Here is a 57152-nt window from a genome sequence, read left to right as displayed (position 1 = left end):
CGTGGCAGCGCCGGCAGCTGACCCGGTGGCGCGACGGTGATTCGGACGCGAGCCCGCTGTACTGGGCCGCCCTGGTCAGCTTCGCCGTGGACGGCGCGCGATGAGCGTCACCGGCGCGGTATGCGCACCGCGACCGAGGACTCGTCTCCGGGACGGTAATACATGTCGATGATGCTGCCGGGCGTGAAGCTGGCGAGAGCGCTCTCGGGGATCAGGGTCGTCTCGCGGGCCGGGAACTGCCCGCCCTCGGGACGGCTGACCATGACGTCGAGTTCGACCTCATGGCAGTCCGCGGAGAAATCTCCGGTCAGGCGAAGTCCGACGACGACGCCGCGGGACCTGATCACAGTGCTCGTCGGCACGAACAGCACCGCCACCGTGCCGGCGAAAAGGAAGCTGAAGAAGATCAGGGTCAACACGCTGGGCATGCCCTCAGGGTCGATGAGGCCCACAGCTACCAAACCCAACTTCTATCCTGTTCCGGTGAGCACGGGAACGGACACCTCGGTGGCACTGCGGCAACCCCGCCGCGCGGTCATCGAGCGTGCCTGGCGGGCGATCGGACCGGGTGTCGAGGTGCTCAGCGCTGACGACGGCGGACCGCTGAGTCGCACGGTCAAGCGCATCATCGATCCCCTGGTGCTCCGGCTGCGGTCCAACACCAAGTTTTCGGCGCCGTTCGTCACCGCCGACGTCGCCGCCGAGATGCACGACACCATCCTCGGGCAGGCGGACGCGCTGCGGGCCACCGCCCGGTGGTTCGAGCTGCTCAAACGCGGCCGCCGCAGGCTGCGCATCACCACCGGCAACGCTCAGGAGATCTACTTCCCCCTGTGTTTCGAGCTTGCGGTGACTCGCGGCATGCCGGGTGAGCAGGACGCCGACGCTGCTGATGCGATCCTTCGGGAAGTGCATTCCGACCGCGACCGCACCGCAATCGAGGTGCTCAACCGCCACGTCGACGACGAGGACGTGGTCGCCGCTCTGGCGGCGCAGGTCTCCGACAGCTGGCTCGACGTACGGGCGGGAACCGAGATCACGGGTCCGTTCCTGGTCGGGCTCAGCACCGTGCTGGGCAAGGCCGACGGACACAACGCATCGGTTGCGCGCCAACGTGTGTGGTCGGCATTGGTCGCCGACGCGACCCCGTACAACCTGGGCGCGTCGGCGCGCAGCGACGCCTCGCGCCTGCCGTGGTCGATCGTCGCGCTCGGCCTGAGTTCGGCTGAGCCGCAGCAACCTCCGGTCATCACCGGAGGTGAGGGCGGTCGACCGCTCGACCGCAGCGTCGTGGACCGGGTGCGGGCCACCTTGCGCCGCGCTCTGGCCCGGGACGAGCTGCCCGACATTCCACTGCTGTGCGCCGAGGAAGTCGACCGGTCCTGTGCGCCATGGGGATTGCTCGGCGAAGACAAGCAGGCGACGTTGATCGCGGGCATCGAGGTCGCCGTCGACCTCGCACCCCTCGACGAGGCGGCGCAATGCCGCACCGACCTCGCACGTCAGATCCAGGCGCGGCTACGCAAAGAGGCGTACGTCCTGCATGCCCGGCGCTACCTCGCCGAGGGTGGCCCCGTACACCCGCGCCAGCAGACGATCGTCGACGAACTCGCCGCGTTCTGCCGGCCCTACCTGAACCGATTGTGGGCGCGTCTGCATGGCCGGGACGTCTGGCAGGAGCCCTGCACCGACGTCGACGACATCCGGGAGCTTCTCGAAGGAGTGTCGCGGTCGGTCAGTCTGGATCATCGTCAGCGCATCAAGGCGATGCTCGAAGCCCAGGACGTCCAATGAGGTTCATCGCGGAGTCGGGGCTGTGGGCGACGGAAGCGCCACGCGACGCCGTTCCGCTGACGGCCGTCCTCGAGGTGTCCGGCGCGGTTCTGTCGTGGACGGTGGATGATCCGGACGCGCCCGTGCATATGGCGTTCACCGACCCGGTTCGCGCGGAATGGCTTTGGCGAATCGTCGGCGAGGACGGGCACAGCTCCATCGTGTCCGCACTGGCCGCGCCACCCGAAGGCCAGCTCGATGTCGACGGCGTCTCCTTCGACGCGGGAGCGCTCGAACCGCTGCGACGTCTCGCGCTGGGTCATTGGCTGCGTCGCTGGTGGCCGGCGAGCTACCGCGACGGCATCGTCGAACTCGACGACGCGCTGCTCGCCGGGGAACTCGCTCAGCTGACTGCGTCCGCGGAGGATTACTTCGCCGACGGCACGTTCGACTCGGATGTGGCGGAGCTGCTGGCCCCCCATGCTGAAGTCCTCACCGCGCTTGCACGATTGGGCGATCCGAGGGTCAGCGAGTTGGTCGAGGCCTGCACCGAGCTCGCCGAGGACACGGGGATCTCGATCGAGACACCGGTCGTTGCGGCGCAAGTGGGTACCCGCGACGACTACGCGCTGGTGGCGGGAGCCGGCGCTGCCGGTGGCACAGCCGAAGCGGTCGCACGAGGTGTGGCCTCGGTGAATTGGGCGGCGGTTCCGCCACGGGTGTTCGACGCCGCTGAGGGGACCGTCGACTGGCAGGTCGAAACCGACGGTGCCGTTGCCAGCGCTGTGGTGCGCACGCAGCTGTCGGGTCCCGGCTCGCCGGCGGGCATTGCCGTCCACGTCCGCTCGGGGGGGATCACCGGTGCCGGCCAGCTGGACAGCACCGGCACGGCAACCGTTGCGCTGCTCGATGAGAAGCGCACCCCGGTGACGGAAACGCTTGCCTGGAGCCGTGATTGGCGGGAAACGGCGGTCCGGATCGGCGTCGATATCGGCGAGTCGTCCGACGTGCGGGACCGTGTGCGGGCCTTCGCTCGAATGAGGCTGCAACGGCTCGGGGCCGATGCCTTCCTCGCAGAGGTGCTTGCGGCCGAGTCCGACTACTGATCGGGTTTCGGGTCCATCGATTCGCGGATCTGAGCCAGCCGTTCGGCCGCCGCCCGTTGCCGGGCGTCGTATTGCTCGGCGATGGTGCGCCCTTCCGGCGTCTCGGCGTCCAGCTCGGCAGATCCGATCGACGTGGCGTAGCGGTTTTCGATTTTCTCCCGCACGGAGTCGAATGTCGGCACGCCTTCAGGGGTGTAGCCCGTGTCAGCCGGAGTGGTTGATTCGGCAGGCACGACTTCGGCGTCGATGATGGGCTCATCCGGCATGCCCACCACGCTACCCGCGGATGGCCCCCGGGAAGCCGATCTGCGCGACACCGGGGGTGCCGATCTTGCCTGCCAGCCAGGGCAGCGCGGCGGCGAAAGCGTTCGAGGCGAAAGGCCAGTCGTGGTTGCCCGGTTGGGACACCACGGCGCACTCGATGCCTGACTTGCCACCCAACCCGCACAGCGAGCCTGCGGCGAGCGCCTGGTCGTTGGGTTTGGCGCCTGGAGTCGTTGCGGTGTTGACGTCGAACCACCCGGCGATCCCCTGATACGGCCCGTGCCGGGTGATCACCGCGGTCGGGTCGAACGACGCGTAGGCCGCGGAGTTGCCGCCGAACAGGCGGTCGACCGTCTCGGTCTGCGATCCCGAGTTGGGTGCCGCGTCGCCGGCGATGTCGACGAAAGAACTGAACGTATCCGGATGCATCACGGTCAGGTCGACGGCGCAGGTGCCGCCCATCGACCAACCGACCACGCCCCAGTTCGCAGGGCTGGCGCTGACGCCGTAGGTCGACTTCATGAAAGGCACAACGTCTTTGACGAGGTGATCCGCGGAGTTGCCACGCGGTCCGTTGACGCATTCGGTGTCGTTGTTGAATGTGCCGCCCGGATCGACGAATACGAACACGGGTGCGTAACCGCCGTGAGCGGCGGCGAAGTCGTCGAGGATCTTCACCGCGCCACCTGCGCGCATCCAGTCGGCAGGGGTGTTGAACTCGCCGCCGATCATCATCACGGTGGGCAGTGCGGGTGGCGGGTCACTCGCGTACCAGGCAGGCGGCAGGTAGACGAATTCCTGCCGGTGCTTGAAACCCGATGCGCTGTCCGGGATGTCGACGGGGACGACGCTGCCCTTGATGGGGATCGCGTGCTGCTTCTGCATCGCAGCGACCGTGACCGGATCGGTTTGGTCCGGCAGCGGGCCTTCGGTGAGCTGATTCCACGCGGTCTGCACCGTGGGGAAGTAGCCGACCCACAGGTTCAGTGCCAGTGCCGCCGACAGCGCGCACAGCGGTACCGCGACCAGCGCGGCAACCCGTGGCCACCATCGGCTTCCGCGCCATCCCGACATCAGTACGCCGACGGCGAAGCCTGACAACGCGATCCACAGCCACAGCGTGTGCGGCGCCGGATTGGAATCGTCGGCGATGCCCGCCGAATCGATGTAGAGATAGGTGCCCAGCGCGAGGATCGCCCCGATGAACGCCGACCACGGTAACCAGATCAGCCGCCACCGCCTGGTGCGCCACCCTAGGGCGAGAATGACGGCGGTCGCCGCCAGGATCTGCACGGTCAGAGGTAGCCACCCGTGCATCAGCGACAGCGGGTGGCGCAGGGCTTCCGGAAAAGTCCCATGCAGCGTCACGCCTATACAGTGACGGGTGACCCTTGGGAATCCCTGTGACCCCGCTGTCAACTCCTAGCGGGGTTTGGCCAACGGGAAGGGCAGCGTCTCGCGAATGCTGCGTCCGGTGATGAGCATGACCACGCGGTCGACACCCATGCCGAGCCCACCGGTGGGTGGCATTGCGTACTCCATGGCTTGCAGGAAGTCCTCGTCGAGCTCCATGGCCTCCGGGTCGCCGCCCGCGGCCAGCAGCGATTGGGCCTGCAGCCTGCGGCGCTGCTCGACCGGATCGGTCAGCTCGCTGTACGCGGTTCCGAGCTCGACACCCCACGCGACGAGGTCCCAGCGCTCGGCGACGCCGGGGATGCTGCGGTGCGGCCGGGTCAGCGGCGACACCGACGTCGGAAAGTCCTTGTAGAACGTCGGTTCCGTCGTCTGGTCCTCGACCAGGTGCTCGTACATCTCCAGAATCACCGCACCGGTGTCCCAGTGCGTCAGGTAAGGGATGCCCGCTTTGTCGCACAGGCGTCGCAACGTCGCCAGATCGGTCTCGACGTCGACGTGCTCGCCCAGGGCTTCCGAGACAGCGTTGTGCACCGTCTTGACTGACCACTGGCCGGAGATGTCGTGCGGCTCCAGCGTGCCGTCTTCTCGGGGACGCATGAAGACCTGAGAACCGTTGGCGGCCTGCGCAGCATTCTGGATGAGCTCACGGCATCCGTCGATCCAGACGTTGTAGTCGGCGTGCGCCTGATACGCCTCCAGCAGCGTGAATTCCGGGTTGTGGCTGAAGTCGACACCTTCGTTGCGGAATGCGCGGCCCAGTTCGAAGACCCGCTCGACCCCGCCGACGCACAACCGCTTCAGATAAAGCTCGGGGGCGATACGCAGGTACAGGTCGAGGTCGTAGGCGTTGATGTGCGTCAGGAACGGGCGTGCGTTGGCGCCACCGTGGATCTGTTGCAGAATCGGCGTTTCGACCTCCAGGAAGCCCTTTCCGACAAGGGTTTCGCGGATGGCGTGCAGCACCCCGCTGCGTGCCCGGATGAGGTCTCGGGCGTCGGTGTTGACCGCAAGGTCGACGTAGCGGGCGCGAACCCGAGCCTCTTGGTCGGTGAGACCCTTCCATTTGTCGGGCAGCGGGCGCAGACACTTGCCGATGAGGCGCCAGCGCGTGACCAGCACCGACCACGTGCCTGAACGGGTACGGCCCATCGTGCCGGTCACTTCGACGAGGTCGCCCAAATCGATCGTCCGGGTGAAGTCCGAGGTGGAGCCGTCGCTCAACAGCGAATTATCAAGGGAAAGTTGGGTTTCTCCCGACCAGTCGCGTAATTGTGCGAACAGTACACCGCCGTAGTCCCGCAGCCGCAGCACCCGGCCCGAAACGGTGACCTCGGTTCCCGCCGCGGCGGCCAGTGCCTGTGCGACGGTGTGGCTGGGCGGGCTGCCCACCGGATAGGCGTCGACGCCGCGGTCCTGCAGTTCTTTCAGTTTCGCCATCCGGACCCGCACCTGCTCGGGCAGACGCGGCGCGACGTCCTCGTCGGCGAGGTCCGCCTCAAGGCCGATGGCATCGGGTGCGGTGCCATCGCTGTGCAGCAGCCCCGTCGCGACCAGAGATCCAGGTGCGGCGATGTGGTGACCCGTGTGGGGCTGCTCGTGACGACGCGAAAACGGAAGCACCAGAAAGCCTTCGGCGATCACCGAGGCCACCCCGACCCGGGGGATCAGCCTCGCGTCCTCGTAGCAGGCGAAGCGCGGAACCCACTCCGGCTGGTACTTCATGTTGGATCGGTACAGCGTCTCCAGCTGCCACCATCTGGAGAAGAAGACCAGTAGCCAGCGCCACAGCCGTGCCACCGGTCCTGCACCGAGCTGGGCGCCCTGCTCGAATGCGGAGCGGAACATCGCGAAGTTCAACGAGATTCGGGTGATACCGATGTCCTCTGCCTGCAGGCACAGCTCACTGACCATCAATTCGATGGTGCCGTTGGGGGATTGGGGCGCGCGCCGCATCAGGTCGAGGGAGACCCCGTTGCTGCCCCACGGCACCAGCGAGAGCATCGCCACCACCTGATCCCCCTGCAGGGCCTCCACGAGCAGGCAGTCGGCGTCGGCGGGATCGCCGAGCCGGCCCAGCGCCATCGAAAAGCCGCGCTCATCCTCGGTGTCTCGCCACGCATCGGCGTGCGCGACCACCTCGGCCATGTCCTCGGCGGACAGTTCACGATGCCTGCGGAAACGCACGCTGACGCCGGAACGCCGGGCGCGGGTGACCGCTTGTCGCACGGCCCGCATGTCCGAGCCGGACAGCCGGAACGCGTCCGGGTGCAGGATTGCCTCATCGCCAAGCTGCAGCGCGTTCAATCCTGCCTCGCGGAAGGCTTGTGCACCGGTCGCACTGGCGCCCATGACGCCCGGCGCCCAACCGTAGGTCTCGCAGAGCTTGAGCCACGCCTCGATGGCTTGCGGCCACGCCTTCGGGTCGCCTACGGGGTCGCCGCTGGCCAGACACACGCCCACCTCGACGCGATAGGTGATTGCGGCGCGCCCGTTGGGGGCGAACACCACGGCTTTGTCGCGACGGGTTGCGAAGTAGCCCAGTGAGTCGTTCTTGCCGTAAACCTCGAGAAGACCGCGGATGGCCGATTCGTCTTCACCGGTGAGGGCATTGTCGGCGCGCTGCGACTGGAACAGGACCACGGCCGTGACCATCAACGCCATCGCACCGAACAACCCGAGCAATGCGTTGACGAATACGTGCGGGTGGCCGGAAAACGCGCTGGCGTCCGCACCCGCGAAGGCACCCACCCGGTTCAGCGCGTACCAGAAGCGGTCCGGCCGGGCCAGCGACCCCGGGAAGAGTTCGAGGAGCCCCCAACCGATGAGCGTGCCGATGGCCATGCCGGCGACGAGCGTCGCGGCGGCTTTGAGCAGTGCGCCGCGACGCACCCGGGCCCAGAACTCCTTGCGGGCCAGAAGCAGGAATGCGACCGCGGCGAGGTGGAACACCAGGCCGATGACCTCGCCGATCTCTTCGAACCATCGCTCTTCGCCGCTGATGAGATCGACGACATTCACGAAGACCGCGGCGATCATGTAGCCGATCAGGATCCACCAGGCGATGCGTTTGCGCGCCGCGAGGGCGGCGGCGAGCAGGGCGAGGACGAATGCCCAGGCGAAGCTTGTGTCGGGAAAGTTGAAGATGTAGTCGTCGACGAATTCGCGGGGAACCTTGATGACCGAGCGGACCAGTGGCGAGATGCTCGCAATCAGCGACAGTGTCGCGATGACGCCCACGATCCAGCCGGCGGCCGCGGGCACCCACCGGTAACCCGACTTCGGATGCGCCCTGACGAGACTGGTGGGGGTCATAGGGCGCGAGGATATTCGCAAAGGCTGCGACGCGGTCGGATGTTCGGCTCCGCCGCGCGGTTGGATGTTCGGCTCCGCCGCGCGCGCTACCAGACGGGCCCGGTGTACTTCTCTCCCGGACCGTGACCCGGTTCGTCGGGCGCGGCGCTGGCCTCGCGGAAGGCCAACTGGAGCGTCTTGAGTCCGTCACGCACCGGTCCGGCGTGCGGGCCGAGGTACTCCGCCGACGCTGTCACGAGTCCGGCCAGACCGGTGATGAGGCGCCGCGCCTCGTCCAGGTCGCGACTGGGGCTGTCCTCGGGATCGTCATCCGAAAGGCCCAGTTTCTCCGCGGCGGCACTCATGAGCATCACGGCACACCTGGTGATCACCTCGACGGCGGGAATCTCGGCCAGTTCGCGGATACGGGGATCATCGGTCACGAGTGCTAGACTTTCACGCGCGACCGTCCCGGCTTTGGCCAGGGACAGCAAGTGGAGTCCCACTCCCACCGCTTACCACGATTCGTTCAAAGGTACTGCGGTCCGGTCACAGACATCGACGATGTCTGTCCTGGTCGGCATTGGGCCCTGCTTCTAGCAGGGCTCGTCTGTTCTACAGGAACAGTTGTGCCGCTGGCGTGGGGGGCTCCTGAGGACAACATAGGAGGCCCCATCAGCACTGAGACCCGCGTCAACGAGCGCATCCGCGTACCTGAAGTCCGTCTTATCGGACCGGGCGGTGAACAGGTAGGCATCGTGCGCATCGAAGATGCACTCCGCGTCGCCGCGGATGCCGATCTCGACCTTGTCGAAGTTGCCCCCGACGCCAAGCCGCCGGTGTGCAAGATCATGGATTACGGCAAGTTCAAGTACGAGACGGCACAAAAGGCGCGCGAGTCTCGCAAGAACCAGCAGCAGACCGTCGTCAAGGAACAGAAGCTGCGTCCCAAGATCGACCCGCACGATTACGAGACCAAGAAGGGTCACGTCATCCGCTTCCTCGAAGCCGGGTCGAAGGTCAAGGTGACGATCATGTTCCGCGGACGCGAGCAGTCGCGACCCGAACTCGGCTTCCGGCTCCTGCAGCGCCTGGGCGCAGACGTCGCCGACTACGGCTTCGTCGAGACGTCCGCCAAGCAGGACGGCCGCAACATGACGATGGTGCTGGCACCGCACCGCGGCGCGAAGACTCGCGCCAAGGCGCAGCACGACGCCGACGAGCCGATTGCGCGTAGACCAGCACCAGGCTCCGACGCCCCCACCGACACACCACAGAACTGAGGAAACATGCCCAAGGCGAAGACCCACAGCGGCGCTTCGAAGCGGTTCCGTACCACCGGATCCGGAAAGGTCGTCCGTCAGAAGGCCAACCGCAGGCACCTACTGGAGCACAAGCCGAGCAAGCGAACGCGCCGACTCGACGGCCGCACCGTGGTGGCCGCCAATGACGTCAAGCGCGTCAAGAAGATGCTGAACGGCTGACGGCCGCCCTTTCCTGAACCAGACCCTCCGAGATAAGGACTACCCATGGCACGCGTGAAGCGCGCACTCAACGCGCAGAAGAAGCGGCGCACCGTACTGAAGGCCTCCAAGGGCTACCGCGGGCAGCGGTCACGCCTGTACCGCAAGGCCAAGGAGCAGCAGCTCCATTCGTTGACCTACGCCTACCGCGACCGGCGTGCCCGCAAGGGCGAGTTCCGCAAGCTGTGGATCTCGCGTATCAACGCCGCCGCCCGCGCCAACGACATCACCTACAACCGGTTGATCCAGGGCCTGAAGGCCGCCGGTATCGAGGTTGACCGCAAGAACCTCGCAGAGATCGCGGTCAGCGATCCGGCCGCCTTCACCGCACTGGTGGAAGCCGCCAAGGCCGCCCTGCCCGAGGACGTCAACGCTCCGTCGGGCGAGGCTGCCTGACGCTCACCGAGCGTTCTGCCCGGGTGGCGGCGGCGGTCAAACTACACCGCCACACCGGGCGCCGCCGCGCCGCGCGCTTTCTCGCCGAAGGTCCCAACCTCGTCGAGGCAGCGTTGCGGCGCGGACTTGTCTGCGAGATCTTTGCCACCGAGAGCGCCGCGGAGAGGTTCGCCGCCCTGCTCGGCGAGTCGCCGGTGGAGATCGTCACCGACAAGGCCGCAAAAGCACTCTCGGACACCGTGACTCCGGTCGGACTCGTTGCGGTTTGTTCGCTCCCGGGGGCGACCCTCTCCGATGTGCTCGATGCCAAGCCCGCCCTGCTGGCGGTACCGGTTGAGATCTCAGAGCCCGGCAACGCCGGGACGCTGATCCGCGTGGCCGATGCGATGGGCGCCGATGCCGTCGTGCTCGCGGGTGACAGTGTCGACCCCTATAACGGCAAGTGCCTCCGCGCCTCTGCCGGGAGCATTTTCTCGATCCCCGTGGTCAGTTGCCCCGATGCCATGGGCGCGGTCACACAGATCAGCGCCGCCGGGCTCCACGTGCTCGCCACCGTGCTCGATGGCACCGTCAGCCTCGACGACATCGAGCTTTCCGGGCCCACGGCGTGGCTGTTCGGGCCGGAGGCACATGGCCTGCCCTCTGCTCTCGTCGAGCTCGCTACAGCCCGGGTACGTATTCCGATGCCCGGCGAGGCGGAGAGTCTGAACATCGCATCCGCCGCCGCGATCTGTCTGTATCAGAGCGCGAAGGCACACCGGCCCGACTGATCAATTCGACGTCCGTCAACGGGCTGGAGCCGCGCATCAGCGTAAATTTCGACAGCTTTGCTGATTTTGTAAAATCAGACGCGTTCGGCTGTGCCGCACAGGGTGCCGCGTTTCCAAATTTTCGCGAAGAGCCTCTTCAAGCGCCTGTTTCTAAAACGAGGAGCATCCCTACGTTCGCGTGGTGACGACTGGGTACTGGTTGCTTAGTCGTGCTTCGAGTAATAGCCTGTGCGACAGCAGCAAATTACTTAGGTATTGACTCGACGCGAACGGATGGTCCATGAAGCGGTTGTGTGCAGCAGTGGGAGTCCTCGCTGTCGGGTGTTCCCCGGGGCTCGCGAGTGCCTCGACCGCTTTGATTCTCGGTGGCGCGGGGCGGTATGCCGACCTCACAGACGAGGAACTGGCGAATGCGCTCGGCGGCTACTTCGCCGAATACGATCACCGGGTCAACGTGCCCTTCGCGGGCACTGACGACTTCGGCGAATCCATCGACGCGGCGGCCGACAGCATGTACGACGCCGTGTACAGCACACCGGGCAAAAAGACTATCGGCGGTGTCTCGCAGACCGCGCCGGCCATCGCGGAAGTGCTACGGCGGCTCGAAAACGACGCGGACGCACCGCCGCCGAGCGAACTCGATGCCGCCATGTACGGCGCGCCGAGCCCCTTCTTCTTCCGGCTCAGCGGCGTCGACTACCAGCCGTTGCCCGAGACGCCCTACAACCTGCTGATCGTCAGGGCCGAATACGACGGTGTCGCCGACTTTCCCGACAACCCGTTCAATCTGCTCGCCGTCGTCAACGCATACATGGGCTACAACCAACTCCACTATCAGGCGGCGTTCACCGATATTTCGCAGGTGCCCGAGGAGTACATCACCAAGACCGAGAACGCGAAGGGCGGAACGACGACGACCGTTCTCATCCCCACCAAGGTCCTGCCTGTGCTGAAGCCATTCGCCGACGCAGGCATGTCTGATCAGACTGTCGCCTACCTGGACAAGATTCTGCGCCCGCTCATCGACTCCGCCTACGACCGTCCGGAGGGGGGTGCGGCCGAAGCTGAAGTGTCGCAATCGGATCGGCGCAGTGTGGCGGTCGCCGCCGAGGCCGTCACCGACGTGGACGCAGTCGACGACGACTCGGATCAAGACGACTCGAATCAAGACGGCGCCGCCACCGACGGCGCCGTTACCGACGACGCCGCCACCGACGACGGCGGCGGAGGAGGCAAGGCCGACGCGGGGAAGGCCGACGAAAGCGCGCCGCGCGCCGGCAAGCATGCGAAGCCCGATGACGACACGCCCGGCGAGCGTGAGTCTCGGCAGACGACCAAGAAATCAGCAGGCAACGATGTCCAGCGCGGTAAGCACGCCAGAGACGACAGAGACGACAAGCGCGCCGCCAGTGACACCGACGGAAAAGCAGCTGCATCGGACACCGCGGCCTGATTACCGTGGCCCGGTGACAGAGACCGAGCAGCGTGTCCCCGCTGACCGTTGGCGCGCCGAACTACGCAAGCGCCTGCTGGTGGCGCGCAAGAACCGCGATGCGCTGCGCACCTCAGTGCTGCGGTCGGTGCTGAGCGCGGTCGACAACGCGGAGACGCCCGGCGGCCCGATCCCGCAGGCCGGGGCCATCGCCGACAGTGCGGCAGGTCTTGGAGTCGCCGAGGTCGCCCGTCGTGTGTTGACCGACGACGAGATTCGTCTCGTCGTGCGGCGAGAGATCGACGATCGTCTTGGCGCCGCCGAGCAGCTCGAGGCTGTTCAGCCGGAACGCACCATCATGTTGCGCGACGAGGCCCGAATAGTCGCCGCGATACTCGCCGAGGTCTGATCGGCGACAAACGCCTTGAGCCGGTCGATCTCGTCCCAGCGGCGCGGCAAGCGCGATGGCGCCACCACGAGGTTGCCAATTCAGTGGTTGGCTTTGAGCATCCGCTCCGACACTGCCAGTAGTAGCTTGCGCGGCGTCACGCGGTAACCGGAGGCCAGGATGTTGTTGCGAAAGCCGGATACGACCGTCGGTGACGACTTGTCGAGCGCGGCGAACGCGGTGTCCACGACCTGAGCCGACGTCTGTCTACCGTCGGTCAAGAACTCCTCACCGGTGCGGTCGAAGAACTCGGTTTCGGTGGCACCGGGGCACAGGGCGAGAATCCTCACCCCGGTGCCGCGGCACTCCTGCCACAGCGCCTCGGTGTAGGACAGCACGAACGCCTTGGTGGCACCGTAGACCGCCATGCCGGGTGTCGGCTGGAACGCCGCGGTTGAGGCGACGTTGAGTACGACTCCGCGACGTCGCTCGACCATGGCGGGCAGAAACCGTGCGGTCAGATCAACCAATGTGCCGCAGTTCAATTGGATCTGGGCGGCGTTGGGTTCGGGCTCCTGGCTGATGAACTTCCCGTGCAGCCCGACGCCCGCGTTGTTGATGAGAATGTCGACCGAGCGGCCCAGTTCGCGAACGCCCGATTCGAGTTCGGCGCCCGAACCGGGAACGGCGAGATCGGCGGTGAGCACGTCGACCACGATGCCCGGATGTCGTGCGGTGAGGGTCTCCCGCAGCGCCGCCAGCTTCTCGGCCCGGCGCGCGACCAGAATCAGATGTGCTCCCCGGCGGGCGAGCTGAATGGCGAACTCCTCGCCGATCCCTCCGCTCGCTCCGGTGACCAGTGCGGTGACGTTGGTGAAATCCACGGCGGCGCCTCCTTCGTCGGCGCCACCAAGGCTAACCGCTCAGCAAGCCCCTGGCCACGTGCGTGATCTGCACTTCGTTGCTTCCGGCATAGATCATGAGCGACTTGGCGTCGCGCGCAAGCTGCTCCACTCGGTACTCGGTCATGTAACCGTTGCCGCCGAATACCTGCACGGCCTCCATCGCGACGTCGGTCGCGGCCTGCGAGCAATACCACTTGATCGCCGATGCTTCCGCCAGCGAAATTGGCGTTCCGGTCTGGGCGGCTTCGATAACGCGAAACAGCATGTTGCGCACATTCATTCGTGCCACCTCCATCGACGCGAGTTTCAGCTGGATGAGCTGGAACTGGCCGATCTCCTTGCCCCACAACGTGCGTGATTTCGCGTAATCGACACACAGGCGCAGGCATTCTTCGATGACGCCGAGCGCCATTGCCGCGACCCCGATGCGTTCGGCCGAGAAGTTGGACCGCGCACTGTCGCGGCCTGCGTCCCCGGCCTCGTCGCCCTCGGTCTCGCCCAGTAGACGATCCCGCCCGAGGCGAACATCGTTGAAAAACAACTCGCCGGTGCGCGACGAGTGAATTCCCATCTTGCGGAACGGCTTCGACTGGACGAAGCCTTCCATGCCGCGGTCCAGCACGAAGGTCAGGACCTTGCGGTCGCGCTTGTCGACGCTCCGATCGCCCTCGTCCAGCTTCGCGTAGACGACCACCACATCGGCATCCGGTCCGTTGGTGATGAACGTCTTCTGCCCGTTGAGAATGTAGTCGTCGCCATCGCGCACGACATAGGACTTCATGCCGCCGAACGCATCCGATCCGGAATCGGGCTCGGTGATCGCCCAAGCGCCGATCTTGTCGTAGGTGACCAGGTCGGGCAGCCAGCGTTCCTGCTGGGCCAGCGTGCCGCGGCCCATGATTGTCGGCACGGTCAGACCGAGGCTGACCCCCATGCCGGTGACGATGCCCATCGATACCCGGCACAGTTCGCTGATCACGACGAAGCCCATGCCGCCCGAGCCGCCGAACATGCCGCCTCCGCCGGACGACGTCGGGTTCTCGCCGCTGCGCAGCTTGGCCAGTCGCTTGTCGAGGGAGTCGCGTGCCATGTCGGCGATGCCGAATGTGGCGAACAACTTCCGAATGATGGGGTAAGGCTCCATCTCGCCGCTTTCGAGCGCGTCGATGTGCGGGCGGATCTCTTTGTCGACGAACTCGCGCACCGCGTCGCGCACGGCAAGGTCGACGTCTGACCAATCAAGCATGTGTTCAGGCTGCCTTATTGCGGCCGCGCGCCGGACGGACCCCCGCCAAAGAGAAGGTCGTGTGCACCAGGGAACCCACCCTGTCGAGCAGCGACCTGTGGGGCGGCAGATAGTGCATCGGCATGTTGCGGCGATCGCGCGGCGGCGACATGAACGCCGGCGCCTCGACCAGAGGGGCATCGTCGGGAATCCTGCCGTCGGCGCGTCGGTAGGCGGCGACGGCCCGCGGGTGCAGACGGATCTCGTCGGGCACCGCCACGAAGGCAAGTTCGACCAGCTTGCCGAACAGCCGGAGCGCGACCTCGTCTCCGGGCGTCCACCGCATACCGGCGCGCTCGCGCACCATCGGGTCGAACAGCCCTGCGGCGATCCAGCGTTGGGCTCCCACCATCGGTTTGAAAATCTGATCCCACAGCGGCGTCGGCATCAGCACGAACCACGGCTTCGGGATTCGGATGGACAAGATGTCCATCGTCGCCCGGTTGATCTCCAGCTCGTCGCGGCACTTGTGATCCCAGTACTCCTGGAAGTCAGCCCACGACTCGGGAACGGGTTTCATGCTCATTCCGTACATCCGGTACCACTGCACGTGCTCGTCGAACAGTTGCTCCTTCTCCGCCTCGGTGAGGCCTCCGCAGAAGTACTCGGCAGTCTTGATGATCAGCATGAAGAACGTGGCGTGCGCCCAGTAGAACGTCTCGGGGTTGAGTGCGTGATAGCGCCTGCCGTCGGCATCGACGCCTTTGATGGTCCGGTGATAGTTGCGGATCTGGGCGCCCGTCTGCGCCGCGCGGTCCCCGTCGTAGACGACGCCCATGATCGGATACACGGATCGAGCGACGCGTTGCAGCGGTTCCCTGAGCAGAATCGAATGGTCTTCGACCCCGGCGCCGAGTTGGGGATACATGTTCTGGATGGCCCCGATCCAGACGCCCAGCATCCCGGTCCGCACATCGCCGAAGTACTTCCACGTGAGCGAGTCGGGGCCGAGCGGAAACACCGCCGGATCCGACTGAGCATCGGAGGAGCATCCAGAGCCTGCCATCGCCGCTGATCGCACCCACCAAAGATAGGTGTTGACAACATTCGTTGTCTACGATTTCGCCGTCGCGGCGGGCCTGCGTTACGCAGACTCCACCGCGCAGCCATTGACCTGTGACCTGCCGGTTTATTGCCGCCACCGCCCTCGATTAGGCTTGGCTTCGTGGATGACGACCCGCCAGGTGAACCGGGCCGTTCTACGGGCCCGCTGGACTGGTTCAAGAACGTCAACCACAACGAAGGCGTCATCTCCTTTCTTCGTCGGGCCCGCCGCGCGCTGCCCGGCGACCCCGAGTTCGGCGACCCGCTGTCGGTCAGCGGCGTCGGGGGTCCTCGCGCGGCGGCACGGGCGGCGGATCGGTTGCTCGAGCGCGAGGCTGCGACGCGAGAGGTCAGTCTGGGCGCACTGCAGGTCTGGCAGGCGCTGACGGAGCGGGTGTCCGGCCGGCCTGCCAACGCCGAGGTGACCCTCGTCTTCACCGACCTCGTCGGATTCTCGACGTGGTCGCTGAGCGCAGGCGACGAGGCCACCTTGCGGCTGCTGCGCCGCGTCGCCCAGGTGGTTGAGCCGCCGCTACTGCAATCGGGCGGGCATATCGTCAAGCGCATGGGGGACGGGCTCATGGCGGTGTTCGCCGACCCGGTCACCGCTGTGCGGTCGGCCATCGACGCCCGCGAGGCAGTCAAAGCGCTTGACGTGGACGGCTATCGGCCGCGGATGCGGGTCGGAATCCACACCGGGCGGCCACAGCGCATCGGTTCGGACTGGCTCGGCATCGACGTCAATCTGGCTGCCCGAGTGATGGAGCGAGCTACCCGCGGCGAACTGGTGGTATCGGAGGCGACGCTGAAGCGGATCCCGGAAGAGGATTTCGACGCGCTCGGTGTGACAGCGAAGAAGCTTCGCAGGCCGGTGTTCGTGGCCAAGCAGGATGGCGTGCCCGCCGATTTCGGCATGTATCGGCTGCGAACTCGCAGGCAACTGACAGGTGACCAGGACGAGGGCGAGGCGTCGGCCAGCGGATAGTGGTCACGGTGCTGTCCGGTTGCCTTGGCCGCGTCGCCCGAGTGCGGGTCACGCTGTGCTACGCCGCGGTCGTCGCTGCCGTCACGACCGTCATGGTCGATATGACGCCGCGCGTGCAGGCCGCCGTGATCAGGCATATGAGCACGAACCTGCACAACCTCAGCCACGGCAGGATCGGGACGCTCGTGGGCAGCGCGTTCGTCGTCGACGCGGGCCCGCTGTATCTCTGGCTGCCGGGGCTGATCTGTCTGCTCGCGGCCGCCGAATTGGCATGGGGTAGTAGGGCCCTGGCTATCGCGGCGGCGTTGGGCCACATCGGGGCCTCGCTGCTGGTCGCGGCCGGACTCACCGTCGCCGTGACCTTCGGATGGATCGCACGTTCGGTGGCTCGCGACCCCGATGTGGGGATGAGCTACGTCGCGATGGCCGTGCTCGGCATGCTCACCGGCGCCATGCCGGCACGATGGCGAGCCGCATGGGCCGTGTGGTGGATCATCGTGGCGGCAGTCGTCGTTGCCGGCGGTCCCGACTTCACCGACGTTGGGCATCTGCTCGCGCTGGTGCTGGGGATGATGGCGTCGGTGCGGTTCGGTAAAGCGCGCGCCTGGACCACGCCCATGGTGGTGCTTCTGGCGGTCGGCGCCGCGTTCGGCTTCCTGGTGCTGGCCAACGATGCAGTGTCGATGGTCTCCTGCGTAGCCTGGGGTGCGTTCGGCGCACTGGTCTGCCTGGGCTTGGCCCGGTTGCGTGCCCCTGCTGCGTCAGAACTCGTCCGCTGACGCTGCGAGCCAATCCGCGAGCCACGACTCCGGCGGATCTTCGAGTAATTGACCGGGTCTCAGCCAGTCGTAGATCTCGGCGTAGGTGCGGGTGCGCTGACCTTCGATGCGACGGTTGAGCATGGCCGGAGACAGGTCACCGAACCCGGCCAGCCCCATCGAGGCGACGATCTGGGCGGCGCTTGCCACCGTCGCCCGCTGGAAGTTGAACACGCGGGCGGTCTTGTCCGTCACGTCGAGCGCTTTCGCGCGGGCGGGATCCTGTGTCGCGACGCCGGTGGGGCAGTGGTTGGTATTGCACTTCATCGCCTGGATGCAGCCGACCGCGAACATCATCGCGCGGGCCGACATGGTGAAATCTGCGCCCTGACAGATCCGGCTGACGATGTCGACCCCGCTCGCGACTTTGCCGGACGCCCCTACCTTGATTCGGTCGCGCAGTCCGGTTCCGACGAGGCTGTTATGCACCAGCATGAGCCCCTCCGTCAGCGGCATGCCGACGTGATCCTCGAATTCCTGTGGTGCAGAACCGGTTCCGCCTTCACCGCCGTCGACGATCACGAAGTCGGCTGTCACACCCGCCGCCAGGAATCCTTTGCAGATCGACAGGAACTCCGAGCGCGCACCGACGCACAGCTTGAACCCCACCGGTTTGCCTCCGGATAGTCCGCGCAGCGTCGCGATGAAGTGGGCGAATTCGACCGGTGTGCCGAACGCACTGTGAGCAGGCGGCGATACGACGGTGCGCCCCACCGGAACTCCGCGTGTCGCCGCGATCTCGGGGCTCACCTTCGCCCCGGGCAGGACCCCACCCAGGCCCGGCTTGGCTCCTTGCGACAGCTTCACCGAGATCGCCTTGACCGAGGGAAGGGCCGCCTTCTGGGCGAAGAGGGCCGGATCGAACCGGCCGTCGGCGTCGCGGCACCCGAAGTAGCCGGAGCCGATCTCCCAGATGAGGTCACCACCGCCCTTCAGGTGGTACGGGCTTATTCCGCCTTCGCCGGTGTCGTGGGCGAAGCCGCCGCGCGCAGCGCCGCCGTTGAGTGCCTCGATGGCGTTCGCCGATAACGCCCCGAAGCTCATCGCCGAGACATTGAGCAGGGCGATGTCGTAGGGCTGGGTACAGTCCGGCCCGCCCAGACGCACCCGAGGGGCGAGATCGTCGGCGAAGCGGGCCCGCAGCGAGTGGCGCAGGAACTCGTAGCCGAGCGCGTTCACGTCCCGCTCTGTTCCGAACGGCTCGTCGCCTTTGGTTCCCTTGGCACGCTCATAGACCATGTCCCGGGTCTCGCGGTCGAACGGCGCTGCCTCGGTGTTCGACTCGATGAAGTATTGCCGGATCTCGGGTCGGATGAATTCCATCAGGAAGCGGACGTGCCCCAGAATCGGGTAGACGCGAAGGATCGTGTGCCGCTTCTGCAAGACATCCCAGGTACCCAGCGCCGCCAACGCCAGGATGACCGCCGCAAGAATCGCCCAACCGCCGTGCGCTGTGATGGCGAGCGTCAGCACCGCCCCGCCGAGGACCCATACCGCGCCGATGATGAGGGGCCGGATCGCCACCGCGCGAGGGTATCGCCGCCGCGCGACAAATGCAGGCGAAGTGCTATCGAACCCATCCCATATGATCGCCGGGTGGCTGAGCAGCCGGTGGATCTTTCAGACGAGGCGTTGGCCGCAGCGGTCAGCGCTGTCAGGGATGCGTTCGACGAGGCCTCGACGCTCGACGAGCTCGCCAAGGCCAAGACCGAGCACCTCGGGGACCGTTCCCCGATCGCGCTGGCGCGCCAGGCCCTGGGATCGCTGCCGAAGTCCGAACGCGCCGACGCCGGCAAGCGGGTCAACGTGGCGCGCACCGAGGCGCAGAGCGCCTACGACGACCGGCTCGCGGTGCTGCGTGCCGAACGTGACGCCGCCGTTCTGGTCGCCGAACGCATCGACGTCACGCTGCCGTCCACGCGACAGCCGCTCGGAGCCCGGCACCCGATCACGATCCTGGCCGAGCATGTCGCCGACACATTCGTCGCGATGGGGTGGGAGCTTGCCGAAGGCCCCGAGGTGGAAACCGAGCAGTTCAACTTCGACGCGCTGAACTTCCCGCCCGATCACCCTGCCCGCAGCGAGCAGGACACCTTCCACGTCGCGCCGGACGGCTCTCGACAGGTGCTCCGCACACACACCTCACCGGTGCAGATCCGCGCGCTGCTCGAGCGCGACCTGCCCGTCTACATCATCTCGATCGGGCGCACATTCCGCACCGACGAACTCGACGCCACGCACACGCCGGTCTTCCACCAGGTCGAGGGGCTGGCCGTGGACAAGGGACTGACGATGGCGAATCTGCGCGGCACGCTCGATGCATTCGCGCGCGCCGAATTCGGGCCGCAGGGCCGCACCAGGTTCCGTCCGCACTTCTTCCCGTTCACGGAACCCTCGGCCGAGGTCGACATCTGGTTCCCCAACAAGAAGGGCGGGCCCGGCTGGGTCGAGTGGGGCGGCTGCGGCATGGTCAATCCGAACGTGTTGCGCGCCTGCGGTATCGACCCGGAGATCTATTCGGGTTTCGCATTCGGTATGGGTCTGGAGCGAACTCTGCAGTTCCGCAACGGAATCCCCGACATGCGCGACATGGTCGAGGGCGATGTCCGGTTCTCGCTGCCGTTCGGAGTGGGAGCCTGATGCGCATTCCGTACAGCTGGCTGCGAGAGATCGTGCAGGCCGGCGCACCGGGCTGGGACGTGTCGCCCGAGGAGCTCGAGCAGGCGCTGATCCGCATCGGCCACGAGGTCGAAGAGATTCTCCCGGTGGGCCCGGTCACCGGACCGCTCACGATCGGCCGGGTCGCCGAGATCGAGGAACTCACGGAGTTCAAGAAGCCCATCAGGGCGGTCAAGGTGGATGTCGGCGAGCCCGACCTGCGCGACATCGTCTGCGGTGCAACGAACTTTGCAGTCGGGGACCTCGTCGTCGTCGCCCTTCCTGGCACGGTGCTGCCTGGCGACTTCACGATCGCCACCCGCAAGACCTACGGTCGGACCTCCGACGGGATGATCTGTTCTGTCTCGGAGCTGAACCTCGGCTCGGACCACTCCGGCATCTTGGTGCTTCCGCCCGGCACCGCCGAACCGGGAACTCCGGCGCACGGCGTGCTGGGTCTCGACGATGTCGTGTTCAACCTTGCGATCACCCCGGACCGCGGCTACTGCCTGTCGCTGCGCGGGATGGCCCGCGAGGTCTCCAATGCCTTCGATCTCGACTTCGTCGACCCCGCCGACGTACCCGCGCTGCCCGCCGAAGGCGACGCACTGCCCGTGACGATAGACGCAGGCACCGGTGTTCAGCGTTTCGGGTTACGGCCGGTCACCGGAATCGATCCGAAAGCGGTCTCGCCGTGGTGGATTCAGCGCAGGCTACTGCTGAGCGGCATCCGCGCCATCTCGCCGGCCGTGGACGTGACCAACTACGTCATGCTCGAGCTGGGCCATCCGATGCACGCGCACGACCGTAGCCTGATCACCGGAGGTTTCCGCGTTCGGTTCGCCGAGCCGGGGGAGACGGTGATCACGCTCGACGACGTCGAACGCAAACTGGACCCCGCCGACGTTCTGATCGTCGATGACGTCGCGACTGCCGCGATCGGTGGAGTGATGGGCGCGGGCACCACCGAGGTTCGCGACAGCACCACCGACGTGTTGCTCGAAGCCGCCGTCTGGGATCCCGCCGCCGTCTCGCGCACGCAGCGGCGTCTGCATCTTCACAGTGAGGCCGGGCGCCGCTACGAGCGCACCGTCGACCCCGCCGTATCCGTTGCCGCGCTGGACCGCTGCGCGACGCTGTTGGCCGAAATCGCCGGTGGCACAGTGGAACTCACGCTGACAGACTGGCGCGGTGATCCACCCCGCGGCGACTGGTCACATCCGCCGGTCAGCATGCCCGCTGACCTGCCCGACCGTACAGCGGGAGTCGAGTATGCGGCCGGCGCGACGCTGAAGCGTCTGAGACAGATCGGCGCCGAGGTGACCGTCGACGGTGACCTCGTCACGGCGACACCGCCGAGGTGGCGCCCCGATATCCGACAGCCCGCCGATCTGGTCGAAGAGGTGATGCGGCTCGAGGGCCTCGACGGCATCCCGCCCGTGTTGCCGACCGCGCCTGCCGGCCGCGGCCTGACGTCCGTTCAGAAACGAAGGCGTGCCGTAGGCAAGTCGTTGGCGCTCAACGGTTTCGTCGAAATCCTGCCGACCCCTTTCCTGCCCGCCGGAATCTTCGACCAGTGGGGGCTTGACGCCGACGACCCGCGCAGAAACACCACCCAGGTCCTGAATCCGCTCGAATCAGACCGGCCCAGCCTGGCCACCACGCTGCTTCCCGGCCTGTTGGAAGCGCTGAGCCGCAACGTCTCCCGTGGCGCCGTGGACATCTCGCTGTTCGCCATCGCGCAGGTGGTGGAACCGACGGCCGACACCAGGGCGGTCGAGCGGATCCCGAATGACCGCAGGCCCACCGACGATGAGATCGCCATCCTCGATGCGTCCCTGCCGCGTCAACCCCAGCACGTCGGCGCAGTTCTGGCCGGGCTTCGCGAACCGGCCGGCCCGTGGGGTGCGGGACGCGCGGTCGAGGCGGCCGACGCCTTCGAGGCGGTACGGGTGATCGGTCGGGCTGCGGGCGTGGAGTTCACGCTGCGCGCCGCGCAACACCTGCCGTGGCATCCGGGCCGCTGCGCCGAGGTGGTGATCGGCGACGTCGTCGTCGGCCACGCCGGACAGTTACATCCGGCGGTGATCGAACGATCGGGACTGCCCAGGGGAACCTGCGCGCTGGAGATCGACCTTGACGCCGTCCCTATCACCGAAACACTTCCTGCACCGGGGGTTTCGCCGTTCCCCGCCGTGTTCCAGGATGTCGCGCTGATCGTAGGCGACGACGTCTCGGCCCAGAGCGTCGTCGATGCGGTCCGCGCCGGGGCCGGAGAACTGCTGGAGGACGTCCGGATCTTCGACGTCTACACCGGTCCGCAGATCGGTGACGGCCGCAAATCGCTGGCTCTGGCGCTGCGATTCCGGGCGGCCGACCGGACCCTCACCGAAGAGGAGGCCAGCGCGGCCCGCGATGCCGCGGTGGCGGTGGCCGAGAAGCAGGTGGGTGCCATTCAACGTCGTTGACGGGAGGGGGCGTCATGACCGAGATGCATGGACGGACAAGGGGTTCCGTCGATGGGGTGGCGGTGTTCGCGGTTTTCCTGCTCGTCGTCGGCGTCACCTACAGCGGCGACATCGTTGAGTTCGCCCATACCGGAGCGGGAAGCACGGCTCAGGGACCGCGGTGGCTCATCGCCGTGATTGACATCGGGCTGATTCTCTCGGCGCTACCTCTGCAGCGATATGTGCTTGCGCGGGCGAAGCCCGAAAGGCAGCTCCACTGGCCGGAATTCGCGGCGATCGTGGCGCGCAGCTGGTGGCCCGTGGGAATGGTGTTGATGGTCGTGGTGCACGTCGCGATGATCTTCACCCCTCGGATCCTTTGGGTGGATCTCCTGGGCACGTTGCTGTCCACCGTCGCGATGACGTTCGCTCTCGTTGCAGCGCTTGATATCTCCGAAGGCGGGCGCAGAGCCGTCGGCAACAGCTGGATCATCCCGATATCCGCGGGAACTCTCATCGTCCAGGTGGCGTCGGTGTTGTGGTTTCCGGTCATCAACGTCGAAGGTGAGTGCGCGGACACCATCTCACCGGAGTTTTTCTCGCAGATGGTCCAGGTCATTCCGATGCTGCTGATCACACTCGGCATCGAGCTGGGTTACCTTCGGCGGGCGCGAATTGCCATGACACCCGGGGAGAGGGCGGCACCGATCCTGACTGTCGTATTGCTGTGCCTCGCCGAGGGTCTGACTTTCTCGATGCTCGTCGCCGACGATCGGCTCAAATGCGGACTGATAGTCACGCTGCAGGAATACGCCGCGTTTGTCGTGAGTATTCAAGCCACTGCCGTCGCGCTGGCGACGGTGGTCTGGCTGCTTTTTGCGAATGCGGACGCCGAGCACGCGTCTGCGGTCGGCTAAGCGACCGGGTTGGTCAGCTCTGCGAAGCCGGTGCCCAGTTCGCAGCGCACGGTGTCGCCGGGTTCGATGCCGACCGCACCCGGTGTTCCCGTCGACAGGATGTCGCCGGGGTAGAAGGGCATTACCTGGCTGTGGAAGCTCAACAACTCGGCGGGCGAGAACGTCATCCCGGAGACGGTGTCCTCGCGGTGCACGGCGCCGTTGTGGATCGTGGCGACCCGCAGACTCTCCAGCGGGCCGTACGCGAGGGCCTCGTCGAGCGTGATGAGATCGGGTCCGAAGGCGAAGAAGGTCGGATAGTTCTTCACGCGGGTGAGGTAGCGCGGGTTCTCCAGCAGGATGGCTTCGGCGGTCTGATCCAGGATGGGCACGATTCCGGCGACGTAGGACATCGCCTCCTCGACACTGACCTGGTAGCAGATCTTTCCGATGACGAGCCCGAGCTCGGCCTCTGAGGTCACCTTGCCGATATCTGGCGGCACGACGATAGGTTCGCCGGGTCCGACGATGGTGTGGTCACCCTTGAGGAACGACGCCGGTGTGGTGCGTGGCGCCGTCTCGCCGAGATCGCCCGCGTGCGCGCCGTAGTTGAGCCCGATGCCGAAGATCTTGCGCGGATGCTTCCACGGTGCCAGCACTGGTGCGTCGGCCGGCACACAGGCGTCGTCGGTCACCCCCGTGTCGACCGCGACCGCAAGCTCGTCGAGGCTGCCTGTCTCCAGCAGCGCCACCAGATCGGTAGGGGCGCCCGGCAGCACCTTGTCGACGCGCGCGAGGCGGCCGTCGGGCAGTGCGACGCAGGCCAGCGGATGGTCATCGAGCAGAACAGTGCGTAGACGCACGGGATCTCCTTCAGGTAGCGAAGTTTCGAGTTAAACGATGGAGCGGATCAGACCGCCGTCGACGCGCAGCACGACCCCGGTGATGTAGGAAGCGCGGTCGCTGCACAGGAACGCCGCGGCATCGGCGTATTCATCGGGTGTGCCGTAGCGGCCCAGGGCCATCGTGGCCGCGCTGGCCGTCGCGATCTCTTCGACACTCTTGTGCTCGCGCGCGGCACGCTTCTCGTCGAGGAAGCGGGTGCGGTCGGTCGCGATGCGCCCGGGCACAAGGACATTGCTGGTGACTCCATCGCGGCCCACCTCGTCGGCCAGCGTCTTCGACCATGCATGGAGGCTGGCGCGCAGCGTGTTGGAGAGCCCCAGGTTCGGGATGGGGGACAGTGCTCCCGACGACGTCGACGTCAGGATCCTGCCCCAACCGCGTTCCCGCATACCGGGTACCACACGGTCGGTCAGCGCGATGACCGAAAGGATCATCGTCTGGAAGCTGTCGCGCCAGGTTTCGGTGTTCTGGCCGGAGACCGGAGTCGGCGGAGGGCCACCGGTGTTGTTGACCAGGATGTCGATCGGACCGAATGCCGACTCTACCTCTGCGACAGCGGTTTCGATGCGAGCCAGCTCCTCGAGATCCCAGGTCAGCGGCAGGGCTTTGACTCCCGCCTGTTCGATGCGGGCTGCCGTGGCGGCCAGTCCTTCCTGCGAGCGCCCGGCGACCGCGACGTTGGCGCCTTCCTCGGCGAGTCGCGCAGCGATCGCGCCGCCGAGCCCACCGCTGGCGCCCAGCACCAGGGCGGTGCGGCCGGCGATACCGAGATCCATGGATTCTCCTTACCGGGAGGTGTGGTCGATGACGGGAAGCGTCGCCAGATGTCGATCGAGTAGCGGAACCAGCGAGGCCGGTAACGACAGTGCGGGGGGCCGGACTCGGGCACCGGCGATGACACCGCGCCGCCGCAGGACCTCCTTGCGGATCGACAGTCCGACCCGAAGCTGGCCCTCGAAGTTCGCCAGCGGCAGCCATGGTGCGAAAACCTCGCGAGCAGAAGCGAATCCGCCCTCGTTGTGGGCACGCAGCACAGATGCGAGCACCGCCGGATGGCTGAACCCCGTCATCGCGCCGGCCGAGCCCGCCGCCAGTTCGTCGAGCAGGCCGACCCCGCCGAGTCCGCCGAACACCGGCACGTCGACGCTGGATGTGAGATGGGCGACCGCGACCGAGGTCGGTGGCGTCTCGGACTTCACTCCCACTGCGAACGGACATGCCCGTACCAGTGCGACGACCTGCTCGTCGGTGACGCTGACACCAGACACCACGGGATAGTCCTGGATCAGCACCCCGATACCTGTCTCCTCGTAGAGCCGCCGCAACGATTCGGCAGCCACCGCCGGATCAGCGTCACTGATCTGGGCCATCAGCGCCGTCGGCGGCCGTGACACTGCGCCGAGCAGCTGCAGCGCCTGGGACACCACCGAATCCGGGCTGCGCTCCGAAAGTCCCAGGACGTACGGAAGGTCCGTCGACGACGAGACCGTCTGTGCCACCGCGGCGGCTTCCGCCGGCGTCAGCGACGCAGCCTCGCCGAATACGCCGAGAGCGACCAGTCCGCAGCATCCGTCCTCGGTGAACGACGCGACCTCGTTGCGTAGCGACTCGAAGTCGACGCTGAGATGCTCATCAAACGGTGTGGCCAGCACGCCCCAGAGCCCCTTGTCGAGAAGACCTGTCATGCTTGGCCTTCCAGTGTCGAGACGACGTGTTCGGCGATGGCCAAGGCAGAAGTCGCCGCCGGGGACGGGGCGTTGCGAAGCACGACGATGCGGTCACGGATGCTGATGCGGAAGTCGTCGACGAGCCCGCCGTCGGCGTCCAGTGCCTGGGCGCGGATGCCCGCGGTGCCCGGCACGACGTCGTGGTCGGAGAGCTCGGGAACATACGCCCGGGCAGCGGCGACGAAGCGCTTCTTGCTGAGGCTGCCGTACATCTCCCTGATGCCGGTGCGCCAGTGCTGGCGGGCGAACCGCCAGAATGCCGGGGTGCGTGCCACACCGGCGAGATCCGCGGGGGACACGTTCTTCCACGTATAGCCCTCACGGGCCAGCGCCAGCACTGCATTGGGGCCGATCAGAACCTCACCGTCAACGCGTGGCGTGACGTGAACACCGAGGAACGGGTAGCGGGGGTCTGGCACTGGATAAACCAGGCCGTTGACCAGCCCTCGGCGGTGTGGCTTGAGCGCGTAGTACTCGCCGCGAAAAGGCATGATCACCGGATCCGGTCCGTCACCAGCCATCTCGGCGAGCCGGTCGCTCTGCAGACCGCCGCAGGCGATCACCTGGTCGAACGCCTCCTCACCGAAACCGCCGCCGCTTCGTGTACTGACAATCACCTCGCCGCCCCGCACCCGCAGCCCGGTGACTTCGTACCCCAGCAGGATTTTCGCCCCGGCCGCCGCTGCGTCCGCGGCCAGAGCGTGCGTCACCTCGGCGTAGTCGACGATCGATGTAGACGGCGAGTGCAGCGCGGCGATGCCCTGCACGTGCGGCTCCAACTCCCGCAGTTCCGCCTTGCCGATGACGCGGATGCCGGGTACGCCGTTCGCCCTGGCACGGTCTTCGATGTCGGCCAGTCGTAACCGTTCCACCTCGTTGAGCGCCACCAGTACCTTGCCGCACGCGATCCGTGTGATCCCGCGTTGCGCGCAGTACTCCTCCAGCAGCCCGACGCCGCGGCGACACAGCAGGGCTTTCGCCGACCCCGGCTGGTAATACAGGCCCGCATGTACGACGCCGCTGTTGCGACCGGTCTGGTGTGATGCCAGCCGGTCCTCCTTCTCGAAAACCGTGACCTCGGCATCCGGCCGGCGGACCAGCAGTTCTCTGGCGACCGCCGCCCCGACGATTCCTCCGCCGATCACTGCGACCCGTCGGCTCATCGGCCACCTCCTGTCGATGCGTAGTCCGCGAACACCTCATCCTGGTCGGCGCCCAGCCCCGGAGGGGCTTCCGCCCGGCGCTGCGCAACGTCGGAGAGGTGCAGCGGCGATGCAGGCATTTCGAGATCTCCCAGCGTCGGGTGGGGCACCGTCATGATCATCGATCGACGGACCTGTTCCCAGTCGTACACCTCCGGGACGGTTCGTATGCGCCCTGCTGGGACTCCGGCGGAATCCAGCGCGGCGATCACCTCGTCGGCGCGGCGTTCAGCAAGCAGTGCGTTGATCTCTTTCTGTAGTTCGCCCGCGCGGGCGACCCTGGCGATGTTGGTGGCGATGTCGTCCCTGTTGGGATCGAGGCCCACGATCGGAGCGAACTTACGCCACAGCGCCTCGGAGCCGACTGCGATGACGATGTCTGAGTCGGTGCACTCGAACACCCCGTACGGGGCGATGGAGGGGTGTCGGTTCCCGGTGAGGGCCGGTTCCACCCCGGCAGCCAGCCAACCCACCCCGTGGAAGACGTGAACCCCGACAACCGCTGCCAGCAAAGAGGTTTCGACGTGCTGCCCGCGGCCGGTGCGCGCGCGGGCCTGCAGCGCCGTCATCACTCCGAAGGCCCCGAACATCCCGGCCAGGATGTCGCACATCGGAACGCCGACGCGTTGCGGTCCCGTGGTCGGGCTTCCGGTCAGCGTCATCAGGCCGCCCTCGGCCTGCACGATCTGATCGAATCCGGGTCGCTTGCCGTCGGGGCCGTCCTTTCCGAAACCGGTGATCGACAACGTCACCAGCCGGGGATTGAGCTGACGCAGGGCGTCGAGTCCGAGGCCGAGCCGATCCAACACGCCGGGTCGGTAGTTCTCGACGAGCACGTCAGCCTGCGAGGCGAGCCAGCGAAGTCTGTCGGCGCACTCCGGGTCCTTGAGGTCGAGCACCACGGAACGCTTGTTGCGGTTTGCGCTCATGTAGTACGCCGATTCGCGGTGTCCGTCGCGGTCGACGTACGGCAGCCAGTTGCGGCTGTCGTCACCGCCCGGCGGCTCCACCTTGATGACGTCGGCGCCGGCATCGGCCATCATCATCGTCGCGTAGGGGCCCGCGAGGGCACGGCTGAGGTCGACGACGCGGATGCCGGACAGCGGACGAGCAGCGGGCGGGGGTGTTTCCATCAGCGGCCTCCCATGAGTTTCAGGCCAACCGTCATGAGCACGATCACTGACGTGATCCGCAGGACATGGATGGTCAGCACGATCGGAACGTTCGCTCCCGCGGTCGCCGACATCGCGCCCATTTGCGCGATACCGCCTGGTGCGGTGGCCAGCAGCGCGGTGATCGAGTCGAGGTTGGCGAATTTCCACAGCAGCACCGCTGCGACCAACCCGAAAACGAGAAAGGCAACGACGGTGACGACGATCGGAACCGCAGCAGACTTCAACTGCGACAACGTCTCCCGGCTGACGGTGGCACCGAGCAGCCATCCGATCAGGACGTAGACGATCCACTTGCCCGCCGACGGGATTTCGAAGACCGAGCTGTGCAGGATGTTGACGAGGGCCACACCTACCATCGCGCCCAGCAGCGGTGCAGCGGGCAGGTGCAGCAGCGTCGCCACCGCAGCGCCTGCCACCGCTGCTGCCGCCGTGAGCAGCAGTGTGCCGATGTTCATCAGGCGTGTTCCCGCTCTTTGATTTCTTCGGCGTTGCCGCGGCGCTTCAGCGAAACCAGTTGCAGCGCAGCGTCGGTCACCTTGCGGACCGGCTTCTTGATCACAGGAATCAGGAACAGGAACGCGATGAAGCAGAGGATGCCGATCGACGTGCCGCGCTGGACGAACACGTCCAGGCTGCCTCCGGAGATCACCATCGTCTGCCGCAGTGTCTCCTCGGCCAGCGGACCGAGAACCAGTGCGATGACAAGAGCCGCGGGGGACAGGCCGTAGATCCGCACGAAGAACCCCAGCACGCCGCATACCAACATGATCTGCACGTCGAGCAGGCTGTTGTTGACGGCGAACGTGCCCAGCACGCAGAGCACGATGACGATCGGTCCGAGCACCCGGAACGGCACGCGGGCGATGCTCGCGAAACCGGGGATACAAAACACGTTCACCAGGAGCAACATGATGTTGCCCAGGAACATGCTGGCGATCAGGCCCCACGCGAACTCCGGATTCTGTTCCATCAGCAGCGGTCCCGGTTGCAGACCCCACATCAGGAAGCCGCCGAGCAGTACCGCGGTCGCGCCGCCGCCGGGGATTCCCAGCGTGAGAAGCGGGGCCAGGGCGCCGGAGGATGCCGCGTTGTTGGCGGCTTCAGGGCCGACCAGTCCGGCCATCGCGCCTTTGCCGAACTTCTCCGGCGTCTTGGACACCGATTTCTCGACGTTGTAGGCCATCAGCGAAGCGATCGTCGCTCCGGCGCCCGGCGTGACGCCGACGCCGAATCCGAGGAAGGATCCGCGCAGTGCAGGACCCGTCGACTCGCGGATATCTGTCTTCGTCGGCCAGAAGCCGCGGCTTCGTGCCGAGACCCCGAAGAAGTCGAGCTTCTCCAGGTGTCCGCCACGCCACAGTGTGTGCAGGACCTCGCCGACGGCGAAGAGGCCGATGGCCACCGGGATGAAGTCGATGCCGTTGATCAGGTTCACCGACCCGAAGGTGTAGCGCTGCTCACCGCCGCCGATGTCGATGCCCACGGTGCCGATGGCGAAGCCGATGAGGGCCGAGAGGGCTCCGAGGAGCTTGTTGCCCTTGAGGATCACGATGACCGTCAGCAGGCCGGCCAGCACGATGAGGAAGTACTCGGGAGGTCCAAACGTCTTGGCGAAGTCGGCGATGGTGGGGGCTGCGAACGCCAACAGCACTGCGCCGATGGTGCCTGCTACGAACGACGCGAGGGCAGCCATCACCAGCGCCGGGCCGGCCCTACCTTGTTTCGCCAGCGGATAACCGTCGAACGTGCTTGCCACCGTAGCGGATTCACCGGGTGTGTTGATCAGCACCGAGGTGATCGTTCCGCCGTACATCGAGCCGTAGTACACGGCGGCCAGCATCACGATCGCGCCGGTGGGATCCAGCCCGAAGGTCAGCGGCAGCAGGATCGCCAGGCCGGCTGACGGTCCGACTCCGGGGATCACGCCGACGACCATGCCGATGAGCACACCGCCGGCGAGCAGAAGCAGGTTCTGCAGCGTGAGGATCGCGTAGATCCCCTCAAGAAACTGACTCATGGGATTTTCCTCAGCCGATCGGCAGAATTCCCTGCGGAAGCCCGACATTGAGGCCGGACTCGAACGCAAGGTAGAGAAGGACTGGCACTGCGATCGCGACGATCACCGCGCGCAGGTGGTGCTCGCGGTCGAGGGACCAAAGCGTCGCGCCGAGAAACAGGATTCCGGACAAGGCTGCGCCAAGGATTCCGAACAGACCGACGAATGCTGCTGCAGCAAAGACGAATCCGAGGAGGGCCACCGGGTGTCGGCCGAGATCGGGCTCGGCGGCTTCCTCCGCGGCTTCCGCGGCGTCGACGGGTGCGTCGGCCGCGGGCCTGCGCACCAGCTCCCGGACCATCGCGACGACGGTGATCGCGATTGCCAGGAATCCGAGCAGCCTGGGGAAGTAGCCGGGTCCGATCCGTCCGGCCACGGTGCGCCACTCCATGCCCATCGCGATCTCGGTGTAGAAGGCGAAGCCCAGCAGGATCAACCCGAGGAACGTCAACTTCGGCCAATCTATGTGCCGTTTGACCTTGTCGGCCTTGGCCATGGCCACATTCATGGCGGGCACGGGGTCGGAGGCTGCAGCTCGCGGGACGGTTGTCACAGTGCCCCCTGATCTTTGAGCGTCTCCTCGAACTCGGTGGTGGTCTGCTCGAGATACCTGGTGAAGTCGTCGCCCCACTTCAGATCCTCGGTGAGATAGTTGTCGGCCAGGTACGTCTGCCACTGGTCGCTCTTGACGACGTCCTGCATCGTCTTGATCCACCAGTCCTTCGCGTAGTCGGGCACATCGGGCGGCAGGATCAGCCCGCGCGGCATGGACGGCAGATCACTCATGCCCTTCTCGGCACCTGTCGGCACGTCGGGAAGCGCTTCGAGCCGCTCGGGGCCGGTGAAAAGCAACGGTTGCATGTCCCCGGCTTCGATCTGTCCGAGGATGGAGCCGGGGTTGGAGATCATCGCGTCCAGTGCGCCCGAGAGCAGCGAGGTCTGCACCTGGCCCTCCTCGTTGTAGGGCACGTACTCGATGTTGTAGCCGGCGTGCTCGGCGATCAGGGACTGCAGGATGAAGTCGACGTTCACAGTGCCGATCCCGCCGACGACGACGGTGCCCTTGTTCTTGGCGAAGCCCACCCAGTCCTCGTAGGTCTTGATGTTGCTGTCGCCGTTGACGAGCAGCAGCGCATCGTCGGTGGCCAGCAGCCCCACATGGGTGAAGTCCTTATAGGTCCAGCCCGGATTGGACTGCAGCGGGGTGGTGAGGAACGAACCCGAGGTGGTGGACACGTTGTAAGGATTGCCGCGCTGAGACAGCAGATAGCCCCATCCGGTGGCGCCGCTGCCACCCTCACGGTTCTCGACGGCGATGTCGCTGGGGTAGAGGCCGTCCTCCTGGATGATCTGCACCAGCTTGCGGGCCATCAGATCGTTGCCGCCGCCGGGGCCGAATGCCACAGTCCAGTCGAGTGTCTCCGACGGGTAGTCCTCGGCCGAACCGGTGTTCGTCGTACCGCCACCGCACGCGGGAACGACGAGCGCCACGGCGGAAAAGGCAGCTGCCAGTGCGATTCTCAGTCGCATGATGGTCTCCTCATTGAGTCAAAGTGTCGGGCTGGTGATTCAGTTGTTTGCGTCGTGGCGGAACCACGAGCCGTTGGCTGTGGCAACTAGGCGTCCTGTGTCGTCGAGCATTCGTGACTCCAGCTGAACGATTCGCTTGCCGGGGTGGATGATTCGTCCGGTGGCGGTGACGTCGGAACGGACGGGACGGACGAATCGCATCTGCATTTCGACGGTCGAGCCGGCCGACAGATAGCGGTTGCAGGCGTGCCCCATCGAGATGTCGAGGACGGTGGACAGCACCCCACCGTGCACCCCGCCGCCTGCGTTGCAGAGGTGGGGCGCGAAAGGCAGGTGCACCGTGCATGCCTGCTCGTCGTCGAGGTAGCCGACAGTCAAGCCGAGGAAAGGGATGAGGAAGTACTTTCCGAACTTCGGCTCGGCCACCTCGGCGGCGTGCATGGCCGCAGCGACCGGGTCACCGCTGGTGCGTGGTCGATCAGTGGTTGTCATGACCAGGTGAACCTCGGGGGACGCTTCTCCAAGAACGACCGCACACCCTCGGCGTAATCGTCGGTGTCGAACGACGAGTTCCTGATGTCGATGGTCACGTCGTCGTCGACGGTCTGTCCGCCCAGTACGAGGTCGACGATCCGTTTCGACGAACGGACGCTGTACTGCGCACGCGTGGTGACGAGGCGGGCGAACTCGTAGGTCTGCTTCTCCAGGTCCTCGGCCGGGATCAGCTCGTCGATCAGTCCGAGTCGCAGAGCGTCCTCGGCGTAGACGTGCTGGCCGGAGAACAGGATCCACTTGGCGCGCGACGGGCCCACCACATCGACAAGCCGTTTGGTGGATTCCAGGCTGTAGACCAATCCGAGCTTGGCGGGCGTGATGCCGAAGCGTGATCGCTCATCGGCGAACCGGATGTCGCACGCCAGTGCCAGACCGCACCCCCCACCGATGCAGTAGCCGTGCACCATCGCGATGGTCGGCTTGGAACATCCCTCGACGGCATGCTCGGCCGCCGCGACGTCCTCGTTGTAGGCCTTGGCAGAAGCACTGTTGCCACGCACCTGCTCGAACTCGCTGATGTCCGCGCCCGAGGCGAAGCTGCGGGTTCCCGCGCCCCGGATCACGATCACCTTGACGGTGGGGTCGGCGTCCAACTCTGCGAACACCTCCGGGATACGGCGATACATGGCCAGCGCGATGGCGTTGTGGCTGTCGGGGTTGTGCACCTCGACCGTCGCGATCTCCGAGGTCTCCGCGTCACGGGAAACCCGAATCTCTTTGGTCATGCTGTTTTGCCCTCCTGCATCTCGGGGTGGGCGTCGTAGAGGACGCCGTCGGCGAACAATGTGTCGATCTCGTCGCGCTCGATGCCGAGCTCGGCAAGGACATCAGCGCTGTGCTGGCCGAGCCAGGGGGCGGGCGAGCGGACACTGAACTCAAGCTCGGAGAACCGCGTCGGAGGCGCAATCGTCTTCATCGGCCCGATGATCGGGTGCTCGAGGTCGACGACCATTCCGCGCGCCTGGATGTGCGGATCGGCGAGCGTCTCGTCGTACGTCAGCACCGGACCTCCCGGTACGCCGGCCGTGTCCATCCGGTCGACCCACGCGCTGGTCGGCAGCGTGGTGGTGATCGCCTCGATCTCCTCTTCGAGGTCGTCGAGATGCGCCATGCGTGCCGGCAGGTCGACGAAGCGCTTGTCGTCGGCCCAATCCGGGCGTTTGAGGACGTCGTTGATCAGGCGCAACCACAGCCGGTCGGTGTTGGCGCCGATCGTCACGTAGCCGTCGGCGGTTCGGTAGGCCTGGTACGGCGCCGAGCGACGATGGCGCGTCCCCGTCTGCGCCGGAGTCTCGCCGCTGCCGAAGTAGGCGCCCGACTCCCACACAGTCCAGGCGAGTCCAGCGTCGACCAACGAGATGTCGATGTACTGGCCTTCTCCGGTCTGTCTGCGGTGCAATTCGGCGGCAAGGATCGAGTAGATCGCGGTGGCCCCCGCGGCAATGTCGTTGATGGCAATGCCGACCTTGGTGGGCTTGCCGTCCGGTTGGCCCGTCATCCGCAGGAAACCGCCGATGCCCTGGGCCATGATGTCGAAGCCGGGGCGGTCACGGTACGGCCCGGTCTGGCCGAAACCGCTGATCGCGCAGTACAGAATGTCGTCTCGCACCGTGCGCAGCGACGTGTAGTCGATGCCGAGACGCTTGGCTACGCCCGGCCGGAAATTCTCGATCACCAGATCGGCGTTCGCGGCGAGCTCGAGGAAGAGTTCGCGGCCGCGGTCGGACTTCAAGTCGACCGCGACGGACCGCTTGCTGCGGTTCGGCATCGCGAACGGGTAACTCTCGCCGTTGACTTTCGGCGCCATGCGGCGTGAATCGTCGCCCGTTCCGGGCTGCTCGATCTTGATGACATCTGCGCCGAGCTCCGCCAGCACCATCGTGCAGTAGGGGCCCGACAGGAATCTGGTCAGGTCCAGGACTCGGAATCCGCTGAGTGGTCTCATTGATCCTTCCCGCAATGTGGGATATGTTTTGCGCTGTGCGGAAAGACTAAAGGCGTGATCGGAGTCACGTCAAGCCTTAGGTGCGATACGCGTCACGACGTCAAGAGCGATTTGCCCCTCGGGGGCGGATGGGGGCAATGGAAGATGTTGACCGTGGATTTGAGCGAAGACGGAGTCTCGGAACGGACGGAGCGGCGGGGCGGCGTGCAGTCAATCGACCGCGCTGTGGCGATCCTGCGGTGCTTCGACGGCCGCAGGCCCGAGCTCGGCGTCAGCGACATCTCCCGCGCGACGGGGCTTTCGACGAGCACCGTCCACCGGTTGTTGAATGCCATGCAGGAGAACCACCTGGTGCGGCAGACCGGCACGAAGCGCTACGGGCTCGGTCCGCTGCTGATGCAGCTGGCCAACTCGGGTGCGATGCCCCGCACGCTGCGTGAGGCGGCGCTGCCGTTCATGACCGAGTTGCGCGACGAGTTCGACGAGACGATCGGTCTTCACGAACTGCTGGGAACGGGGCAACGCATCGTGGCGGCCCAGGTCGAGAGTCACCAGGAACTGCGCCGCACCTACACCGACATCGGGGTGCCGATCCGGCTCGCTTACGGCGGGCCGGGAAAAGCGATCCTGTGTGCGTTACCCGAAGCGGAACGGGCGCAACACCTTTCCGAACCGATCACGGCGCTCACCACAAGCACCACCGTCGACCCCGCCGCCGTCGTGCGTGAGCTCGACGAGGCGCGGCTGCGTGGCTATGCCGAGTCGAACGGTCAACGTACCGTTGGTATTTGGGCTGTCGCCGCTCCCGTTTTCGACCACACGCAGCGGGTCGTGGGCGCCATCGGCGCCTCGGTTCCGGCGGTGCGGATGACACCAGAGCGGCAGTCCGAAATCGGTGCGCGAGTGCGCGATGTGGCCTGGCAGCTGTCGACAGCCCTCGGTGCGACGGCGGAGGGCGTGCACGCTCTCGTGCCGGATGTCAGATTGGGCTGAGATGGTCATGTACCGGACGTGCATAATTGGTTTGCATCTCGTTGCATAACCATGCATGATCGATGCATGACATCCGTCGCGGTTGCCGGTGCCAGTGGCTACGCCGGGGGAGAGATCCTGCGCCTGCTCCTGGGTCATCCCGCCTACGCTGACGGCAGGCTGACCATCGGCGCGCTGACCGCGGCGGCGAGTGCCGGAACCGGGCTGACCGAGCACCACCCGCATCTACTCCCGCTGGCCGATCGCACCCTCGGCCCCACCGAGCTCGATGTGCTCGCCGGCCACGATGTGGTCTTCCTCGCGCTTCCGCACGGGCACTCGGCGGCACTGGCCGATCAGCTCGGGCCCGACACCCTGATCGTCGACTGCGGCGCCGACTTCCGGCTCACCGACGCCGGTGACTGGGAGCGCTTCTATGGATCCGAGCATGCCGGCAGCTGGCCGTACGGTCTGCCCGAGCTCCCCGGCGGTCGGAACCGACTGCGCGATACGAAGCGCGTCGCGGTACCCGGCTGCTATCCCACCGCGGCGCTACTGGCGCTGTGGCCCGCACTTGCCGAGGGGCTCATCGAGCCCGCTGTCACGGTCGTCGCGGTCAGCGGCACGTCCGGCGCCGGCCGCGCAGCCAAGGTGGACCTGCTCGGCTCGGAGGTCATCGGCTCGGCACGTGCGTACAACATCGGCGGCAAGCACAGGCACACCCCGGAAATCGCGCAGGGACTGCGCGGCGTCAGCGGCAGTGAGGTCACCGTGTCGTTCACGCCGGTCCTCATCCCGACCTCGCGGGGCATCCTGGCCACCTGCACGGCCCGCACCCAGGCGCCCGTGTCCCAGCTGCGTGCGGCGTACGAAAAGGCTTATATCGACGAGCCGTTCGTCCACTTGCTCCCCGAGGGGCAGTTGCCGAAGACAGGAGCGGTGATCGGCAGCAACGCCGCACAGCTCGCGATCGCCGTCGACGAGGACGCCTCGACGTTCGTCGCGATCGCGGCCATCGACAATCTCGTGAAGGGAACCGGAGGAGCGGCAGTGCAGTCGATGAACCTTGCCCTGGGATGGCCTGAGACAGAGGGGCTTTCGATCGTCGGGGTCGCACCGTGAGCAAGCTGCTGCGCACCCAGGGAGTTACTGCGCCTGCCGGCTTCCGGGCCACCGGTGTCGCCGCCGGTATCAAAGCGTCCGGGGCGTTGGATCTCGCGCTGGTGTTCAACGAGGGCCCCGACCATTCGGCGGCAGGCGTGTTCACCCGCAACAAGGTCAAGGCGGCACCGGTCCTGTGGTCCCAGCAGGTGCTCACCACCGGACGGCTGCGCGCGGTCATCCTGAACTCGGGCGGAGCGAACGCGTGTACAGGTCCGGGCGGTTTCCAGGACACTCACGCCACCGCCGAAGCCGTCGCGGCTGCGCTGTCCGATTGGGGCACCGAGACCGGGGCCATCGAGGTCGCGGTGTGCTCCACCGGCCTCATCGGGGACCGGCTTCCGATGGACAAGGTGCTCGCAGGCGTCACGGCGATCGTCCACGAGATGGCCGGTGGCCTCACCGGCGGAGAAGAGGCCGCCCGGGCCATCATGACCACCGACACCGTGCCAAAGCAGGCGGCGCTGCACCACGACGACAACTGGACCGTCGGTGGAATGGCCAAGGGCGCAGGCATGCTGGCGCCATCGCTGGCGACGATGCTCTGCGTCATCACCACCGACGCTGTCGCCGGTCCGGAGGCTCTTGATGCCGCGCTGCGCCACGCGGCCTCACGCACGTTCGACCGGCTCGACGTCGACGGCAGCTGCTCGACCAACGACACCGTTCTGCTCCTGTCGTCGGGCGCCAGCGAGGTCACGCCCTCCCAGGCCGAACTGGACGAGGCCGTGCTGCGGGTGTGCGACGACCTCTGCGCTCAATTGCAGGCCGACGCCGAAGGCGTCACCAAGCGGATCCTGGTGACCGTGACCGGTGCCGCGGGCGACGAGGACGCGTTGACGGCCGCCCGGGTGATCGCCCGCGACAGCCTGGTCAAGACCGCGCTCTTCGGATCCGACCCGAACTGGGGCCGGGTGCTGGCCGCGGTGGGTATGGCGCCGGTGAAGCTCGATGCCGAGCGGATCACAGTCTCGTTCAATGGTTTTCCGGTGTGCATTGATAGCGTCGGCGCGCCCGGCGCGCGTGAGGTTGACCTGTCGGGCGAGGACATCGCGGTTGTCGTCGACCTCGGCGTCGGAACGGGGTCGGCCTCAATCCGCACGACGGACCTTTCCCACGCCTACGTCGAAGAGAACTCGGCGTACAGCTCATGAGCCCGTCAACCGCCGACAAGGCTCAGGTGCTCGCCGACGCGCTGCCGTGGCTCACCGCCTTGAACGACAAGATCGTTGTCGTCAAGTACGGCGGCAACGCGATGACCGACGAGCGGCTCAAGGCGGCCTTCGCCGCCGACATGGTCTTCCTGCGCAACTGCGGCATTCACCCGGTCGTGGTTCACGGCGGCGGTCCACAGATCTCAGCCATGCTCAAGAAGCTAGGCATTGCAGGTGATTTCAAGGGCGGTTTTCGCGTTACCACTCCCGAGGTACTCGAAGTAGCCCGGATGGTGCTCTTCGGTCAGGTCGGCCGTGAACTGGTCAACCTCATCAACGCCTACGGTCCGTACGCAGTCGGAATCACCGGAGAGGACGCGCACCTATTCACTGCGGTGCGTCGCAGCGTCCTGGTCGACGGAGTGGCCACCGACATCGGTCTGGTGGGTGACGTCGAGAAGGTCAACACCGATGCTGTGCTCGACCTGATCGAGGCCGGGCGGATTCCGGTCGTGTCCACAATCGCGCCCGACGGTGCAGGTCTGGTCTACAACATCAACGCCGACACCGCAGCCGCAGCCCTGGCCGAAGCGCTTGGCGCCGAGAAGCTGCTCATGCTCACCGACGTCGAGGGTCTCTACACTTCCTGGCCCGACCGTAATTCGCTGGTCAGCCAGATCAATTCAGTCGAACTGGCCGAACTCCTCCCCACCTTGGAAGAGGGTATGGTGCCCAAGATCGAGGCCTGCCTGCGTGCGATCGAGGGAGGCGTTCCGAGCGCGCACGTGATCGACGGCCGCGTGGAGCATTGCGTACTCGTCGAACTGTTCACCAACGAAGGGGCGGGTACAAAGGTGGTCAGCGCATGACTCGGCTCGTGGATCGCTGGTCGGCGGTCATGATGGACAATTACGGCACCCCGCCGCTGGCCCTTGCCGGTGGGCACGGCGCCGTCGTGACCGACGTCGACGGCAAGTCCTACATCGACCTGCTCGGCGGCATCGCCGTCAACATACTCGGCCACGGTCACCCTGCGGTGATCGAAGCCGTCACGCGCCAGATGAGCACTCTCGGGCACACCTCCAATCTGTACGCCACCGAGCCCGGCGTCGCGCTTGCCGAAGCCCTCGTCGGCCATCTGGGCGCGTCGGGGGCGAGCGGAGCGACGGGGGAAGTCACGGCGAAGGCATTCTTCTGCAACTCCGGCACCGAAGCCAACGAGGCGGCGTTCAAGATCACCCGTCTCACCGGGCGTACGAAAATAGTTGCGGCACAGAATGCTTTTCACGGGCGCACGATGGGTTCCCTTGCGCTGACCGGTCAGCCGAGCAAGCAGGCACCGTTCGCGCCTCTGCCCGGTGACGTCACCCACGTAGCCTACGGGGACGCCGAAGAGCTTGCGCGCGTTGTTGATTCGGAGACGGCGGCGGTCTTCCTCGAGCCGATCATGGGTGAGGGCGGCGTGGTCGATCCTCCCGCCGGATACCTTGCCGCCGCGCGCGAGATCACCGCCGGAGCCGGCGCCCTGCTGGTCCTCGACGAAGTGCAGACCGGGGTCGGCCGTACCGGCGCCTTCTACGCTCATCAGCATGACGGCATCACCCCCGACATCGTCACTCTCGCCAAGGGTCTCGGCGGTGGTCTGCCGATCGGTGCGTGCCTGGCCATCGGTGACACCGCTGACCTGCTGACCCCCGGGATGCATGGCAGCACGTTCGGCGGCAACCCCGTCTGCACCGCGGCGGCGCTTGCCGTGCTCAAGGTGCTCGCCGACGAGCAGCTCATCGAGCGGGCCGACGTCCTGGGTAAGACCATCGCCCACGGGGTCGAAGCCCTGGGCCATCCGCTGGTCAGCCATGTCCGTGGCCGCGGCCTGCTGCGCGGCATCGTGCTGACCGCCGAGGCGGCGAAGCCGGCCGAAACCGCCGCGCGCGACGCCGGTTTCCTCGTCAACGCGGCGGCACCGGCCGTCATCAGGCTCGCCCCACCTCTGGTGATCACCGAGGCGGAGGTCGAGTCGTTTCTGGCGGCACTGCCCGCGATCCTCGACAAGGCTCAGGAGAACTCGAAATGACCCGGCACTTCCTGCGCGACGACGACTTCAGTCCCGACGAGCAGGCCGAGGTGCTTGCTCTGGCAGCGGAACTGAAGAAGGACCGGTTCAGCAGGCGGCCGCTGGACGGGCCGCGCGGTGTCGCGGTCATCTTCGAGAAGAATTCGACCCGTACCCGATTCTCGTTCGAGATGGGTATCGCCGAACTCGGAGGCCACGCCGTCGTCGTCGACGGCCGCAGCACTCAGCTGGGGCGCGAGGAGACCCTGGAGGACACCGGCCAGGTGCTCTCGCGTTACGTCGATGCGATCGTGTGGCGGACCTTCGCGCAGGAGCGGCTCACTGCCATGGCGACAGGATCGACGGTGCCCATCATCAATGCCCTCTCCGATGAGTTCCACCCGTGCCAGGTGCTCGCCGATCTGCAGACCCTGGCCGAACGCAAAGGGGAGCTGAAAGGATTGCGGCTGACCTACTTCGGCGACGGTGCCAACAACATGGCGCACTCCCTGATGCTCGGCGGCGTCACCGCGGGAATCGACGTGACGATCGCCGCGCCGCACGGTTTCGAACCGCATCCAATGTTCGTCGCTGCCGCCGAAACCCGGGCTCATCAGACGGGTGCCACGGTGACTCTCACCGACGACCCGGTCGCCGCGGCGACGGGGGCGGACGTTCTGGTGACCGACACCTGGACCTCGATGGGTCAGGAGAACGACGGGCTCGACCGGGTGCGCCCCTTCCGTCCCTTCCAGGTGAACAGTGACCTGCTCGGTCACGCGGACTCGGAAGCTGTTGTACTGCATTGCTTGCCGGCACACCGCGGTCATGAGATCACCGACGAGGTTATCGATGGACCGCAGAGTGCGGTGTGGGACGAAGCCGAGAACCGGCTGCACGCGCAGAAAGCCCTGCTGGTCTGGCTGCTGGAGCGCCCATGACGGCGGCCACCACCCGCGCGGGCCGTCAGGCCCGCATCGTCGCGCTGCTGTCGGCGCAATCGGTGCACAGCCAGACCGAACTCGCTGCGCTGCTCGCCGACGAAGGCATCGACGTCACCCAGGCGACGCTGTCGCGTGACCTTGAAGAACTCGGCGCGGTGAAGCTTCGCGGTGCCGATGGCGGTGTCGGCGTGTACATCGTGCCCGAGGACGGCAGCCCGGTCCGCGGCGTCGCCGGTGGCACCGAGCGGGTGACGAGGCTGCTCGGCGATCTTCTCGTGTCCACCGACCACAGCGGCAACCTTGCTGTGCTGCGCACACCGCCCGGTGCGGCGCACTATCTGGCCAGCGCGATGGACCGTGCTGCGCTGCCCTACGTTGTCGGTACGGTCGCCGGTGACGACACGATCCTCGTCGTGGCACGGGAACCGATGACCGGCGCCGAGCTGGCCGTCACCATCGAAAACCTCTCCAAGCCCTGAACCAGCCCCACCCTAAGGAGTTTCGTTATGTCCGAGCGCGTCATCCTGGCCTATTCCGGTGGCCTGGATACCTCGGTAGCCATCAGCTGGATCGGTAAGGAGACCGGTCAGGAAGTTGTCGCCGTCGCCATCGATCTCGGGCAGGGCGGTGAAGACATGGAGGTCGTACGGCAGCGCGCGATCGACTGCGGCGCCGTCGAGGCCGTCGTCGTCGACGCCCGCGACGAGTTCGCCGAGCAGTACTGCCTGCCTGCCATCAAGTCCAACGCCCTCTACATGGACCGTTACCCGCTGGTGTCGGCACTGAGCCGACCACTTATCGTCAAGCACCTCGTCGAGGCCGCACGCGCCCACGGCGGCAGCGTCGTCGCGCACGGCTGCACCGGCAAGGGGAACGACCAGGTGCGCTTCGAGGTCGGATTCGCCTCGCTCGCACCCGATCTCAAGGTGCTCGCGCCCGTCCGCGACTACGCGTGGACGCGTGAGAAGGCCATTGCCTTCGCCGAGGAGAACGCGATCCCGATCAACGTGACGAAACGCTCGCCGTTCTCGATCGACCAGAACGTGTGGGGCCGTGCGGTCGAGACCGGCTTCCTCGAGCACCTCTGGAACGCCCCGACCAAGGACGTCTACGACTACACCGAAGACCCCACCGTCAACTGGAACACCCCGGACGAGGTGATCGTCGGCTTCGAGAAGGGGGTGCCGGTCTCGCTGGACGGCGAGCCGGTCACGGTGCTGGAGGCCATCGAGAAGCTGAACCAGCGCGCCGGCGCACAGGGTGTTGGTCGCCTCGACGTCGTCGAGGACCGGTTGGTCGGCATCAAGAGCCGCGAGATCTACGAGGCACCCGGTGCGATGGTGCTCATCACGGCCCACACCGAACTGGAACACGTCACCCTGGAGCGCGAACTCGGCCGCTTCAAGCGGACCACCGACCAGAAGTGGGGTGAGCTGGTCTACGACGGACTCTGGTATTCACCGCTCAAGGCCTCGCTGGAGGCGTTCGTCGCCCACACCCAGGAGCATGTGACGGGGGAGATCCGAATGGTGCTGCACGGCGGCCACATCGCGGTCAATGGCCGGCGCAGCGCCGAATCGCTCTACGACTTCAACCTTGCCACCTACGACGAGGGTGACACCTTCGACCAATCGTCGGCCAAGGGATTCGTCCACGTGCACGGCTTGTCGTCGAGCCTGTCGGCGCGGCGGGATCTGGCCGGACAATGAGCACTCGCACTGCGAGCGCGCGTGTTTGCACGCCGACGCGCCGCAACTTGTGTGCAGCAGCGCACGTTCGCGCGGCAGAGAGGGTGCGCTCATGAGCACGAACGAGGGGTCGCTGTGGGGCGGGCGGTTCGCCGACGGCCCCGCCGACGCCCTGGCTGCGCTGAGCAAGTCGACACACTTCGATTGGGTGCTGGCTCCCTACGACGTCATCGCTTCGAAAGCCCATGCGCGCGTGCTGTTTCGCGCCGGCCTACTCACCGAAGAGCAGCGTGACGGATTGCTCGCCGGCCTGGACAGCCTGGGCTCCGACGTCGCCGATGGCAGCTTCGGGCCGCTGGTCACCGATGAGGATGTGCATGGCGCGCTGGAACGCGGCCTGATCGACCGGGTCGGACCCGACCTCGGCGGCCGACTGCGCGCGGGCCGCTCCCGCAACGACCAGGTGGCGACCCTGTTCCGGCTGTGGTTGCGCGACGCGATCCGACAGATCGCCGATGCCACGCTGGAGGTCGTCTCCGCGCTCGCGACCCAGGCCGCAGCGCATCCGACCGCGATCATGCCCGGCAAGACCCACCTTCAGTCGGCGCAGCCCGTTCTGCTCGCGCACCACCTGCTGGCGCACGCCCATCCGCTCCTGCGCGATGTCGATCGGCTCGCCGACTTCGACAAGCGAGCAGCGATATCGCCGTACGGGTCGGGCGCGCTGGCCGGGTCGTCGCTCGGGCTCGACCCCGATGCCATCGCCGAAGAACTGGGATTCGAAGCGGCCGCCGACAATTCGATCGACGCCACCGCATCGCGCGACTTCGCGGCCGAGGCCGCGTTCGTGCTGTCGATGATCGGCGTCGATCTGTCTCGGCTCGCCGAGGACATCATCCTCTGGAGCACCACCGAATTCGGCTACGTGACGCTGCACGACGCGTGGTCGACGGGCAGTTCGATCATGCCGCAGAAGAAGAATCCCGATATCGCGGAGCTCGCCCGCGGCAAGTCGGGCAGGCTGATCGGTAACCTCACCGGACTGTTGGCCACGCTCAAGGCGCAGCCGCTGGCCTACAACCGCGACCTCCAGGAAGACAAGGAACCCGTTTTCGACTCTGTGGCGCAGTTGCTGCTGGTGTTGCCTGCGATGGCGGGCCTCGTCGGCACCCTGCGGTTCGACGTCGATCGCATGGCCGAGCTCGCCCCGCTGGGATATACGTTGGCCACCGATGTTGCCGAGTGGCTGGTGCGGCGCGGAGTGCCGTTCCGCGTGGCGCATGAGGCGGCCGGTGCGGCGGTGCGAGCGGCCGAGGCGCGCGGCGTCGGGCTGGAAGAACTCGAAGACGCCGAGCTGGCCGGCATTCACGCTGAGCTGACTCCGGCCGTGCGCGACGTGCTGACAACCGAGGGATCGGTCAATTCGCGGGACGCGCGGGGAGGCACAGCGCCGATCCAGGTCGCCAAGCAGCTCAGCGCTGTGCGAGAGGCCGCCGACACTCTGCGGATCCGGCTGCGCCGCTAGCATCCACCGGTATGGACGCCCAGCCACCTGAGCCGGCGGTGCCCGCCCGTAGGAGGGCCCGTGCGCGAGAGTGGGTCGCCCAGCGCAGGCTCAGTCAGTCGTGGAAGGCGGCACTGGTCGCCATTCTGGCGGTCGCTGCGCTGTTCGGCGGATTGGACCGTGTCGATACCAGCGCCACGCCGTTCGCTCCCGGCGAAGAGTTCAGCGACGGGCAGTTCACCGTCACCCTCGAGCGGGCCCGCCTTGTCGAGAAGATCGACAGTGGCAGGCGGGTCATCGCCCCGGCCAAGCCGGGTCGGATGTATCTGGGAGTGGTGGCTACTCTGCGCAACGACGGGACGGTGCCGGGTGGGCTGCGCGACGAGTTCGATCTCCGTGACGTGCCGGGTAAGGAGTTCTACGGCGTCTTCCGCAATCGGGATGCCTCGTTGATCACCAATCTCGGCCCGGGATTGACCGAGCAGTTGATATTCCTGTGGAGTCTGCCTGTCGATGCACTGACGAACGACAGTGTCGTCACCATCCGAGTGTGGAAGAAGGCTTTTCGGCAGCTCATGGTGACCTACGGCGGCAAGGTTTGGCTCGACACCGATGACTACGGCGTGACGGAACTGATTGTGGGAGCGCCGACAGCATGACCACGTGGAAGACGAAACTGAGAGCTTTGTGGTCGCCGCTTGCCGTCATCGTTGTTATCGCCGCCTCGGTGGTGATATGGCACAACCTCCCGACACCGACGGACCTGTACGGTCCCTTCGAGGTCCGCGGCCGCGCTGGAGAACCGGTCGAAGGCCGCGCAGTCAAGGCCACCGTCACCGCAGTGCACATCGCCCCGCAGGTGAATTCGGCAGAGGCTGCGGGCACCTGGGTTGTCGTCGATGCCGCACTGGAGGCCACTGGTGCGACCGCGCTGTTGCGGGCCGACCTGGTCGTAGGCCCCAACACCTACGATCCGTCCGACCGATTCTTCTTCGACACCCTCGACAACGAGATCTCCCCGGGATTGATCGAGCGCGGTAGCTGGGTGTTCGACGTGGCCTCGGAGCTGGTCGCACCGGACGCCGACGAGCCGTTGCTGGTGAGGGTGTGGGTGAACAGCGACATCCTGGATTCCCGGCTCGTCATCGCTATTCCGTTGAGTGACCCGGTGATTACGAGAACCGACGAGGTGCAGCTGATGGAACACGAGGTCGGAGTCACGTGACGCGACTCTCGAAGCTCTGGCAGCGCAACGTCATCGGCGCAGTCGTGGTCGCGTGCGCCGTCGGCGCCTATATCGCCATCGATTTCGGACCGTACTGGTCGGCCTACCGCAACACCTACACCCCGCAACTGGTGGTACCCGACGGCGAGACCGGCGCATCGGACGGACAGACCTGGAAGCTCGAGTCCATCCGCTACCTCAACGAGAGCCCGCTGAGCTTCGGTCCGCCGCTTCCGCAGGGCACGGTGTTGACCGTGATCGTCGTGGATTGGTCCGGCACGGCGCTTCCGGGTTTGTGCACGGCGGTGCTCACTGACGGTGTACGGCGGTGGGACGCCGAACGGAGCGGCGGGTTCGCGCCGATCCCTCCCGAGGGCTTGCAGTCGCTGTGCCATCAGCCGGGCAGGACTCAGTTCGCGTTCGTGGTGCCGTCCGATGCCGTACCCACCGCGGTCGACATCACCCACGACGACCAGATCACGGTGCGCTTACTGCTGTAACTTCCTTTGGGCGAGCATGTTCGACGCAATAGGCGACGGTGGAGGCGATCAGGCACACTCGCAGCGGCTCGATGATCAGGTGTGAGGCGAATACCAGCGCCGGCTGCGCCCAATCCCAGAATGCCTTCGGGTGCGGGCCGATGAGCCACGCCGTGCCCCGGAAGAGGTACCCGGCCCGAACCTCGGGCCGATAGAAGCTGCCCGCCATGTCCAGCCAGGCAAGACCGAGATAGCCCAGGACGTACAGAGACAGCGCCAACACGCCGCCGTGCAGAATGAGCCGCGCCGCATCGGTGATGTTCCGGTAGTTGCCGAGGTGGGACAGGAACCAGTCGCGGACCTCGTCACGTCGTACGTCCGGGAGCTGCGACCACCGTTCCCGCACCCGCTTCTGCCTGGCCGCGCGCTCGAAGACCCAGTCCGCCCTCTGTCCGGCGACGCGCCGGGCCGCACCTCTCCAGTCGTCAGGCATCGTCACCCCGTAGACGATCGCCGCGACGGCCAGCCACAACAGCGGAATCGTCGCACCACCGAACACGGTCGACACCGCCCACGTGACGGTGTCCCACCAGACCTCGAGCGGACGGAAATGTGAGAAGAGGTCGGCACGGATGTCGTTGAACCAAACCACGATCCGGCGCTCCGACAGCCATCCGGTGGGGTTGAGGATGAACGTCAGATCCTTGCTGGCTGCAAAGCTCACGCCGAGGAACACCCACAGGGCGTCCACATACACGCGGATCGCGATCATCCAGCCCGGCAGGCGTTCCTTGAATCGACTCAGCACATATCGAGCAATGAGCGCTGCGAAGATCAGCGCCCAGGTGAGATTGCTTACCGGCAGGGTCTCCGGGTGCAGCTCGACTTCGCCTGGCGTCGCTATCGCGTCGCCGATCCGGTAGTCGAGCGCGGCGGCCTCGAAGGCGATCCAATCCTCGGCGAACAGCTTCCAGGCCAGATAGATCGCGAAGAACGGCACGATGACCGTCGAGAACACATCAACGCTGCGCAGCGACCGCGACGGTAGCGCCGCGAGCGCGGGCAGGGCCTGCCGAAGCACGAAGAACATGGCGACATAGGACCCGAGACGAGCCATGCCTGCCAGGGGCATGATCAGCGAGGCCCAGCCGTCGTTGTCCCACCCCGCCCACGCGGCCAACTCGATGGCACCACGACGGCCGAGGAGTCCGAGGAGGTAGCACGCCGCCAGTTGCGGCCAGTAGCGAAGACACAGCTGAAACGGCCGCAGCAGGTACGTCATGCGTCCTCCAGGCGTTCCGAGAGCTCCATCCATCGTGACTCATGCTCGGTCACTTGGCTTTCCAGATCCCGTAATTCTGCGGTCAGCCGACCCAGCCCGTTGTGATCCGATTGATCGTGGGCGGCCATCTCGTCGTGCTTGGCGCTGATGCGATCGGACAGTTTGGTCAGCGCCCGATCGATGGAGGCGATCTCCTTTTCGATGGCGCGCAGTTCGGCACCCGTGAGAGTTGCCGAGGCGATCGGCTTGTTCTGCTGCACCGGCGCCTCGGAGCGTTTCTGCGCCAACCGCAGATACTCGTCGACACCGCCGGGCAGGTGCCGCAGCCGGCCGTCGAGGATCGCGTACTGCTGGTCGGTGACCCGCTCGAGCAGATAGCGATCGTGAGAAACCACGATCAGGGTGCCCGGCCAGGAGTCCAGGAGATCCTCGGTCGCGGTGAGCATGTCGGTGTCGACGTCGTTGGTCGGTTCGTCAAGCACCAGCACGTTCGGTTCTGACAGCAGAACGAGCATCAGCTGGAGTCGTCGCCGCTGGCCACCGGACAGCTCACCGACACGTGCCGAGAGGTGTTCGCGCGGAAAGCCCAGCCGCTCAAGCAACTGCGCGGGAGTGACATCCTTGCCGTCGATCTGGTAGGTGGTCTGCAGACGCCCCAGCACCTCGCGGACCATGTCCCCGGCCAGCGGCTCGAGCTCGCGGGACTCCTGATCCAACACCGCCAGCTGCACCGTCTTCCCCCGTTTCACCCGACCACCCGTGGGCGTCACCGTGCCCGCGATCAAGCCGAGCAGGGTCGACTTACCGGCGCCGTTGGCGCCGAGGATGCCGGTGCGTTCACCGGGGGCGATCCGCCATTCGATGTCGCGCAATACTTCTCGCCCACCGGAGGCGCCGGGGTAGGTGACGGAGACGTCGAGGAGGTCGATGACGTCCTTGCCGAGGCGCGCCATCGCGGCGCGGGACAACTCGACGCTGTTGCGCAGCGGAGGAACATCCGAGATCAAGGCGTTGGCGGCGTCGATGCGGAATTTGGGCTTCGACGTCCTCGCCGGTGCGCCGCGGCGCAGCCACGCGAGCTCTTTGCGCATCGAATTCTGGCGCTTGGCCTCTACCGCGGCGGCCTGGCGGTCGCGCTCTACGCGTTGGAGCACATATGCGGCGTAACCGCCCTCGAACGGTTCGACGACGCTGCCCAAGGTGCCTCGTCCGCCGGGGTGGACCTCCCAGGTCGTCGTCGCGACTTCGTCGAGGAACCAACGATCGTGGGTGACGAGCAACAAACCGCCCGATGCCGGTGTCCACCGCTGCTTGACGTGCTCTGCGAGCCAGGTGATGCCCTGAATGTCCAGGTGGTTGGTGGGCTCGTCCAGCGCGATGACGTCCCAGTCGTCGATCAACAGCGCGGCCAACTGCACGCGGCGCCGCTGCCCGCCCGACAGCGTGCCGATGAGTGCGTCGAACGCGATATCGGCGACCAATCCGCCGATCACGTCGCGGATACGGGCATCGCCGGCCCACTCGTGGTCGGCCCGGTCACCGACCAGCGACCAGCCCACTGTGCTGTCGGGATCGAGCGTGTCTTTCTGATCGAGGGCACCGACCCGCAGGCCGCCACGGCGCGTCACCCGACCGGCATGGGGGGCGATCTGGCCGGTGAGCAAGCCCATCAGCGTCGACTTGCCATCCCCGTTCCGCCCGACGATGCCAATCCGATCGCCGTCGCTGAGCCCGACGGTGACAGAGTCGAACACCACCCCGGTCGGGTACTCCAGGTGGAGGTTCTCGCCCCCGAGCAGGTGTGCCATCGCCCGCCGAGACTAGTGGGCCCGCGCGGATTACCAGAAACCGGCAATCGCGCCTGTGCCATCATGGCGACGACGAAGTCGGGGCTCGACAGCAAAGAGGGGAGCGCGCAGTGGTGGACCTCTCGGCGATCACACGGCCTGTGGGGCGGTTGGTCGCCACAGCGCAGAACGGTCTGGAAGTTCTGCGCTACGGCGGTCTCGAGACCGGTGCGGTGCCGTCGCCGTTCCAAATCATCGAAAGCGTTCCGATGTACCGGTTGCGTCGGTACTTCCCGCCCGATACCCGACCCGGCGCCAAGCCGGCGGGACCGCCGGTGCTGATGGTGCACCCGATGATGATGTCGGCCGACATGTGGGACGTCACCCGGAACGAAGGGGCCGTCGGCATCCTGCACAAGGCCGGAATCGATCCGTGGGTGATCGACTTCGGTTCGCCCGACAAGATCGAGGGCGGGATGCAGCGCAACCTCGCCGACCACGTCGTGGCGTTGAGCGAGGCGATCGACACTGTCAAGACGGTGACAGGCCGCGACGTCCACCTCGCGGGTTACTCGCAGGGCGGCATGTTCGCCTACCAGACTGCGGCCTACCGCCGGTCCAAAGATCTGGCCAGCATCATCGGTTTCGGCTCACCCGTCGACACCCTGGCCGCGCTGCCGATGAACCTGCCCGCCAGCCTCGCGCCCGCGGCGGCCGACTTCATGGCCGACCACGTGTTCAGCAGGATCGACATCCCGGGTTGGCTGGCGCGCACCGGCTTTCAAATGCTCGATCCGATCAAGACCGCGCAGTCGCGGGTCGACTTCCTGAGGCAGCTGCACGATCGCGAAGCGCTGTTGCCGCGCGAGCAGCAACGTCGCTTCCTGGCCTCCGAAGGTTGGATCGCATGGTCGGGCCCGGCGATCTCTGAGCTGCTCAAGCAGTTCATCGCGCACAACCGGATGATGACCGGCGGCTTCTCCATCCATGGCGACCTGGTCACACTCTCCGACATCGACTGCCCTGTGCTGGCTGTTGTCGGTGAGGTCGACGACATCGGCCAGCCGGCGTCGGTACGCGGTATCAAGAGGGCCGCCCCCAAGGCCGATGTGTACGAGTTCCTGATTCGCGCAGGGCATTTCGGGCTCGTCGTCGGGTCGAAAGCGGCCACGCAGACCTGGCCGACGGTCGCCGAGTGGGTGCGCTGGCTCGACGGCGGCGGATCGATGCCCGACGGCGTCACGCCGATGGCTCTGCAGCCCGCGGAACCCACCGAGAGCGGCGTGACGCTCGCGTCGCGGCTGGCGCACAGCACCGCCGCAGCGACGGAGATGGCGCTGAGCCTCGCCAAGTCCGCCGCCGACGCGCTGGTGGCCGCGAACAAATCCGCCCGCACGCTTGCCGTCGAGACCGCGAGGACCTTGCCGCGGCTGGCCCGCCTCGGCCAGGTCAACGATCACACCAGGATCTCGCTGGGGCGGATCATGTCCGAACAGGCCCGCGACATGCCGCACGGCGAGGCGCTGCTCTTCGACGGCCGGGTGCACACCTACGAGGCCGTCGATCGCCGCGTCAACAACGTCGTCAATGGTCTGATCGAGGTCGGCGTGCGGCAGGGCGCCCGGGTCGGCCTGCTGATGGAAACCCGCCCCAGCGCGCTGGTCGCCATCGCGGCGCTGTCACGCCTCGGCGCGGTGGCGGTGTTGATGCCGCCCGACGCAGACCTCGCCGAGGCGGCCCGGCTGGGCGCCGTCACCGAGATCATCGCCGATCCGAGCAACCTCGACGTCGCGCGCACGCTGAACACCCGGGTGCTGGTGCTCGGTGGCGGTGAGTCCCGCGAGCTCAACCTCGCCGGCCGCGAGCCCGAGACCGCCGATGTCATCGATATGGAGAAGATCGACCCGGACCGCGTCGAGTTGCCTGGCTGGTATCGCCCCAACCCCGGTCTGGCACGGGACCTGGCATTCATCGGATTCAGCACGATCAGCGGGGAGCTCGTCGCACGACAGATCACCAACTACCGGTGGGCGCTGTCGGCGTTCGGAACCGCCTCGGCGGCCAACCTCAGCCGCAGCGACACCGTCTACTGCCTGACGCCGTTGCACCACCAGTCCGGTTTGCTGGTCAGCCTCGGTGGAGCTGTCGTCGGTGGCGCCCGCATCGCGCTGTCGCGGGAGCTCCGCCCGGATCGCTTCGTTCAGGAGATCAGGCAGTACGGCGTCACCGTGGTGTCTTACACGTGGGCGATGCTGCGACAGGTCATCGACGATCCAGGATTCTCGCTCAACGGAAGTCATCCGGTTCGCCTCTTCATCGGGTCGGGGATGCCCGCCGGGTTGTGGGAGCGCGTCGTCGACGTGTTCGCCCCAGCCAATGTCGTCGAGTTCTTCGCCACCACCGACGGTCAGGCGGTCTTGGCGAACGTCAAAGGCGCCAAGATCGGCAGCAAGGGCAGACCGCTGCCGGGCGGCGGAGAGATCGCGCTGGCCGCCTACGACCCCGAGGACAACCTGATCCTCGAAGACGAGCGCGGCTTCGTCCGCCGTGCCGAGATCGGCGAAGTCGGTGTCCTACTCGCACATCCGAGGGGACCGGTCGATCCGCTCGCTTCGGTCAAGCGCGGTGTATTCGCGCCCGCCGACACCTGGGTGTCCACCGAGTACCTCTTCCGCCGCGACGAGGACGGCGACTACTGGTTGGTGGACAACCGCGACGCCGTCATCCACACCGCGCGAGGACCGGTCTTCGCGGCGACCGTCAACGACGCTGTCGGGCGGCTCGGTGCCGTGGACATGGCGGTGACCTACGGCGTCGAGGCCGACGGGCAGACGTTGGCCGTCACGGCACTGGCGCTTCAACCGGGCGGGAGTGTTCCGTCGGCGGATCTGTCGGAGGCATTGGCCGACCTCCCGGTGGGCAGCGGTCCCGACATCGTGCACGTGGTGGCCGACATGACGCTGACCGCGACGTTCCGGCCGTTGGCGGGCCCGCTGCAGAAAAAGGGCATTCCGAGGGCGTCACGTAACGCCTGGTACCTCGACCCCGATACCCATCGGTACAAGCGGTTGACCGCAGCCGTGCGCAGCGAGATCGTGGGCAGTCAGCAGTGATGCCCACCTCGCGAGGCACTGTTACGCTCGCCGGGTCGGCCGTCCCATTGCGCTGGAGGATCTGATGACGTCGCAGAACAGCACCAACGGTTTGTCGCTGCCCCGCGCGGTTTCGGGGGCGCTGGTCGGTGCAGCGCTGGCGTTCGGTCTGGTCAGCGTCGGTTCTCCGGCTGCCTCGGCGCAACCGACCACGCAGAAGGAACAACCTCCCGCGCCCCGCATTTCTCCCGATCAGATCCTCGCGATGATCTCGAACGAGTACCAGACGGGCAGCGGCGGCGGTCAGGTCTCGAAGCTGATCGAACAGGTGATGACTTTGCGCGCGCGTGGCATCCGGCCGTCTTTCGGCAACACGCAGGCCCTGGCCGCCGCGCTTGAAGAGCGTCCGAACCAGAAGCCGCTCATCGATGCCCTCAACGCCACACTTGTCTACCAGCGCAAGGTGATGGCTCAAGGCGCCAATCAGATGCCCGCCACCAACGGCGGCGCGCCGCCAGTTGCAACCCCGGGCAGCCCGGGCGGCGGCATGGGTCCGGCGTGGGGACCCGGCAATCCGATGCAGCAGGACGGCAACACCATCTTCCCGATGCCCGGCCGCTGACCGGATGGCGCTGGACGAGACTCTGCTCGCCATCCTCGTCTGTCCCGAGGATCGCGGCCCGCTGTTGTTCGTAGACGACTGCCTCTACAACCCGCGGTTGCACCGGAAGTACCGGATCGACGACGGGATCCCCGTCTTGCTGGTCGACGAAGCTGTAGCGGTGGACGACGACGAGCACAGACGTCTGGTCGCCGCGGCGGGTCAGTCCTGAGACAGAGCCGACAGGTCCCCGGTCAGATACCGCTGCAGGTTCGGTCCGATGGTGTCGGCCACCTGCTGGACCGGCAGTGACTTGAAGGGCTCAAGCTCCAGGATGTAGCGCGCCATGACGATCCCGACCAGTTGAGAAGCGACGAACTGCACGCGGATCCGTCCGGTGCCCGGCGGGTTGTCCACGCGGGGGCCGACCTCGGCGGCGATCACCTCTTGGAGGAACGATCGCACCATCGAGACGTCGGCGGCGCTTCCGCCCAGCAATGAGCGCAGGGTCGCGATGAACCCCTTGCCGATCTCGGAATCCCAGATCGGCAGCAGAAGTGTCGGGATCACGTGCCCAATCTCCTCGACCGGTACCTCACGCAGCGGGCGGATGATCGACATCGGATCGATCGGAATGTGGATGGCTGCGGCGAACAACTCGGTCTTCGTGCCGAAGTAGTGGTGCACCAGCGCGGGATCGACACCGGCATCCGCGGCGATCGCCCTGATTGACGTGTTGTCGATTCCGTTGCGCGAGAACAGTTCACGCGCGGAGGAGAGAATGCGATCGCGGGTATCCGAGGTCCCGGGGGGCCGGCCCGGTCGCTTGCGGTCGGGTGTGGTGGTCGATCTGTTCAAGGTGTCCTTCGCCGTAGGGTCGCCGCGGCCAGGCCAAGCGCCAGCACCGCGAACCCGACGACGACCGCGATGTCGCGCACCGCAATCGTGGTCAGGTCCGGGTGGGCGCCGACTTCCTGAAGTGCTTCAAGAGCGTAGCTCGCAGGCAGGACGTTGCTGATCCATTGCAGCCATTCGGGAAGTTGCCCGCGCGGAACGATGATGCCGCACAGCAGCAGCTGCGGAGCAATTACGAGCGGCATGAACTGGACTGCCTGAAACTCGGTGCGCGCGAAGGCGCTGCACAGCAGCCCGAGCCCGACCCCGAGCACCGCGTTGATGATCGCGATGGCGAACACCCAGACCGGACTTCCCTCGGTGTGGAGACCGAGGAACCAGAACGACACCACGCACGCAAGGGTGGCCTGCGCGGCCGCGGCGAGGGAGAACGCGGTGCCGTAGGCGGCGAGAAGGTCCAGCCGCCGTAGTGGTGTGGTGAGGATGCGCTCGAGCGTCCCGGATACACGCTCGCGCTGCATCGTGATCGAGGTGATCAAGAACATCACAATCAGCGGAAAGACGCCGAGCATGACGAGGCAGGCGTTGTCGAAGGGCGACGGGGAGCCAGGTGGTCGCGGACCATCGGAAACCTCGACAAACATGAAGTACATCAGCGTGATGATGAGGCTCGGTACCACCAGGATCATCGCGACGCTGCGGTGATCGCCGCCGAGTTGGCGCAGGATGCGCGTCGTCGTCGCCAGGTAGGCCCGGGGGCTGAGTCGGTTCAGCCGGTCAGGGCGGCGGTGCCGCGCCGGATGATGGACAGAAACGCTTCCTCCAGTGACTGACATCCTGTGTCCTCTCGCAGTTGATGGGGTGTGGTGTGCGCAAGCACCCGGCCGTCACGCATGAGCAGCAGGTCGTCGCAGTGGTCTGATTCGTCCATCACGTGGCTGGACACCAGCAGCGTGGTTCCGCCCTTGGCCAAGTGGTCGAATCGTTCCCAGAGATCGGCGCGTAGCACGGGGTCGAGTCCGACGGTCGGTTCGTCGAGGACCAGCAGGTCAGGATGGGCGACCAGGGCGCACGCGAGCGATACGCGGGTGCGCTGCCCGCCGGAAAGGTTGACCGCGAGAGCTTTCCGATGGTTGTCGAGTCCGACAGCTGTGATGGCTTCGTCGATGTCGGATGGACTCGACCCGTAGAGCGCCGCGAAATAGCGCACGTTGTCGATGACCCGTAGATCGCCATAGATGGTGGCGTCCTGCGTGACATATCCGACCCGATGCCGGAGTTCGGGGGAGCCGGAGGGATGTCCGAGCACGGTCACGGATCCGCCGTTGACGATCTGGGTGCCGACGACGCTGCGCATCAATGTGGTCTTTCCGCAGCCCGACGGCCCGAGGAGGCCCGTGATCGCCCCGGCGGCCACTCGCAGGGTCACGTCATCGAGAGCCACGTGCCCACCCCGACGAACGCGCAGGTTGACGATGTCGATTGCCGGTTCGGGAAGCGATTCATACAATTCATCACGCGATGAACTCATCATGTGGTGAATATTGCGCGCGCCATCCGCCGCTGTCAAGGTGGTCCGTAGGATGTCCACGGTGACAGCAGTTGACCTGGCGATTGACCCGCTGAGCGCCGCCAGGTTGCTGCTCGGTTCGCGCCTGACGGGCCGCGGCGTGACAGCGTCGATTCTCGAGGTCGAGGCGTACGGAGGTCCCGAAGACGGTCCATGGCCCGACGCCGCTGCGCACTCCTACCGCGGCCCGGGTCTGCGGAACTCGGTGATGTTCGGCCCGCCCGGCAGGCTCTACACGTATCGAAGCCACGGCATACACGTGTGCGCGAACGTCGTGTGCGCCACCGAGGGCGTGGCCGGGGCAATACTGTTGCGCGCTGCGGTCATCGAGGCCGGGCTCGAGATCGCCTGGGGGCGACGAGGCCCGGCGGCGCGGGAGGCAGCCCTGGCGAGAGGTCCGGGCAACCTGTGCTCTGCGCTCGGAATCACGATGGACGACAACGGAATAGACCTCTTCGACTCGGCCTCTGAGATAAAGATCACGCTAGGGGAGTTGCACGTCGGCGAGGCCGGCCCGCGGGTCGGCGTCAGCAAGGCCGCGGATCGACCATGGCGGATGTGGCTGTCGGGGTATCGGGAGGTGTCCGCATACCGGCGCAGCCCACGGGCACCGGCTCCCGGCGAGAGCGACTAGTACGGAAAGATCGGCCCCATGGGCAACTCGATCCTCGATGAGTTGGAGTGGCGTGGGCTGATCGCACAGTCCACCGACCGCGATGCGCTTGCAGAGGCGCTCGATGACGGGCCGGTCACCGTCTATTCCGGCTTCGATCCCACAGCGCCGAGCCTGCATGCCGGCCACTTGATTCCGCTGCTCACCCTGCGACGTTTCCAGCAGGCGGGACATCGCCCGATCGTTCTCGCCGGGGGTGCGACAGGCATGATCGGCGACCCACGCGACGTGGGGGAACGCACCCTCAACACCGCCGACACCGTCGCCGACTGGGCCGGCCGCATTCGCGGCCAGCTGGAACGATTCGTCGAATTCGATGATTCGCCGACCGCAGCTGTTGTCGCCAACAACCTGTCCTGGACGGGAGAACTGTCGGCGATCGAGTTCCTGCGGGACGTCGGCAAGTTCTTCTCGGTCAATGTGATGCTGGACCGCGACACCGTGCGCCGGCGGCTCGAGGGCGACGGCATCTCCTACACCGAGTTCAGTTACATGCTGTTGCAGGCCAACGACTTCGTGGAGCTGAATCGACGATACGGATGCTCGCTTCAGATCGGTGGCTCCGATCAGTGGGGCAACATCATTGCCGGCGTGCGATTGGTACGACAGAAGGCCGGCGTCACGGTGCATGCTCTGACCACTCCGCTGGTCACCGACTCCGAGGGCAAGAAATTCGGGAAGTCGACCGGTGGGGGAAGCCTCTGGCTGGATCCGGAAATGACCAGTCCCTATGCCTGGTACCAGTACTTCATCAACACCGCCGACGCTGACGTGGTTCCGTACCTGCGGTGGTTCACGTTCCTCACGGCCGACGAACTTGCCGAGCTCGAACAGGCGACAGTGGAGCGGCCACATGAACGCGCCGCCCAGCGACGGCTTGCACGCGAGCTGACCAATCTCGTCCACGGAGAGCAGGCGACGGCGTCCGTCGAGCATGCGAGCCAAGCACTTTTCGGCAGGGGAGAACTCGGGCAACTCGATGAGCCGACGTTGGCCGCCGCGCTCCGGGAGGCGTCGGTGGCCCAGCTGGAACCGGGTGGACCCGATTCGATCATCGATCTGCTGGTCGCCAGTGGGCTCTCCGAGAGCAAGGGTGCGGCGCGACGCACCGTGGCCGAAGGCGGGGCGTACGTCAACAACGTGAAGATCGCCACAGACGCCTGGGTTCCGCAGCAGGCCGACTTTCTTCACGGGAAGTGGCTCGTGCTGCGCCGCGGCAAGCGGAATTTTGCGGGGATCGAGCGTGTTACGTGATGCACCGGGGCTGAACGACGTGGTCAAGGGGATGGCGCCGAGCCGGTCGCGAGTCGACGTACCAGCGCGGTGCGTGCGCCGAAGCTAGCCGAAAGACACGCGTTAGCAGGCCATTTGACTCAGAGTTATCCCTGACGTAACTTATCGGAGTCGCTGCGACACGGGCCGAAAACCCGGGGAGCGCGGCGGCACTCCAGAGAGAAGTTCGCTTCGGCGGATATCCTCGACTGTCCGCACGAGAGACAACGGCTTTTGGCCGGAGGATCTTTGCGCGGTCAGACTGGGGCGTGTTGTTTGAGAACTCAATAGTGTGTTTGGTGGTTTTTGTTTGTTGTTTTTGTCGTGCCCCGGATTTTCCCGTTTGT

At 66.3% G+C, this 57152-nt stretch carries 57 protein-coding genes (1 of these 57 running past the window's edge); 31 read left to right on the top strand and 26 right to left on the bottom strand.

All coding sequences use genetic code 11. The annotated features are described in order from the left end of the window. Positions 1 to 104, top strand: partial view of a CHAT domain-containing protein gene (locus AWC12_RS16260; RefSeq protein ID WP_085175534.1) — the 3' portion only. Its footprint begins 1108 nt before the window's first position; 104 of the gene's 1212 nt are visible here — the last part of the coding sequence; its start codon lies off the left edge, out of view; it ends in the stop codon at positions 102 to 104. A gap of 3 nt (positions 105 to 107) precedes the next feature. Here the strand turns inward: AWC12_RS16260 and AWC12_RS16255 are convergent, their stop codons facing one another. Continuing rightward, on the bottom strand, positions 108 to 428 hold the full coding sequence (locus tag AWC12_RS16255; protein ID WP_133057347.1) for a hypothetical protein: 321 nt from the start codon (positions 426 to 428) through the stop codon (positions 108 to 110). Positions 429 to 483: 55 nt separating this feature from the next. On the opposite strand from AWC12_RS16255, the gene AWC12_RS16250 reads away from it, so the two are divergent. Next, on the top strand, positions 484 to 1794 hold the full coding sequence (locus AWC12_RS16250) for a hypothetical protein (RefSeq protein ID WP_085175530.1): 1311 nt from the start codon (positions 484 to 486) through the stop codon (positions 1792 to 1794). Continuing rightward, a complete protein-coding gene (locus AWC12_RS16245) occupies positions 1791 to 2879 on the top strand; it encodes a hypothetical protein (protein ID WP_085175528.1) in 1089 nt (362 codons plus the stop codon). The genes AWC12_RS16250 and AWC12_RS16245 overlap by 4 nt, the downstream gene beginning before the upstream one ends. Here the strand turns inward: AWC12_RS16245 and AWC12_RS16240 are convergent. From AWC12_RS16240 to AWC12_RS16225, 4 genes are all read right to left on the bottom strand, one after another. Beyond that, positions 2873 to 3112, bottom strand: coding sequence for a hypothetical protein (locus tag AWC12_RS16240; RefSeq protein WP_024444386.1), 240 nt, complete (start codon positions 3110 to 3112; stop codon positions 2873 to 2875). The two genes, AWC12_RS16245 and AWC12_RS16240, sit on opposite strands and share 7 nt — an antisense overlap. Before the next feature lie 43 nt (positions 3113 to 3155). Next, a complete protein-coding gene (locus tag AWC12_RS16235) occupies positions 3156 to 4460 on the bottom strand; it encodes an alpha/beta hydrolase (protein ID WP_085175746.1) in 1305 nt (434 codons plus the stop codon). A gap of 105 nt (positions 4461 to 4565) precedes the next feature. Next, entirely contained in the window at positions 4566 to 7871 is a 3306-nt protein-coding gene (lysX, locus tag AWC12_RS16230; protein WP_085175526.1) for a bifunctional lysylphosphatidylglycerol synthetase/lysine--tRNA ligase LysX, read from the bottom strand. 86 nt (positions 7872 to 7957) lie between these two features. After that, a complete protein-coding gene (locus AWC12_RS16225; RefSeq protein WP_036463753.1) occupies positions 7958 to 8293 on the bottom strand; it encodes a DUF1844 domain-containing protein in 336 nt (111 codons plus the stop codon). A gap of 186 nt (positions 8294 to 8479) precedes the next feature. Here AWC12_RS16225 and infC point away from each other — a divergent pair, with 186 nt between their 5' ends. The 6 genes from infC to AWC12_RS16195 all read left to right on the top strand — a co-directional run bounded on the left by infC (position 8480) and on the right by AWC12_RS16195 (position 12380). Then, the gene (gene infC / locus AWC12_RS16220; protein WP_085175524.1) at positions 8480 to 9133 is read left to right on the top strand and encodes a translation initiation factor IF-3; all 654 of its coding nucleotides are present in this window, start codon (positions 8480 to 8482) and stop codon (positions 9131 to 9133) included. Positions 9134 to 9139: 6 nt separating this feature from the next. After that, on the top strand, positions 9140 to 9334 hold the full coding sequence (rpmI, locus tag AWC12_RS16215; RefSeq protein WP_024444391.1) for a 50S ribosomal protein L35: 195 nt from the start codon (positions 9140 to 9142) through the stop codon (positions 9332 to 9334). Between the two features lie 45 nt (positions 9335 to 9379). Continuing rightward, positions 9380 to 9769, top strand: a complete 390-nt coding sequence (gene rplT, locus AWC12_RS16210; RefSeq protein WP_005149096.1) for a 50S ribosomal protein L20 — start codon at positions 9380 to 9382, stop codon at positions 9767 to 9769. Positions 9770 to 9792: 23 nt separating this feature from the next. Then, on the top strand, positions 9793 to 10539 hold the full coding sequence (locus AWC12_RS16205) for a TrmH family RNA methyltransferase (RefSeq protein WP_085175522.1): 747 nt from the start codon (positions 9793 to 9795) through the stop codon (positions 10537 to 10539). A 280-nt stretch (positions 10540 to 10819) separates the two neighbouring features. Beyond that, a complete protein-coding gene (locus AWC12_RS16200; RefSeq protein ID WP_085175520.1) occupies positions 10820 to 11992 on the top strand; it encodes a PE-PPE domain-containing protein in 1173 nt (390 codons plus the stop codon). Positions 11993 to 12005: 13 nt separating this feature from the next. Continuing rightward, positions 12006 to 12380: a GatB/YqeY domain-containing protein gene (locus AWC12_RS16195; RefSeq protein ID WP_085175518.1), complete on the top strand. Its 375-nt coding sequence runs from the start codon at positions 12006 to 12008 to the stop codon at positions 12378 to 12380. 80 nt (positions 12381 to 12460) lie between these two features. On the opposite strand, the gene AWC12_RS16190 is transcribed toward AWC12_RS16195, so the two are convergent. From AWC12_RS16190 to AWC12_RS16180, 3 genes are read right to left on the bottom strand one after another with little or no spacing between them, the layout of a single operon-like run. Then, entirely contained in the window at positions 12461 to 13243 is a 783-nt protein-coding gene (locus tag AWC12_RS16190; RefSeq protein ID WP_085175516.1) for an SDR family NAD(P)-dependent oxidoreductase, read from the bottom strand. A gap of 31 nt (positions 13244 to 13274) precedes the next feature. Continuing rightward, entirely contained in the window at positions 13275 to 14510 is a 1236-nt protein-coding gene (locus AWC12_RS16185; protein ID WP_024444398.1) for an acyl-CoA dehydrogenase family protein, read from the bottom strand. A 4-nt stretch (positions 14511 to 14514) separates the two neighbouring features. Then, entirely contained in the window at positions 14515 to 15555 is a 1041-nt protein-coding gene (locus AWC12_RS16180) for an oxygenase MpaB family protein (RefSeq protein ID WP_036463718.1), read from the bottom strand. Positions 15556 to 15714: 159 nt separating this feature from the next. On the opposite strand from AWC12_RS16180, the gene AWC12_RS16175 reads away from it, so the two are divergent. Together AWC12_RS16175 and AWC12_RS16170 are read left to right on the top strand one after the other, a co-directional pair. After that, positions 15715 to 16578 carry an adenylate/guanylate cyclase domain-containing protein gene (locus AWC12_RS16175; RefSeq protein WP_272937889.1) on the top strand — a complete coding sequence of 288 codons (864 nt, stop codon included), beginning with the start codon at positions 15715 to 15717 and terminating at the stop codon, positions 16576 to 16578. A gap of 8 nt (positions 16579 to 16586) precedes the next feature. After that, entirely contained in the window at positions 16587 to 17357 is a 771-nt protein-coding gene (locus AWC12_RS16170; RefSeq protein ID WP_327084522.1) for a rhomboid-like protein, read from the top strand. On the opposite strand, the gene AWC12_RS16165 is transcribed toward AWC12_RS16170, so the two are convergent. Beyond that, positions 17340 to 18920 carry an FMN-binding glutamate synthase family protein gene (locus AWC12_RS16165; RefSeq protein ID WP_412098645.1) on the bottom strand — a complete coding sequence of 527 codons (1581 nt, stop codon included), beginning with the start codon at positions 18918 to 18920 and terminating at the stop codon, positions 17340 to 17342. The genes AWC12_RS16170 and AWC12_RS16165 overlap by 18 nt on opposite strands. Positions 18921 to 18992: 72 nt before the next feature. On the opposite strand from AWC12_RS16165, the gene pheS reads away from it, so the two are divergent. Genes pheS through AWC12_RS16150 form a run of 3 tightly spaced genes read left to right on the top strand, consistent with a single transcriptional unit; the run spans position 18993 to position 23418 of the window. Further along, a complete protein-coding gene (pheS, locus tag AWC12_RS16160; protein WP_024444403.1) occupies positions 18993 to 20036 on the top strand; it encodes a phenylalanine--tRNA ligase subunit alpha in 1044 nt (347 codons plus the stop codon). Continuing rightward, on the top strand, positions 20036 to 22522 hold the full coding sequence (gene pheT / locus AWC12_RS16155; protein WP_085175512.1) for a phenylalanine--tRNA ligase subunit beta: 2487 nt from the start codon (positions 20036 to 20038) through the stop codon (positions 22520 to 22522). The genes pheS and pheT overlap by 1 nt, the downstream gene beginning before the upstream one ends. Positions 22523 to 22536: 14 nt before the next feature. Then, positions 22537 to 23418 carry a hypothetical protein gene (locus AWC12_RS16150; protein WP_133057346.1) on the top strand — a complete coding sequence of 294 codons (882 nt, stop codon included), beginning with the start codon at positions 22537 to 22539 and terminating at the stop codon, positions 23416 to 23418. On the opposite strand, the gene AWC12_RS16145 is transcribed toward AWC12_RS16150, so the two are convergent. From AWC12_RS16145 to AWC12_RS16090, 12 genes are read right to left on the bottom strand one after another with little or no spacing between them, the layout of a single operon-like run. Then, a complete protein-coding gene (locus AWC12_RS16145) occupies positions 23415 to 24260 on the bottom strand; it encodes a fumarylacetoacetate hydrolase family protein (protein ID WP_085175508.1) in 846 nt (281 codons plus the stop codon). The genes AWC12_RS16150 and AWC12_RS16145 overlap by 4 nt on opposite strands. 30 nt (positions 24261 to 24290) lie before the next feature. Then, a complete protein-coding gene (locus tag AWC12_RS16140) occupies positions 24291 to 25079 on the bottom strand; it encodes an SDR family oxidoreductase (protein WP_085175506.1) in 789 nt (262 codons plus the stop codon). 9 nt (positions 25080 to 25088) lie between these two features. Continuing rightward, positions 25089 to 25988 carry a dihydrodipicolinate synthase family protein gene (locus tag AWC12_RS16135; protein WP_234814046.1) on the bottom strand — a complete coding sequence of 300 codons (900 nt, stop codon included), beginning with the start codon at positions 25986 to 25988 and terminating at the stop codon, positions 25089 to 25091. After that, positions 25985 to 27193, bottom strand: a complete 1209-nt coding sequence (gene lhgO, locus AWC12_RS16130; RefSeq protein ID WP_085175504.1) for an L-2-hydroxyglutarate dehydrogenase — start codon at positions 27191 to 27193, stop codon at positions 25985 to 25987. Before lhgO ends, AWC12_RS16135 begins: the two co-directional genes overlap by 4 nt. Further along, positions 27190 to 28365, bottom strand: a complete 1176-nt coding sequence (locus tag AWC12_RS16125) for a CaiB/BaiF CoA transferase family protein (RefSeq protein ID WP_024444410.1) — start codon at positions 28363 to 28365, stop codon at positions 27190 to 27192. The genes lhgO and AWC12_RS16125 overlap by 4 nt, the downstream gene beginning before the upstream one ends. Then, complete coding sequence (locus AWC12_RS31110; RefSeq protein WP_165762816.1) at positions 28365 to 28862, bottom strand: AbrB family transcriptional regulator; 498 nt, start codon at positions 28860 to 28862, stop codon at positions 28365 to 28367. Before AWC12_RS31110 ends, AWC12_RS16125 begins: the two co-directional genes overlap by 1 nt. Then, positions 28862 to 30424: a tripartite tricarboxylate transporter permease gene (locus AWC12_RS16115; RefSeq protein WP_165762815.1), complete on the bottom strand. Its 1563-nt coding sequence runs from the start codon at positions 30422 to 30424 to the stop codon at positions 28862 to 28864. The genes AWC12_RS31110 and AWC12_RS16115 overlap by 1 nt, the downstream gene beginning before the upstream one ends. 10 nt (positions 30425 to 30434) lie before the next feature. Beyond that, the gene (locus tag AWC12_RS16110; protein WP_085175498.1) at positions 30435 to 30971 is read right to left on the bottom strand and encodes a tripartite tricarboxylate transporter TctB family protein; all 537 of its coding nucleotides are present in this window, start codon (positions 30969 to 30971) and stop codon (positions 30435 to 30437) included. A 41-nt stretch (positions 30972 to 31012) separates the two neighbouring features. Beyond that, positions 31013 to 31993 carry a Bug family tripartite tricarboxylate transporter substrate binding protein gene (locus AWC12_RS16105; RefSeq protein WP_085175496.1) on the bottom strand — a complete coding sequence of 327 codons (981 nt, stop codon included), beginning with the start codon at positions 31991 to 31993 and terminating at the stop codon, positions 31013 to 31015. 39 nt (positions 31994 to 32032) lie between these two features. Then, positions 32033 to 32485: a PaaI family thioesterase gene (locus tag AWC12_RS16100; protein ID WP_051226448.1), complete on the bottom strand. Its 453-nt coding sequence runs from the start codon at positions 32483 to 32485 to the stop codon at positions 32033 to 32035. Continuing rightward, positions 32482 to 33273, bottom strand: a complete 792-nt coding sequence (locus AWC12_RS16095) for an enoyl-CoA hydratase-related protein (protein ID WP_024444416.1) — start codon at positions 33271 to 33273, stop codon at positions 32482 to 32484. Before AWC12_RS16095 ends, AWC12_RS16100 begins: the two co-directional genes overlap by 4 nt. Further along, entirely contained in the window at positions 33270 to 34493 is a 1224-nt protein-coding gene (locus tag AWC12_RS16090) for a CaiB/BaiF CoA transferase family protein (protein ID WP_024444417.1), read from the bottom strand. The genes AWC12_RS16095 and AWC12_RS16090 overlap by 4 nt, the downstream gene beginning before the upstream one ends. Before the next feature lie 153 nt (positions 34494 to 34646). Between AWC12_RS16090 and AWC12_RS16085 the strand changes: the two genes are divergently transcribed. The 12 genes from AWC12_RS16085 (at position 34647) to AWC12_RS16030 (ending at position 45694) form a co-directional block, all read left to right on the top strand. Then, positions 34647 to 35486, top strand: coding sequence for an IclR family transcriptional regulator (locus AWC12_RS16085; protein ID WP_234814043.1), 840 nt, complete (start codon positions 34647 to 34649; stop codon positions 35484 to 35486). A 66-nt stretch (positions 35487 to 35552) separates the two neighbouring features. Beyond that, entirely contained in the window at positions 35553 to 36587 is a 1035-nt protein-coding gene (gene argC / locus AWC12_RS16080) for an N-acetyl-gamma-glutamyl-phosphate reductase (protein WP_085175494.1), read from the top strand. Beyond that, a complete protein-coding gene (gene argJ, locus AWC12_RS16075) occupies positions 36584 to 37780 on the top strand; it encodes a bifunctional glutamate N-acetyltransferase/amino-acid acetyltransferase ArgJ (protein WP_024444420.1) in 1197 nt (398 codons plus the stop codon). The genes argC and argJ overlap by 4 nt, the downstream gene beginning before the upstream one ends. Then, positions 37777 to 38649: an acetylglutamate kinase gene (gene argB, locus AWC12_RS16070; RefSeq protein WP_024444421.1), complete on the top strand. Its 873-nt coding sequence runs from the start codon at positions 37777 to 37779 to the stop codon at positions 38647 to 38649. Before argJ ends, argB begins: the two co-directional genes overlap by 4 nt. Next, a complete protein-coding gene (locus tag AWC12_RS16065) occupies positions 38646 to 39854 on the top strand; it encodes an acetylornithine transaminase (protein WP_085175492.1) in 1209 nt (402 codons plus the stop codon). The genes argB and AWC12_RS16065 overlap by 4 nt, the downstream gene beginning before the upstream one ends. Further along, complete coding sequence (gene argF, locus AWC12_RS16060) at positions 39851 to 40774, top strand: ornithine carbamoyltransferase (RefSeq protein ID WP_085175490.1); 924 nt, start codon at positions 39851 to 39853, stop codon at positions 40772 to 40774. The genes AWC12_RS16065 and argF overlap by 4 nt, the downstream gene beginning before the upstream one ends. Beyond that, positions 40771 to 41256: an arginine repressor gene (locus AWC12_RS16055; RefSeq protein WP_024444424.1), complete on the top strand. Its 486-nt coding sequence runs from the start codon at positions 40771 to 40773 to the stop codon at positions 41254 to 41256. Before argF ends, AWC12_RS16055 begins: the two co-directional genes overlap by 4 nt. A 27-nt stretch (positions 41257 to 41283) precedes the next feature. Then, positions 41284 to 42486: an argininosuccinate synthase gene (locus AWC12_RS16050; RefSeq protein ID WP_085175488.1), complete on the top strand. Its 1203-nt coding sequence runs from the start codon at positions 41284 to 41286 to the stop codon at positions 42484 to 42486. 91 nt (positions 42487 to 42577) lie between these two features. After that, positions 42578 to 43990, top strand: coding sequence for an argininosuccinate lyase (argH, locus tag AWC12_RS16045; RefSeq protein WP_024444426.1), 1413 nt, complete (start codon positions 42578 to 42580; stop codon positions 43988 to 43990). Between the two features lie 11 nt (positions 43991 to 44001). Then, positions 44002 to 44628: a hypothetical protein gene (locus AWC12_RS16040; protein ID WP_085175486.1), complete on the top strand. Its 627-nt coding sequence runs from the start codon at positions 44002 to 44004 to the stop codon at positions 44626 to 44628. After that, positions 44625 to 45194 (top strand): hypothetical protein, encoded by a 570-nt coding sequence (locus AWC12_RS16035; protein ID WP_024444428.1) that lies wholly within the window; start codon positions 44625 to 44627, stop codon positions 45192 to 45194. The genes AWC12_RS16040 and AWC12_RS16035 overlap by 4 nt, the downstream gene beginning before the upstream one ends. Further along, positions 45191 to 45694, top strand: coding sequence for a hypothetical protein (locus tag AWC12_RS16030; RefSeq protein ID WP_024444429.1), 504 nt, complete (start codon positions 45191 to 45193; stop codon positions 45692 to 45694). The genes AWC12_RS16035 and AWC12_RS16030 overlap by 4 nt, the downstream gene beginning before the upstream one ends. Here the strand turns inward: AWC12_RS16030 and AWC12_RS16025 are convergent. Continuing rightward, entirely contained in the window at positions 45672 to 46955 is a 1284-nt protein-coding gene (locus tag AWC12_RS16025; RefSeq protein WP_085175484.1) for a hypothetical protein, read from the bottom strand. The two genes, AWC12_RS16030 and AWC12_RS16025, sit on opposite strands and share 23 nt — an antisense overlap. Continuing rightward, positions 46952 to 48763 (bottom strand): ABC-F family ATP-binding cassette domain-containing protein, encoded by a 1812-nt coding sequence (locus AWC12_RS16020; RefSeq protein ID WP_085175482.1) that lies wholly within the window; start codon positions 48761 to 48763, stop codon positions 46952 to 46954. Before AWC12_RS16020 ends, AWC12_RS16025 begins: the two co-directional genes overlap by 4 nt. A gap of 113 nt (positions 48764 to 48876) precedes the next feature. On the opposite strand from AWC12_RS16020, the gene AWC12_RS16015 reads away from it, so the two are divergent. The 3 genes from AWC12_RS16015 to AWC12_RS16005 all read left to right on the top strand — a co-directional run bounded on the left by AWC12_RS16015 (position 48877) and on the right by AWC12_RS16005 (position 52667). Beyond that, positions 48877 to 51855 carry an acyl-CoA synthetase gene (locus AWC12_RS16015; protein ID WP_085175740.1) on the top strand — a complete coding sequence of 993 codons (2979 nt, stop codon included), beginning with the start codon at positions 48877 to 48879 and terminating at the stop codon, positions 51853 to 51855. 64 nt (positions 51856 to 51919) lie between these two features. Then, positions 51920 to 52456, top strand: a complete 537-nt coding sequence (locus AWC12_RS16010) for a hypothetical protein (RefSeq protein ID WP_085175480.1) — start codon at positions 51920 to 51922, stop codon at positions 52454 to 52456. Positions 52457 to 52460: 4 nt separating this feature from the next. Further along, the gene (locus AWC12_RS16005) at positions 52461 to 52667 is read left to right on the top strand and encodes a Trm112 family protein (protein ID WP_085175478.1); all 207 of its coding nucleotides are present in this window, start codon (positions 52461 to 52463) and stop codon (positions 52665 to 52667) included. On the opposite strand, the gene AWC12_RS16000 is transcribed toward AWC12_RS16005, so the two are convergent. The 3 genes from AWC12_RS16000 to AWC12_RS15990 are packed head-to-tail and all read right to left on the bottom strand — an operon-like array spanning position 52658 to position 54824. Next, entirely contained in the window at positions 52658 to 53293 is a 636-nt protein-coding gene (locus AWC12_RS16000; protein ID WP_085175476.1) for a TetR/AcrR family transcriptional regulator, read from the bottom strand. The two genes, AWC12_RS16005 and AWC12_RS16000, sit on opposite strands and share 10 nt — an antisense overlap. Next, positions 53290 to 54126, bottom strand: a complete 837-nt coding sequence (locus AWC12_RS15995; protein ID WP_085175738.1) for an ABC transporter permease — start codon at positions 54124 to 54126, stop codon at positions 53290 to 53292. Before AWC12_RS15995 ends, AWC12_RS16000 begins: the two co-directional genes overlap by 4 nt. Next, positions 54060 to 54824 (bottom strand): ABC transporter ATP-binding protein, encoded by a 765-nt coding sequence (locus tag AWC12_RS15990; protein WP_085175474.1) that lies wholly within the window; start codon positions 54822 to 54824, stop codon positions 54060 to 54062. Before AWC12_RS15990 ends, AWC12_RS15995 begins: the two co-directional genes overlap by 67 nt. A gap of 58 nt (positions 54825 to 54882) precedes the next feature. On the opposite strand from AWC12_RS15990, the gene AWC12_RS15985 reads away from it, so the two are divergent. Further along, positions 54883 to 55494 (top strand): DNA-3-methyladenine glycosylase, encoded by a 612-nt coding sequence (locus AWC12_RS15985; protein ID WP_085175735.1) that lies wholly within the window; start codon positions 54883 to 54885, stop codon positions 55492 to 55494. Between the two features lie 18 nt (positions 55495 to 55512). Beyond that, positions 55513 to 56787, top strand: coding sequence for a tyrosine--tRNA ligase (gene tyrS, locus AWC12_RS15980; RefSeq protein WP_085175472.1), 1275 nt, complete (start codon positions 55513 to 55515; stop codon positions 56785 to 56787). The last annotated feature ends 365 nt before the right edge of the window (positions 56788 to 57152 follow it).

Origin of the sequence: Mycolicibacterium iranicum (assembly GCF_002101705.1) — a bacterium.
Classification (GTDB): domain Bacteria; phylum Actinomycetota; class Actinomycetes; order Mycobacteriales; family Mycobacteriaceae; genus Mycobacterium; species Mycobacterium iranicum.
Note: the sequence above shows the minus strand (reverse complement) of the source record. Positions and strands in the feature narration are given on the sequence as shown.

Coding starts and splice junctions, on each gene's coding strand:
- AWC12_RS16255 (WP_133057347.1), bottom strand. CDS start 428: ATGCCCAGCGTGTTGACCCTGATCTTCTTCAGCTTCCTTTTCGCCGGC.
- AWC12_RS16245 (WP_085175528.1), top strand. CDS start 1,791: ATGAGGTTCATCGCGGAGTCGGGGCTGTGGGCGACGGAAGCGCCACGC.
- AWC12_RS16235 (WP_085175746.1), bottom strand. CDS start 4,460: ATGCACGGGTGGCTACCTCTGACCGTGCAGATCCTGGCGGCGACCGCC.
- lysX (WP_085175526.1), bottom strand. CDS start 7,871: ATGACCCCCACCAGTCTCGTCAGGGCGCATCCGAAGTCGGGTTACCGG.
- rpmI (WP_024444391.1), top strand. CDS start 9,140: ATGCCCAAGGCGAAGACCCACAGCGGCGCTTCGAAGCGGTTCCGTACC.
- rplT (WP_005149096.1), top strand. CDS start 9,380: ATGGCACGCGTGAAGCGCGCACTCAACGCGCAGAAGAAGCGGCGCACC.
- AWC12_RS16200 (WP_085175520.1), top strand. CDS start 10,820: ATGAAGCGGTTGTGTGCAGCAGTGGGAGTCCTCGCTGTCGGGTGTTCC.
- AWC12_RS16185 (WP_024444398.1), bottom strand. CDS start 14,510: ATGCTTGATTGGTCAGACGTCGACCTTGCCGTGCGCGACGCGGTGCGC.
- AWC12_RS16180 (WP_036463718.1), bottom strand. CDS start 15,555: ATGGCAGGCTCTGGATGCTCCTCCGATGCTCAGTCGGATCCGGCGGTG.
- pheT (WP_085175512.1), top strand. CDS start 20,036: ATGCGCATTCCGTACAGCTGGCTGCGAGAGATCGTGCAGGCCGGCGCA.
- AWC12_RS16150 (WP_133057346.1), top strand. CDS start 22,537: ATGACCGAGATGCATGGACGGACAAGGGGTTCCGTCGATGGGGTGGCG.
- AWC12_RS16140 (WP_085175506.1), bottom strand. CDS start 25,079: ATGGATCTCGGTATCGCCGGCCGCACCGCCCTGGTGCTGGGCGCCAGC.
- AWC12_RS16135 (WP_234814046.1), bottom strand. CDS start 25,988: ATGACAGGTCTTCTCGACAAGGGGCTCTGGGGCGTGCTGGCCACACCG.
- lhgO (WP_085175504.1), bottom strand. CDS start 27,193: ATGAGCCGACGGGTCGCAGTGATCGGCGGAGGAATCGTCGGGGCGGCG.
- AWC12_RS16125 (WP_024444410.1), bottom strand. CDS start 28,365: ATGGAAACACCCCCGCCCGCTGCTCGTCCGCTGTCCGGCATCCGCGTC.
- AWC12_RS31110 (WP_165762816.1), bottom strand. CDS start 28,862: ATGAACATCGGCACACTGCTGCTCACGGCGGCAGCAGCGGTGGCAGGC.
- AWC12_RS16115 (WP_165762815.1), bottom strand. CDS start 30,424: ATGAGTCAGTTTCTTGAGGGGATCTACGCGATCCTCACGCTGCAGAAC.
- AWC12_RS16110 (WP_085175498.1), bottom strand. CDS start 30,971: ATGAATGTGGCCATGGCCAAGGCCGACAAGGTCAAACGGCACATAGAT.
- AWC12_RS16105 (WP_085175496.1), bottom strand. CDS start 31,993: ATGCGACTGAGAATCGCACTGGCAGCTGCCTTTTCCGCCGTGGCGCTC.
- AWC12_RS16100 (WP_051226448.1), bottom strand. CDS start 32,485: ATGACAACCACTGATCGACCACGCACCAGCGGTGACCCGGTCGCTGCG.
- AWC12_RS16095 (WP_024444416.1), bottom strand. CDS start 33,273: ATGACCAAAGAGATTCGGGTTTCCCGTGACGCGGAGACCTCGGAGATC.
- AWC12_RS16090 (WP_024444417.1), bottom strand. CDS start 34,493: ATGAGACCACTCAGCGGATTCCGAGTCCTGGACCTGACCAGATTCCTG.
- argC (WP_085175494.1), top strand. CDS start 35,553: ATGACATCCGTCGCGGTTGCCGGTGCCAGTGGCTACGCCGGGGGAGAG.
- argB (WP_024444421.1), top strand. CDS start 37,777: ATGAGCCCGTCAACCGCCGACAAGGCTCAGGTGCTCGCCGACGCGCTG.
- AWC12_RS16065 (WP_085175492.1), top strand. CDS start 38,646: ATGACTCGGCTCGTGGATCGCTGGTCGGCGGTCATGATGGACAATTAC.
- argF (WP_085175490.1), top strand. CDS start 39,851: ATGACCCGGCACTTCCTGCGCGACGACGACTTCAGTCCCGACGAGCAG.
- AWC12_RS16055 (WP_024444424.1), top strand. CDS start 40,771: ATGACGGCGGCCACCACCCGCGCGGGCCGTCAGGCCCGCATCGTCGCG.
- AWC12_RS16050 (WP_085175488.1), top strand. CDS start 41,284: ATGTCCGAGCGCGTCATCCTGGCCTATTCCGGTGGCCTGGATACCTCG.
- argH (WP_024444426.1), top strand. CDS start 42,578: ATGAGCACGAACGAGGGGTCGCTGTGGGGCGGGCGGTTCGCCGACGGC.
- AWC12_RS16040 (WP_085175486.1), top strand. CDS start 44,002: ATGGACGCCCAGCCACCTGAGCCGGCGGTGCCCGCCCGTAGGAGGGCC.
- AWC12_RS16035 (WP_024444428.1), top strand. CDS start 44,625: ATGACCACGTGGAAGACGAAACTGAGAGCTTTGTGGTCGCCGCTTGCC.
- AWC12_RS16025 (WP_085175484.1), bottom strand. CDS start 46,955: ATGACGTACCTGCTGCGGCCGTTTCAGCTGTGTCTTCGCTACTGGCCG.
- AWC12_RS16020 (WP_085175482.1), bottom strand. CDS start 48,763: ATGGCACACCTGCTCGGGGGCGAGAACCTCCACCTGGAGTACCCGACC.
- AWC12_RS16010 (WP_085175480.1), top strand. CDS start 51,920: ATGACGTCGCAGAACAGCACCAACGGTTTGTCGCTGCCCCGCGCGGTT.
- AWC12_RS16005 (WP_085175478.1), top strand. CDS start 52,461: ATGGCGCTGGACGAGACTCTGCTCGCCATCCTCGTCTGTCCCGAGGAT.
- AWC12_RS15995 (WP_085175738.1), bottom strand. CDS start 54,126: ATGTCAGTCACTGGAGGAAGCGTTTCTGTCCATCATCCGGCGCGGCAC.
- AWC12_RS15990 (WP_085175474.1), bottom strand. CDS start 54,824: ATGATGAGTTCATCGCGTGATGAATTGTATGAATCGCTTCCCGAACCG.
- tyrS (WP_085175472.1), top strand. CDS start 55,513: ATGGGCAACTCGATCCTCGATGAGTTGGAGTGGCGTGGGCTGATCGCA.